This is a genomic window from Pandoraea oxalativorans (assembly GCF_000972785.3).
Taxonomy (GTDB): Bacteria; Pseudomonadota; Gammaproteobacteria; order Burkholderiales; family Burkholderiaceae; genus Pandoraea; species Pandoraea oxalativorans.
Genome location: NZ_CP011253.3, coordinates 1,203,428 through 1,259,886, shown reverse-complemented (window position 1 = coordinate 1,259,886; position 56,459 = coordinate 1,203,428). Strand labels below are relative to the sequence as shown.

The following is a 56,459-nucleotide window of genomic DNA, read 5'->3' as shown; positions in this document are numbered from 1 at the left end:
CGACCGAATTCGCCGCGAATGCGCTCAGTGAGTGCCGCGACGTCGCCCTCGTCGAGGACGTTGCACTGCGCAGCGATAAGGCGGGCCTGCGGACGACGCTCACGCAGATGCGCTTCGGCTTGCGCCAGCCGCTCCGGGTTGCGCCCGCAAATGGCGACGGCGGCCCCGGCATCGAGCAGGCGCTCGGCGCTCGCCAGCCCGATGCCGGACGTGCCGCCCGTGACCAGCGCTGCGCGCGAGGAAAGGTCGATCTTGATCATTTGAGTCCCAGTGACTTCATGTAGGGGGTGGACTTGCCGTCGGTGCCGGGGCGGTAGTTCAGACGGTGCGAGAGCGCATCGGCCGCTTCGCGCACCTGACCGATCAGGCCCGCGTCGAGCATCGATGCGTCGATATTGGCGCGCGGAATCGTCACCGTAATGGCGGCGCAGATGCGGCCCACGTCGTTGCGCACCGGTGCGCTCACCACGCTGATGCCGCGCTCGAACGACGAGGCCGACACCGCATAGCCGCGCTCGGCGTCTTCGCGCACGCGCTCGAACAGTTCGGTGAGCGATTCGGGCGTCTGCGGCGTGAATTTCTCCAGCGTCTTCTCGGGATACAGCGCGCGCAGTTCGGTGAGCGTCAGATCGCCCATCAACACGTGACCGTGCACCGTGGCGTGCGCAGGCAGACGCGTGCCGACGTTGACCTTGATCGAATTGAAGACGCCCGCCACGCTTTGCGCCTTCGCCACGAACACGATGTCCCGGCCGTCGCGAATCACGATGTGCGACGTCAGTTGGGTGGCGTCGCGCAAGCGCTCGATGATCGGAATGCCGAGGTCGGTCAGTTCCAGCGAACTGAGGTATTCGAAACCCAGACGCAGCACGGCCACGCCCAGACGGAAGTTCTTTTCGCTTCCTGCGCGCTCAAGAAAGCCCATCGCTTCGAGCGTCTGCAACAGACGGAAGACCGTCGTGCGCGGAATGCCCAGCCGTTGCGACAGTCCCGGTGCACTGAACACCGGTTCGCGCGGCGAGAACTGCGTGAGGATGCGCAACCCGCGCTCAAGTCCCGGCACGAGATAGCGGGACTCGGCAGCGCCCTCGACCACGGTGTCGCCGTTGAGCGAAGCGTTTTGATCGTCCTGCATGGTGTCGTCTTCGATGAGCGCTTCGCGCTTCGGTGCGTTCCGTGCGGTCGGTGCCATTTCAGCGCTCCCCTGCCGCGACACGTTCGAGCCACGCGGCGAGCGCAGCATTCAGAACGTCCGGCGTTTCGATGTACGACGCGTGACCCGCGCCGTCGATGATTTGCAGCGGCGCGCCCGCGACGTTCGCAATGACCTCGCACGCGGCAGGCGACGTGATGCCGTCCTGCGCACCTACGGCCACCGCAACGGGACCGGCCTTGGCGCTCACGTACTGTGCGAGTTCGCCAGCGACGTCGCCATTCGAGAGCAGGTGCGTCGCCTGCCGGTAGCCGACGGGCAGCACCCGCGACATGTTCCATTTCACCCACGCACGCGGCAGATCGGCGGCGTCGGGGGCGACGAGGTTGTCGCTACGCTCACGCGCCATGCCTGCGGGGCCGAGCTTGTCGAGCATCGCCAGACGGCTGTCGCGCTTGGACAGGCGCACCTCGGCATCCGCGCGGCCGTAGCCGTTGGCGGGCGAGCAGAGAAAGAGGCCGCGCACGCGGTGCGGGGCGCGGCTTGCAAACTTCGTCGCCACGATCGCGCCCAGCGAATGGCCCACCAGCGCCACACGATCCAGACCCAGGGCGTCGAGCCACGCTTCGAGGGCGTCGGCATAGGCCTCGGGATGCGGTTCGGCGACGGCGACATTAGACGTCGCGCCATAGCCAGGTGCATCCCAGGCATACAGCGTTGCATCGAGCCCCGTGGCCTCGAACTGCGCCAGCCAGGACGCCGCGCCCGAGCCAATGCCGTGCAGCATCACGACCGGCACGCCCGCGTCGCGCTCTGCGCCCGCGCAGCGATAGCCGACGGTGCCCGCACGGGTGGCGACGGTGCTGTACGCAAACGCGTCCAGCCGTGCGCGCAAGGACGCAACGACATCGTCTTCTGGCGCTTCGTGTTGATGGGCTTCGGCTTGCATGGCGGCTTTCGTCTAACGTTTGCGAATTTGATGCAGACTTCCGACTGCGTGAATTTCTGCCGATGCCGTGCGCGCATTCGACACACGGACACCGGGCTTTTCCTTGCGGACTTACTTCATTTCGCGCTTGATCTTCGCAAGCGGCGAATCGGGCGGATACGTCGGCGTGACCGGCTTTTGCGAGCCGAGCATCACGCACATCAGCGCGTCTTCGTCGCCAATGTTGATTTCCGTGCGGTACACACCCGGCGGCACCGAAATCAGATCGCGCTCGCCGAGAATGGCTTCCCACGTTTCACCGTCACGCTCGCAGATCACCTTCATCTTTCCGCGCATGACGAAGAAGATTTCCTCGACATCCATGTGGATATGGCTCGGGCCGATGTTGCCGGCCGGAATCACCATCGTGGAGAACGTGAAGTGACCGGCGGGCACGGTGTTGACGTCCTTGGCCACACCGGTGCCGCCCGTGCCGACGTAGCGCATCTGCGCGCGACGGTACTTCGGGTCGTAGTCGGCCTGGAACTTGAGGGCATCCCAGTCGTATTTGCGCGTCGAGAAACGGGCGACGCGGGTCTCCAGCCAGTCACCGAATGCCTGACCTTCGGTCTGCGTCCAGCTCTCGACGGCCTGCGGCGTCGCGGTGTTTTTAGCGTCGGCTTGCGCCATGATCTAACTCCTGAAAGGCGTTGCGAATGAGAGTGGCTCGTCAGGGCATGACGAAGCCGCCGTTGACCGGCAGAACCTGTCCGGTCACGAATCGGGAAGCGTCTGAGAGCAGGAATAGCACCGGGCCGACGACGTCGTCCGGCACTTGCGCGCGTGGCAACGCACGTCCCTCCAGATAGTGACGATGACGCGCCGCCGGGACATACGCCGTGGCTTCGACTTCGACGAGCCCCGGCGCGATGGCGTTGACGGTGATGCCGTCCGGGCCGAGTTCGCGTGCGAGCGAACGCGTCATCGACATGACCGCGCCCTTGCTGGCGGTGTAGGCAAGCAGGCGCGGCGCGCCCCACAGCGCCGTGTCGGACGCGACATTCACGACGCGGCCCTGCCCCGAGGCACGCAGGAACGGCAGTGCGGCCATCGTCATGAGCCACGTGCCGCGCACATTGACGTTCATCACGGCGTCCCACGTCTCGATGCTCAGCTCGGTGGCCATCTTGCCGCCCGAATTGGTGATCGCACCGTTGTTGACGAGCCCGTCGATACCGCCCATTTGCTGGCCCGCCGCTTGCGCAGCCGCGTCCACCGATGCGGGGTCCGACAGGTCGACGCGCACGAACGACACTGCGTATCCGGCGTCTTGCAATTCGGCGGCCAGCGCTTCACCGGCTTGGGCGGCGATGTCGGCAATCGTCACTTGTGCGCCACGCGCTACAGCTGCACGGACGAAGCCTTCGCCGAGGCCGCGCGCACCGCCGGTGATCAGCAGTTTCTTGCCATCGAGCGGCGGCAGTGCGTCGATGTCGAGCGGCATCACCGGGGGGGTCGACAGTTCGTTCACGATTCGAGTCCTTGTGAAGTCCGGCGCTCAGGCGATGTTCATGGCCGCACGAGGCACGTAATGCAGTGCGCGACGCTCCAGCCAAACCACCGCCGCGTAGGCTGCGATACCGATGACGGTCAGCCCGGCAATCGCGACGAACACCATCGCGGTATTGCCCTGCCCTTCGCCGTACACCAGCAGATAACCGAGGCCACGGTCACCGCCGACCAGTTCGCCAACGGTCACGCCGATCACGGCCAGCGTCGACGCGATGCGCAGGCCTGCGAACAACGCCTGCATGGCCGACGGGAATTCCACGAAGCAGAAGATCTGCCAGCGGCGGCCGCACAGCGCGCGCACCAGATTGACCATGTCGGGATCGACCGAGCGCACTGCGCCCAGCACGTTGATCATCACGGGGAAGAAGACGATCAGCACCGCGACCAGAATCTTCGGATAGATCGTGTAGCCCATCCACATCACGAACAGCGGCGCGAAGGCGACCTTCGGCGCGATCTGCAACGCGAGGATGTACGGCGAGAGCATGGCTTCGGTCGACGGCGACAAGCCGAGGATCACGCCGATCAGCACGCCCAATGCCGAGCCGATCACGAAACCGGCGATCACTTCGAGCGCCGTCACGCCGATGTGCAGCCACAGGTTTTCCACCTGGAACATGCGCACGCCTTCGACCAGGGTCGACGACAGCTTGGGCAACACGAATTCGGGCACGCCGAACGCCGTCGGGCCCCATTGCCACACGGCCGCGAAGAGCAGCAGCAGCACGAAGCTACCGGCAGTCAGTTGCGTTTTGGAAAGGGATTTCATAGCGGAGATTCCAGTGTCTTGTGCGAGGGGCGAACCATTTCTCATCGATGCGGATCGATGCGGATCGATGCGGCTCAACCGAGGTGGTCGTCGCGACCGACCTTGAGCAGTTCCATCAGATGCGCGACGTACTCGTTCATGCCCGCTTGCTTGCGGCGCTCGATGGGGTTGTCGCGGTGCGGCAGATCGACGGTGATCTCTTCGATGATCGTGCCGGGACGCTCGCTCATCACGAACACACGGTCCGACAGCGCAATGGCTTCCGCGAGATCGTGGGTGATCATTAGCGCCGTCTTGCCTTCGCTGGCGAGCATCTGCGCGAGGTCTTGCTGGAGCACCATCTTGGTTTGCGCATCGAGCGCCGAGAACGGTTCGTCCATGAGCAACACGTCCGGCTCGACCGCCAGCGTGCGGGCAGTGCCGCGCGTTGACGCATGCCGCCCGAGAGCTGGTGCGGGTAGTGGTTCTCGAAGCCCTTGAGGTGGCAGCGCGCGAGCAGCGCCTTCGCGACTTCGGCGCGCTCGGCCTTGCTGCGGCCACGAATCTGCATGCCGAGTTCGACGTTCTTCTGAATCGAGCGCCACGGCATGAGCAGATCCTTTTGCAGCATGAACGCGACTTGCTGCGACGGGCCGCGCACCGGCTTGCCTGCCAGCGTCACCTGCCCTTCGCTGGGGGCGTACAGACCGGCGCCCATGTTGAGCAGCGTGCTCTTGCCGCAGCCGCTCGGGCCGATCAGCGAGACGAACTCACCGGCCTTGATACCGATGGAGACATCGGAGACAGCGGTCATCTCGCCCTTGCCCTGGCGATTTTTGAAACGACGCGTGACGCCGCGATATTCGATAGCGAACGGCAACGGTGCCGCTGCTGGCTGCGCGTGGCGCGCGTCGGCATACGCCTCGGCTACGTTTGCGTCCTTCAATTGAATCGACCTGAGCATGGGAAACCACCGTGTTTCTGGATGTTCAACTTGCCTCGGGCAGCCTGCGGCGACTGTTCGCGTGCACGGCTTGCCAGCCCGTCTTTCTCTTTCGCGTCACGTTTCATATACGAAACGTTGATTTACTTATGGATCAATTATAGGGAGTGATGGCCGCAGTCAAAATTGTTTTTTGACTAGGGGAAACCCGAATTCATGGGCTTTCCGGGGGAGGCGCGCGATGTTTTGGGCAAAAAAAGCGCCGACGGGCAAAAGCCGGCCGGCGCATCAAGAGAGACCACTGGGTGAAAAAGGTAAAAGCGCGCGAGAGCGTCAGAACGAGTGGTGCACGCTCGACATGATCACGAGCTGGTTCGACGTCGACGACGGGCTGATCGTATTGATCGCCGTCACCGCGCCGTTGCCACTTGCGTGCTGGTACGCACCGCTCACGTAGACCTGCGTGCGCTTGGAGAACGCGTAGACGTCACCAAGGCTGACCTGTGTCCAGCGCTTGCCGGACATATTGGTCGTGGCCGCGCCGAACGTGATCGTGTTCGGCACGCTCGTCGCGAAGTTCACACCGGCGTCGAACGATTGATAGGTGTCGTTGTAGCCGGGGGACTGAAGCTTCACGCGCGTATAGAGCGCGTGCAGCAGCCACGGCCCGAAGCCATAGGACACGCCCGCACCCATGTTCTCGACGTTCGATGCCGCATAGGTCGCCACCGGCTGGCCCTGGAACGTGGCCCCGCCGAGCGCCGCAACGTTCGGCGTGCGGTTGTTCTCGTTCGAGTAGACGGCCGAGGCCTTGAAGCCGCCGTTCGTGTAGTTCGCGGCCACGCTCCACTTGCGACCGTTCGCGAAGTTCGTGTTGTTGCCGAACGAGAGCATCGCACCGGCCTTGAAGCCCATGTAATCCGGCGTGACGTAGCGCACCGAGTTATCGACCTGCACGACGGACGTGTTGGCGAGTTCGTCGAGGTTGCCCGGGTGGAACATGTACCAGTTCATGCCCAGATAGGCCGTGCTGAACGGGCCCAGCCAGTCGAAGTTGAACGTGGTCATGTGGCCGATGGTGAGCGTGCCCATCTTGTCCGACTGCAAACCGACCCACGACTGGCGGTTGAACATCGATCCCGCCTTGATCGTGTTGCCCGTGAGGGTCGAGAAGCCGTTTTCCAGCAGGAAGATGGCGCGATTGCCGCCGCCCAGATCTTCCACGCCACGCAGACCCCAGCGGTCCGGCTGCGAGCCGCCCTGCTGTGCAATCCAGTTAGCACTGCCGCCCTGGTTGTTCACGAACGCCACCCCGGCATCCATGCTGCCGTACAGCGTGACGTTGCTCTGTGCGTGTGCTGCGACCGGCACGCCGAGCGCCAGCAGCGTTGCCGCCGCGACCGTCGTCATGCCCAGGATCCGCCCCATCGGAAACCGCTTCATCTTTGAACTCCTGTCGTTCGATGATTCAAGAACGATGGATACGTCCGCCAAAAGCGCAGCCAGGCACGGCCAGCCCGCAACCGATACGCCCGTTTTGCGACGTTCCACCTGTAAAACGTTGGATTACTTATGAAACCAACTGAGCGAAGCTTAGGCCAGGAGACTCTTGTCGCTCGCAGCGGAGATGCACGAATTGATGACAGCAAATTGGCGTGATAACGCGCGTGTGTTGAGTAGGAAATGTCCGTTGGCACAGGCAACTGCTTTGACACCAAACGTCCCGTCGGCGTTGCCGGAAGTCCCGTTCCGATGGCGCTCGACATCAATGCCCTGACTCGGGATTTACCCGAGGAAGACTTGCGGCCGACCGAATCAAACAATAATATTTGAACATCATGTTCATATTTGAACGTTTTATTTTTTCCGATTCATCGATACGCTCGTTAAAGGATGTGCCCCATGCAACCCCCCCTCATCGGCATCAACGGTGCCGGCATCGGCGGTCTGGCCGCCGCCATCGGATTGCTCCGTGCAGGTTTTCGTGTGCGCGTATATGAGCAGGCGTCGCAGTTCGCGCGCGTCGGTGCGGACATCAACCTGACGCCGAATGCGGTGCGTGCACTGGACGGACTGGGCGTTGGTGACGAACTTCGCAAGACGGCCGCGCAGCCGAGCCATCGCATCAGCCGCATGTGGGACTCGGGTGAAACGACGTCGAGTCTGGAGATGGCGCAGACCGCGCAGACGAAGTACGGTGCGCCCCAGCTCACGATGCATCGCGCCGATCTGTTGCAGGCGCTGGAGCAAGCCGTCCCTGCACACGCCATTGCGCTGGGCAAGAAGCTCGTGTCGTTCGAAGCGCCCGATGCGGGACAGACCGGCAGCATTCGCCTGACGTTCGCCGACGGCACGCATGACGACGTCGACGTGCTCATCGGTGCCGACGGCATCCACTCGGTCGTGCGCCGCGGCCTGTTCGGCCAGGAGTCGCCGGAGTTCACCGGCGTGGTGGCGTACCGTGCCGTCGTCCCCGCAGAGAAGTTGAGCGGCGTGCCGAATCTCGGTGCGTTCACCAAGTGGTGGGGACCGAACCCGTCGAGCCAGATCGTGACGTTCCCGCTTAACCTCGGACGCGACATCTTCGTGTTCGCCACCACACCGCAGGACAGCTGGACGCTCGAATCGTGGACCGCGCCGGGCGACGTGCACGAACTGCGCGCCATGTATGCCGACTATCACAGCGAAGCGCGCGCCCTGCTCGACGCATGCGACAGCGTGCTCAAGTCGGCGCTCTACGTGCGCGATCCGCTGCCGCAATGGTCGCGCGATCGCGTGTCGCTGCTGGGCGATGCGAGCCATCCGATGATGCCGTTCATGGCGCAGGGCGCAGGCATGGCCATCGAAGACGCTGTGGTACTGTCTCGCCACCTCGCGGATGCCGGTACGAACGCCGACGCGGCGACGCTGGCGAATGCACTGGCACGATACGAAGCCGCGCGTCGCGAGCGCACCGCGCGCGTGCAGATCGGTTCGCGCGGTAATCAGTGGCTCAAGGAAGGCGGCAACGCCGACTGGGTCTACGAATACGACGCCTGGCAAGTGCCGCTCGCCGCCTGAGTCCGTCAGGACTTCCGAGCATCGCTGTCCGATTTTGACGAAGGGATTCGAACGTATGACGAAAGCAACGTCCGCCAACGCGCCAGCCGCAGGCACCTCTGAGACGGAGGCACAAGACCCTGCGCAAACGGGTCTCGTGACGCCGGTCATGCGCGCGCTCAAGCTGCTGCGCTACGTGGCGGACGGCGGCTCGACGGCGAACCTCAGCGACGTCGGACGTCGCATCGGCGTGAACCGAGTGACGGTCATGCGTCTGGTGGAAACGCTGCAATACGAGGGTGTGCTGGAGCCGCTGCCGCACGGCGGACATCGGCTCGGTCTCGGGTTTCTGACGCTCGCGGCCAGCGCCCTCGCAGGTGAAGACCATCTCGCCACGGCACGACGCGTACTCACGCGCGTGACGAGCGAGACCGGGTTGTCGAGCTATCTTACGGTGCTCGACGGCGCGCAGGTGCGCTACCTCTTGTGCGAAACACCTGCCCTGCCGCTGGTGAGCAACATCCGCGCAGGCAGTCGCGTCACGGCGCATCTGACGGCGCCGGGCCGGTCGTTACTGGCCCATCTGAGCACCGAGCGCCGTCGGGCCTTGCTCGGACCTGAGCCGTTGGCGGCCGCGACTGCGCAAAGCGCGCGGACCTACGCGGCGTTAGATGCACAGTTGTCCCGCGACCGCGAGGCGGGTTGCGCATGGAGTCAGGACGGCTTCGAAGCGGGTATCGACGCCTGCGCCGCCGCTGTGCTCGACGCTCACGGTCGGCCGTTGGCAGCGCTGAGCGTGGCCGGTCCGCGGGCGCTCGTCGGCACCGATTCCATCACACGCGAGCGCACGGCTCGCGTCGTGAAGTCGGGCGCTGCCGATCTCGCCGTATTACTGGCAGACGCACCCGCTTTCCTCGCGGCGGCGGAACGGGCCTGATACGTCGTCTTTGACGTCATCCGTTTGAACAGGCGGCATGCAGGGTAATGCCGTCTGTCGCACAGCCTCACAAGTCAGCGGAAATTGTGCGCTCGCCAGCGTTTCCACAACGCGCGGCGTAACACGCCGTAACACGGTTTTTGCCTTACTTTCCCCACTCAAAGCCCCGGAACACCCGTCTCGATTGCTAGGATTTTCTGTCACGGGCACAGCATGCCGCATCGATTCCGCGCATGTCGGCGCCCGCTTTGCGGCGAATCCAATGACGAAGATCTCTCTGAAATGGCAGCACGTGGCGGTAGCCGGCGTGCTTTGCGGTGCCTCGGCGTTTGCGCAGGCACAGGAAGCCACCGTGTTCGCGGGCGGCATGAATGCGCGTAACGACGATAACGCGCACACCTATGCGTGGGGCTTCGATTATCGTCAGGCGCTGAGCGAGCATTTCGCGACCAGCTTCACGTGGCTGAACGAAGGCCACGTGCCGGATCATCATCGCGACGGCTTCGCGATGCAGGTCTGGGCGCACCAGCCGCTCTTCGACCGGCGATTCGATATCGCGGTCGGCGTCGGCCCCTACCACTATTACGACACCGTTCAGGGCAGTCGCGCACGCCGCTACGAAGACGATCACGGCTGGGGGGCGATGTTCTCCGTCGCCGCGACGTGGTACTTCGAAAGCCGCTGGTACGTGCAGGCGCGTGCCAACTACGTGCAATCGCCGTCGAGTGTGAATTCCGTCACGTATTTGCTCGGCGTCGGCTATCAGTTGGAGAAGCCGTCGTCACCCGGCCCGCTGGCGGGCGGTTCCACGCCGGGATTGCCGACGGGCGATGTGCTGTCTGTGCTGGCGGGGGTGTCTGTGGTGAACAGCCTCGATTCGCAGAATGCGGCAGCGGAGGCGGTCGAATACCGCCACGGCTTCGGGCCGTGGTTCGACGGCACGGTGTCGCTCATCAACGAAGGACACAGCGATATCGGCAACCGTCAGGGCGCGGCGGCGCAGGTGTGGATCAAGGACGACTTCTTCGACGACCGCTTCAGCCTCGGTCTGGGCTTCGGACCTTATGTCACATGGAATAAGTACAGAGAGAACCGTGCGGCGGACGGTGCGCAGAACGTCGTCGCCGGGTTGCTGACGATGAGCGCCGCCTACCGGTTCGCCGATCACTGGGTCGGACGTCTCTCGTGGAACCGGGTCATCACGGGCTACGACCGCGACAGCGATATCTTCCTCGCGGGCGTCGGGTACAAGTTCTGACGCCTTGCGACATCCTGTCGCACTCCTTTTAATTAACATCTTCATTAGAGTCTTCGCTCGACATCCCAGATGCATATCGGGTGTCTTGAAACCCTTATCCGACGAGGGTTTCGAGGCGATTCATTCTTCGCAATTCATTGTTGCGCCGCATGCGGTTACTCCTGCGACGTGGTCGTCCTACCTTAGAGGCGTAGGCGGTGCCGGACTCGAAAGCGAGCTGGCCGACCACCCGAAAAAAAAGCAATGACAGGAGAACAATCATGACCCGCACTCTTTCTCATCTGATGATCGCCGCAACCCTCGCTGTGGCCGCTGCCCCGGCAGCGTTTGCAGGCACCGGCGGCAACGGTTATCCGAACGAAAACTTCTTCTGGCAATCGAGCGTGTACAGCGAACAACTCGCTGTGCCGCGCGCTGAGGTGAAGCAAGCACTGATCGACGCACAAGGTTCTCTGACACAGACCGATAGCCAGTACCCGGTACTCAAGACCTACGGCACCCCGGTAGGTGCTCACGTGCAAGGCTCGACCGCTCTGATGAACTCGACTTATCGAGGGAATTGATCGGTCGTTGCGATCACACTGAGCTAGGCGTCGGAAGCCTCTCGATTGAATCCGCGAAGATGCCCGGCGATTAGCTCGGTTGAAAAAGAAACACCCCGCGCAATTTGGCGGGGTGTTTCTTTTTGGCGACAGAAATCAGGGGATTGTCGGCCGAGCGGTCAGACGGCGATGGCCGAAAGCTTGCGCTCCCCCAATGGCGTGACGCGTAGCGCCCGCGCCTCGCGCGTCGGTTCGAGCCATTTGGCCGCGAGACAAGTGGTGAGCAGCGCAGCCCCCAAAGCGCCGCCGAGATGCGGCTTGCGCTCGCTCCAGTCCGGGCAGGTGCAAGCGAAGCGACGACGTCGCGCATGCGCCTGAGTGAGATCGACGCCGAGCGCGGACAGTCCCTCGGTGCCTGCATCGGTGAGTGCCACGTCGCTGCCATCGATACGAATCCATCGACGGTCGTGCATCCGCGCGAACAGGGCGACGGCGATCTCGCCGGCGAGATGGTCGTAACAGGTGCGCGCGTGACGAAGGGGGATGGGTGTTCCACGGCTAACCGGCACCGGACGCGGCCGAAGCTCCCGCGTAGCGAGGACAGCACTGGCAAGCGCCTCGATGGCCGCCGCCGTTTCCGGCGTCGCGATCCGAAAATACCGATGCCGTCCCCGCGCCTCCTGCGCAAGAACACCACCGTCGACGAGGCGGGCGAGATGGCCGCTGGCGCTGGAAGGCGATAACCCGGCCACCAATGCCAATTCGCCCGCAGGACGGGCAGAGCCATCCATCAACGCCCAAAGCATGGTCATGCGGCCGGCGTCGGCAAGGAGGGCGGCGAGGGAACTGACGCCCGGTGCGGCATCGCGTGCGGTGTCCATGTCCGGACTCCATTGAAGAATATGTCCGCAGTATAGGTCCGACGGTGCGTTCAACAGTTCAGGACAGGATGAAACGTGGCAGACGCCTCATGGCGCATCCTTGACACCGTCGAGACACGTTTCAGAGGCGCTTCGCCATGTCATTTGCCCCCCTTGCATCGCCCACGCAGCCGCACAACCGCTCTCCCGCGAATGCGACGGAAGCCGTCACCCACCCCGATCCTTATCCGTACTACACGTCGCTGGCCACGCGGCGCCCCTTTGGCTTCGACGCATCGCTCGGCCTGTGGGTCGCTGCCGGACCGGAAGCGTTGACGGAGGTATTGGGGCATCCTGCTTGCGGGGTACGTCCGGCGGGAGCAGTGGTGCCTGCCGCGTTGGCGGACGGCCCTGCGGGTGAGTGGTTCGGGGCGCTCGTTCGCATGAACGACGGGCCCGCTCATTCGGCGATGAAGCCCTGGCTCAACGCGCAGCTTGCGACGCTGCACGCCGACCGGGACACGCTCGTTCGTCTGCACGACGCCAGTCAGGCCGCCTGCGCCGACGCCTACCTCGCGCGCGGAGATGCGCCCGCCGCCCGCCTCGACGACTTCGTCTTTCGTCAGCCCATTTACGGTCTCGCAGCATTGCTGGGCGTGCCCGCCTCGCAATGGACCGAAGTCCATGAAGATGTCCGGGCATTGGTCGCGGCGATGGCGGAAGCCGGTAAGCCGTCGCCGCGCGCCGACGTGCTGGCGCATGGACACCGAGCCGCTGCGGCGCTGCGTCTGCGCGCCGCTCGCTGGCTCGACAACGACGCCGCCTCGGACACCTGGCTGCAAGAGGTCGCCCGGCGCGCAGCAGGCAACGACAGTATCGACTTCGCCGCCCTTACGGCGAACGTCGTCGGCCTCTTCACGCAAACCCACGACGCTTGCGCCGGTCTCGTCGCTAACAGCGTCCGACGGCTTGCACGAGGTACGAACGGCATCTCCGCGTCGGCGGATCCGACAGACCTCGGCGTCGCCATCAAGACCGTCAGCGACGTCATCCGTTTCGATCCGCCGGTACAGAACACACGACGCTTTCTGCACGCGCCCGCTGTCATCTGCGAACAGGCCCTAGCACCGGGCGACGCCATTCTTGCCGTGCTGGCGTCTGCGCCGCCGAGCGCAACGCCGGATGGCATGGCATGGACCTTCGGAACCGGCGCGCACGCCTGCCCGGGACGCTCCCCCGCCAGCACGATTGCCGCCGTCGGTGTTCACGCGATACGCCAAACTGGCGAAGACCTTTCGTCGCTGGCGAGCGGCGCCACGTATCACCCGCTTGGCAATATCCGCATCGCTCGGTTTTCCGCGTAGGCGTGACGTTTTTTGAGACGACTGACGGCGGCCCTTCGATTGTGTTTTATCTGACGAAATATAAGTTTCATACAATAAAACACATGACGCTGACATAATCGCCTTTGCCCGCAAGGCTTTGCGCGACGTTCCGCCGTCCGCCCGGGATTTCAGGCAGCATGACACTTTCCGCTTCGCCCCCCTCGTCCATCACCCTCTGCGGTTGCGGCAACCCCGCGCGACGGACGGCGGACAGGCGACCGATGCTCCTGCTGCTCTCATGTCCAATACACTTTCCGACGGCATGCCCATGCCTGCACGGCTCTGGGCCGTCGCGACCGTCATGCTCGCTATCGCGTTGTCTGTGCTCGACAGCGCCATCGCCAACGTCGCACTGCCGACCATCGCACGCGATCTGAACGCCAGCCCCGCCACCTCGATCTGGATCGTCAACGCGTATCAGCTCGCCATCACCATTTCGTTGCTGCCGCTCGCCGCACTCGGCGAAATCGTGAGCTACCGGCGCGTCTACACGGTCGGTCTCGCCCTCTTCACCGTCGCCTCGCTCGCCTGCGCGCTGTCCGACTCGCTCGTCACCCTGACGCTCGCACGCGTGGCGCAGGGCTTCGGGGCGGCCGGGATCATGAGCGTAAACACGGCGCTCGTGAAGACGATCTACCCGTCGCGCTGGCTCGGACGCGGTGTCGCCCTCAACTCGCTGATCGTGGCTGTCTCCTCCGCCGCCGGGCCGACGATTGCCGCAGGCGTGCTGTCCATCGCGCACTGGCCGTGGCTCTTTGCGATCAACGTGCCGCTGGGTATCGTTGCGTTTGCCATCGCCGTGCGCTCGCTGCCGGACAGCACACGCTCGTCGCATCCATTCGACTGGACGGGCGCGCTGTTGAGCGCGCTGACGTTCGGGCTACTGATCTCCGGCATCGATTCGTTCGGCCACGGTCAGGCGCGCTGGCTCGTCGCCGTCGAGATCGCGGCGGCCGTCGTCATCGGGACGGTCTTCGTACGCCGCCAACGCAATCAGCCTGTACCGTTGCTGCCCGTCGATCTGTTGCGCATTCCGATTTTCGGGTTGTCGATCTGCACATCGATGGCGTCGTTCTGCGCGCAGATGCTCGCGTTCGTCTCGCTGCCGTTCTTCCTTCAGGACACGCTCGGCTTCGATCACGTGCAAACCGGCCTGCTGATGACGGCGTGGCCGCTCACCATCGTGGTCGTCGCCCCGATGGCGGGACGCTTGCTGGAGCACTACAAGCCGGGTCTGCTCGGTGCAATCGGGCTGGCGGCGTTCGCGCTGGGTCTGCTCGCGCTCGGCTTGCTGCCCGATCAGCCGGGCACGTTCCACATCGTCTGGCGCATGGCGCTGTGCGGTTTCGGCTTCGGGCTGTTCCAGTCGCCCAATAATTACGCGATGCTGATGTCCGCGCCGAGCCATCGCAGCGGCGGCGCGAGCGGCATGCTGGGCACCGCGCGGCTGACCGGACAGACGACCGGCGCGGCGCTCGTGGCACTCGTATTCAGCGTTGCGCCGCAAGGCTACGGCACGCGGGCGTCGCTATACGTGGCGGCCGCGTTCGCGGCGGTGGCGGCGGTCGTGAGCAGTCTTCGCACGTTGCCGTCAGCACAACCGGCGGTCAAATGAGATCACTGCGAACCCCACTTCCCGGGCCGTGCAGGCGAGTTCATCCGGTCGACCGTCCGGCCGTGCTACACTGCCGACCTTTTACGGCTCGCCCGCGCGGGCCGCAAACGCCATGAGTTTCTGCGCCATCGATTTCGGCACTTCGAATTCTGCCGTCGCCGTGAAAGGCGGCAGCGCCATGCGTCTGGTCGAACTTGAGGCCGGCTACGGCACGCTGCCCACCGCCGTGTTCTTCAACGCCGACGAAGGCGGCCGCGCCTCGTTCGGGCGTCAGGCCGTCGCCGATTACGTCGATGGCTACGACGGGCGCCTCATGCGCTCGCTCAAAAGCCTGCTCGGCTCCTCCCTCATCGAAAGCACCACCGACCTCGGTAACGGCTCGGCGATGCGCTACATCGACATCATCGCAACGTTCCTGCGTCATCTGCGCACCCATGCGGTGAAGGCGGACGGCGGCGATCTGCGTCAGGTCGTGATGGGGCGTCCGGTGTTCTTCGTCGACGACGATCCGAAAGCCGACGCCGCCGCCCAGCGCTCGCTCGAACAAAGCGCGCGCGACGTCGGCTTCCAGAACGTGCATTTCCAGTTCGAACCGATCGCCGCCGCATTCGATTACGAATCGCGCCTGACGGAAGAACAGCAAGTGCTGGTCGTGGACATCGGCGGCGGTACGTCCGACTTCTCGCTCGTACGTGTCGGCCCGGATCGCGCCCGTCATCTGGATCGCAAGGACGACGTGCTCGCGCACCACGGCGTGCACATTGCCGGTACGGACTTCGACCGCCGCATCGAGCTGGCGACTATCCTGCGCGAACTCGGTTACAAGGCCCTCGGCCCGGACGGCAAGGAAGTCCCCAATCGGATTTACTTCGATCTGGCCACGTGGCACCTGATCAACACCGTCTACACACCCAAGCGCGTAGGCGAACTGGCGCTCACGGCGCATCTGTATGCCGACGCGGCGCATCACCGTCGTCTCATGCGCACGGTCGAGCAACGCCTCGGGCACGCGCTGGTCGGTCTTGCGGAAGAGGCCAAGATCGACGTGTCCGCTGGCGGCGGAACGCGCATCGATCTGTCGGTCATCGAGCGCGATCTGGGCGTGGCCTTCTCGGAGGCCGGTCTGGTGGAAGCCGTGAGTGACGAAATCGCCAGCATCACGGCGGGTGCCGTGCATACGGCGTCGCTCGCCGGGCTGCGCGCCGAGGATGTCGACGCGCTGTACTTCACCGGCGGCTCGACGGGCCTGCGTTGTCTGTCCGGAGCGATGTGCGCCGCCTTCCCGAAAGCGACGCCGGTCTTCGGCGACCGCCTCGCCAGCGTGGCGCTGGGTCTGGGCATTCACGCAAAGCGCGTGTTTTCCTGATCGCTCGTCTCACTCGCCCCGCAATGAAAAAGCGCGCGACCGAAAGGTCAGCGCGCTTTTTTATGGTTCATCGCGCAATAGCGTGGAGGGATTTGACAAGTTTTCGTACTCTTGATGGCAGGAATTTGCCATCAGGAGTGCGTGGAGATGCTGGATCGCAAGCTGCTGGAGTCGCTGGGAGGCTGGCAGGGCTATGCCGTCGAACGCGTGGAGTGGCCCGAGGGCACAGGGCGCACGCTGTCGATCTATTTGAAGCCAACCGCCAAGGTGATGCTGTGCGAGCAGTGCGGCGCACGATGTCGCCAGGTCCATGAGACCACGGTGCGCCGGGTGCGAGATCTGCCGTTATTTGAGTACCGGGTTGTTCTTCATGTTCCACGCCGGCGCTTGTTGTGTGAGCAATGCGGTGGCCCGCGCCTGGAGCGGCTTACTTGGCTGGGTCGCTACCAGCGGGTGACGGATCGGCTTGCGGCGGCCTGCAGCCAATTGCTGCAATCGAGCAACGTGCAGGCGGTGGCGAGGTTCTTCGAGCTGGGTTGGCATACCGTCAAGACGCTGGACAAGGCCCGGCTCCGAGCGTCAGTGCGCGAACCGGATTGGTCCAGGATCGAGTATTTAGCGATGGACGAGTTCGCCCTGCATAAAGGGCATCGGTACGCGACGGTAGTCGTCGATCCGATCAGCAGGCAGGTGCTGTGGATCGGCCCAGGACGCTCACGCGAGACGGCTCGGGCGTTCTTCGAGCAATTGCCGCGTGGGGTCGCCCAACGCATCAAGGCCGTAGCCATCGACATGACTACGGCCTACGAGTTAGAAATCCAGGCCCACTGCCCACGGGCGGAGATCGTCTATGACTTGTTCCATGTCGTGGCCAAGTACGGACGAGAGGTCATTGATCGGGTGCGCGTGGATCAGGCCAACCAACTGCGCCAGGACCGTCCCGCGCGCCGGGTCATCAAATCGAGCCGCTGGCTGTTATTGCGCAACCGCGACAAGCTAGACCGGCAGCAGGCCGTCCGGCTCGACGAATTGCTGCAAGCCAACCAGCCGCTGCTGACGGTCTATGTCCTGAGGGACGAACTCAAGCGGCTCTGGTTCTACCGAAGACCTGCCTGGGCAAAACAAGCCTGGCACCACTGGTGCGAGCAGGCCGAGCAAAGCGGAATAGCCCCCTTGAACACCTTCGCTCAGCGTCTGAAAGGCTATCTGCATGGCATCCTGGCCAGATGCCGACATCGTCTAAACACCAGCATCGTTGAGGGCATTAACAACACTATCAAGGTCATTAAGCGGCGCGCCTACGGCTACCGAGACCAGGAATACTTCTTCCTCAAAATCCGCGCCGCCTTCCCCGGTAATGCTCAATGAACCTTTTTTATGCCGTCAGGTGGAGCTGAAAACCGCATTGATCAAGCTGCGCGTAGAGCAACCGCGTCAGCGCGGCAATTTGGTATGTCTCGCGGGGAAGTCGATCCCAGCTTGGGCCAACGCCCTTGCTTCCTTGCTGCCCGGCAACACTCGCAAATCGCCGGTGAAAACCCATTGAAGCGGCTTATACCCGCCAACGGCCGTCATTCTTGTCATCTCTTTCAGCCTGCGGAAAGGCGGCTCGGCCAGCTTAGCTTGCAACCACTTCGCCTTGCGCACCATGCTGGCAACTTCGCCAGTACTGGAAGCGGGGTGCGGCTCAAGCCAGAAAACATACTCTTGACCGCCTGTAGCGATCCCTAAACCATAGTCCCATCTCGGCGAGTTTGGCTCAGCTTCGCGAAAGTGACCATCGAGGTCCACGCTCCCTGTGTGTTTGCACTGAGGATGCAAACTCACCAGGTCCCGATATTTGCCTTCCAGCGCATTCTTCCCTGGATGATGCGTCACGTCAGCATCATTCGCCGCTTTGGAAAAGGCGGTTGCTTCGGATACCTTTTCAGCAGCTTTCTTTGTCTTGGCCATCGAATCAGTCGGCGTCGCGTGTCATTGATTCTCGCGCTTCTTGCGAGTCTGTTTGGTGGGTGCAGCGTGAACCGCATTTGTAACCGCCGCATTTGCCTTCGACGCAAAACCCACCACACCGCCCCACTCCGACTCCTCGATGGCATCCGCCATCGGGTCCAGATTCGAAATATCGCGCGCAGACGAATTCCGGTCGAAGTAGTAGACCTTGAAGTCCTTTTCCAGAGTACTGGTCGCAAGTTCCTTCGTGTACGGAACAGACCTCAAGTCAAACAGCTTTCGAACGCTTGCTTCGCTTGCCTGATTTTTCTTGAGCTCTTGCAGCGCCCACACCATTTCCAGAACAACCGGTGTGTGGGTCGACAGAACGACCCGATAGTTGCGACGCAGCAGCTCCAGTACCAGCAACAGTACGGCTTGAATGCCCTTCGGGTGCAGCCCCATCTCCGGCTCTTCGATGACGACCCAATCGATCGTCTGCGTCACCGTCTTGCCCGACTTTCGTTTAGTCTTGGACGTACACAGCCAATACAAGCCCATCAACATCGGCGTGAATTCTCGTTGCCCCGCCGACCATGAAAGAAACCCAAGCGGCTTCTCCTGCCCCGGCACCTGAAGTGCCAGGCGCTTGGTGAACTCACTGTTGTCGACAACGAGGCTCGTTCTGCCAAACAACTGCTCCGCGATGGGCTCGCGAAGCGATTCGTTCAAGCGGTTCGGCGCAGGGAACAACTCGCGCATTGTCGCGAAGTCGTTCTGGATCAGATCGTGCACAGCGTCACTGAAGGATCGAAGCACATACGGATCGCCGAAATTGAAGGTACCGAAGTTCTGCGATACGCCGTTCGGCAGGCTCATCACGCGTTGGGCCGGAATGTAGAACAAGCGCTCATAGCGGGTCTTACCTTTGCTCGGACGCGCCAAATCTCTCAGATTCCAAGCCTTCCCATCGAACGAAATGGCGGATCGTTCGGACCAGCCACCCGCGATCCCACGACCATAGAAAGCGTCGAGAAAGGCGTCCTCATCGCCATCAAACGACATGCTGTGATGCTTGAACATGTCGTGAATCTGATCGCGATCGATCAGCAGCTTGAGCGTCTGGAGAAAAATACTCTTGCCGGTCGCCTGAGGACCGACGATGACGGTCAAATCGCCAAAGGAGACGTCTGCCGACTGAATAGGGCCGAATTGGCTGAGTTGCAAACGAGGGGATTTCGCCTTTGCCAATGCATGCTCCAATGAGAAAAGGAGGACGAACGGAATGGCCGAGATTGTACCTTGCTACGTCACGTGAAAGGTATCGGCAGCTCGACCCTGCGACGCACCTCATACCCAAGGCAAGCGTCCCGCCGTCATCGACGGCGGGCAAGCAACTTCGCAAGTTATATGAGGTTCAGAGCTTTCACGCAAGGAACTGCCAGAGCAGCAACGTCATTGCCAGCCCGACCAGAGACACGATGGTCTGTAACACCGACCACACCCACAGCGTCTCCTTGAGCTTGAGGCCGAAATACTCGCGCACCATCCAGAAGCCCGCGTCGTTGACGTGGCAAAAGAACACCGACCCCGCACCGATCGCAAGCGCAATGAGCGAGCCCTGCACTGGCGGCAGATGCGTCACGAGCGGCGCGACGATACCGGCCGTCGTCGTCGTGGCAACCGTTGCCGACCCCGTCGCCTGACGCAGCGCCACGGCGATCAACCACGCCAGCAGAATCAGCGGCATATGCGTGCCCACCGCCACCTTGCCGATGGTCGTGGCAATGCCCGCCGTCACCAGCGCCTGCTTCAGCCCGCCGCCCGCACCGATGGTGAGCAGCAGCCCGGCAATCGGCGGCAGCGCACGACGCAGCGTCTCGCCCACGCGGGCGCGCGGCAGACCGCGTCCCCAGCCCAGCACGACGATGGCCACGATGACCGTCAGCGCCAGCGCAATGATCGGCTCGCCCAGGAAGTTGAGCGCGTCGAATAGCGGCGTCTCCGGCGTCAGCGCCACCTTCGCAAGCGTGCGCCCCAGCATCAGCACGACCGGCAGCAAAATCACCAGCAGCGCCGCCGCACACGGTGGCTGCGACGCGTCGTCGTCACGCTTGGTGAATAGCTCGCCCATTTGCTGCGGCGCCTGCACCTGCAAACGCGGCGCAAGCCACATGCCATACAGCGGCCCCGCGAGAATCACCGCCGGGATGGCGATGATCAGCCCGAGCCCCATCGTCATGCCCAGATCCGCGTGCAGCGCGGACACAGCGATCAGCGGTCCCGGATGCGGCGGCACGAGCGCGTGCAGCGTCGTCATGCCGGCAAGCGCGGGAATCGCCACGCGCAGAATCGGCGTGTTCGCGCGACGCGCCATCACGAAGATGATCGGCACCATCATGACCAGACCGACTTCAAAGAACAGCGGCAGGCCGATGATCATGGCCACGAGCGCCATCATCCACGGCAACGCCGCGCCTTTCGCAAACTTCAGCAGTACCGTGACGATCCGGTCGGCTGCGCCGGTGTCGGCCATCAACGCCCCAAGCATAGCGCCGAGCGCGATGATCATGCCCGCATCACCGAGCAGACTGCCTGCGCCCTTGCTGAAGGAACTGGCCACTGCTTCGAGCGGCAACCCGGCGCCCAGCCCGGCGATGAATGTGCCGATGAGAATCGACAGGAACGGGGATAGCTTGAGTGCACTGATAAAAACGATGATGGCCACGAGGCCGACGAGACAGGACAGCAGAAGGCGAGTGTCGTGCGCTGCCCAAGGCACGACGTGGTTGACTATCTCCACGATGATCCTTGATGACGAGAAACGAAAACACCGGCGCGCAGCGCGCGGCCGGTGTGTGCAGGGATTGTGCTACTGGAGACGGCCACATGCACGCATGGACCGCAACGCCCCGTGGGACGGGGCAGGCGGGAGGCAGCGGCAAGTTTCGATCGACAAAACATCGCCGCTGCGAGTCGCGTTACTGGAACGCGACTTCGTTGAAACTGCGCAGCTTGCGACTGTGCAGACGGTCCAGACCGTTATCGCGCAACAACTCCATGGCCTTCACGCCGATCTTCAGATGCTGGTCGACACGCTCGCGATAGAAGCGGTCCGCCATGCCCGGCAACTTCAGTTCGCCATGCAGCGGCTTGTCGCTCACGCACAGCAACGTGCCGTACGGCACGCGGAAACGGAAGCCATTGGCCGCAATCGTCGCACTCTCCATATCGAGCGCAATCGCGCGGCTCTGGCTCATGCGCTGCACCGGTTCGCGGTGATCGCGCAACTCCCAGTTCCGGTTATCGACCGTCACCACCGTGCCCGTGCGCATCACACGCTTGAGCTCGAAGTCGTCCAGTTGCGTGACGTCCGCCACCGCGCGCTCCAGCGCCACCTGCACTTCGGCCAGTGGCGGTACCGGCACCCATAGCGGCAGGTCGTCGTCGAGCACGTGGTCTTCCCGCACGTAACCGTGCGCGAGGCAGTAGTCGCCCAGACGTTGCGAATTGCGCAGTCCGGCGCAGTGTCCCAGCATGATCCACGCGTGCGGCCGCAACACGGCAATGTGGTCGGTGATGGTCTTGGCGTTCGACGGCCCGACACCAATGTTCACCATCGTGATGCCGGTGTTGTCCGGACGCACGAGGTGGTACGCGGGCATCTGCGGCAGACGCGGGGGCGACGTGCCCTCCTCGCTACGCACCTCGATGTTCTGGTTCCAGTGCGTCACGTTGCCCGGTTCGACGAACGCCGTGTATTGACTGCGATACTCGCGCAGCGCCGGGTCATCCGTCGCGCTCATCAACTCGCGTCCGAGCTCGACGAACTCGTCGATATAGAACTGGTAGTTGGTGAACAGCACGTAATTCTGGAAGTTCTCGGGCGTCGTTGCCGTGTAATGACGCAAGCGGTGCAGCGAATAATCGACGCGCGGCGCAGTAAACAGCGCCAGCGGCAGAATCTCGCCTGGCAGCGGATCGCGCGTGCCGTTGACGATGCTGTCGTCCATCTTCGCAAGATCGGGCACGTCGAACACCGTGCGCATGGCGCGCAGGTGCGTCTGATCGAGATCGCCTTCGAGGTACACGCCGTCCTGATAGGCGAAGTGCACGGGAATCGGCTCGTCCGAGACGCCGACCTCGAATGCTGCGCCGTGGTTATGCGCGAGTCGACGCAATTGCTCGATGTAGTAGTTTTCGAACAGATCGGGACGCGTGACGGTGGTCTGGTAGCTGCCCGGGCCCGAAACAAAACCGTAGGACAGGCGCTTGTCGAGCTGGGTGATGTCTTCCGTGGTGATGCGAACGAACGGGTAATGGGCGCTCACGCGGCGCGCCTGATCCTTCTGCTTCGAGAAGCGCTCGAATGCCGCGCGCAGATAGGCCGTATTGGCGTCGTAAATCGTCTTCAGATAGGCGACGGCTTCCACCGGATCTGCGATCGATCGGGTGGCATGGACCGGTTCTTGTTCGGACATGCGCAAACCTCTTCTGTCTTCTTCGTGATCTCGAATATGCGCCTATTGTGACACGACTGTAAGACATCTGCGGGACAGTGAAGCAGGTCGATTTTCGTTCGGCAGAAGGGGCGGACGGCCGGGTTTTCTCGGGATTCAGGAGGAGATGCGCAGGGATGCGAAGGCGATTTGGCGCGACGTCGGCCGGGGAGGTTCGTCCCCGGCCGAGCGTGTTCTTGCGGATGCTGCCGGATAGTGCCGGCTGGTGCCGGGTGCGTGCGCTCAGTCTTCGAGCCGCACGCCGACCTTGAGCGTGACCTGCCAGTGCGCGACCTTGCCGTCTTCGATATGGCCGCGTGTTTCGGTGATCTCGAACCAGTTCAGATTGCGCAGCGTCTTGCTCGCGCGTTCGATGGCGCATTTGACCGCGTCCTCGATGGACTGGGTCGACGAGCCGGTCAGCTCGATTTGCTTGTACACATGATTCGTCATGTCAGCCTCCGGATGGGTTTGGAGACTTCCCATCCTAGGCGTGTGCTACTGAGGCCGCAAGTCGGTGTATTCCGACAGGTCGTCGCCAGCCTCGTCGAGCACGTCGACGGCAGACGCACGCGCGCTGGCGTTCGCCGCATTTTCCGCCTGCGCGCGGCGCAGCACGGCGGGCACGACGGTATCGAGCGGCGTGGGGACGACGTGCGTGAGATTTCGACGCACTTTTTGCAGCAACTGCGTGAGCTGCACCGCTTCGAACGCGGTCAGGCCGTGCAGCGCTTCATCGCGCACTTCGTCGGAAAGGCGGCGCGCGACCTGCAATTGCGCAACGGCCGCCCGCGTGACGAACAGGCGTTCGATGCGAGGATCGCGCGCATCGGGGCGGCGTCGCACCCAACCCTCCTCCTCCATGCGCTCCAGCGTGCGGGCGAGCGTCTGTACCGGCGTTTCCAGAATGTCGGCGAGCACCGTCGGGCTCACGCCGCGATTGACGGAAAGATAAGCGAGCAAGCGGCATTGCGCGCGCGTCATCGGCAGCGTGCGCTGTGCAAACTGCTCGAAGCGGCGCCCGAAGAGACGTTGGATGTCTGCGACGAGAAAGCCGAAACGTTGGGCGGAATCGGTCACTTTCATATGCCGCATTATGCTAAACATGTTTAGGGATATCAAGCCGACGACACTTCGGCGTCCGGCGCATCCCCACATCCCCGGTGTCCCTGCCCCGATCCTCCCCGCCCGGCGTGCGTCAGGCGGCAGCCGGTGTTCCGTCGCCCTGTCCGCTACCGTGTCCCAACCAGTCGAGCGCACCCTCGCCTGCCGTTTCGCCTCCCGGACCGGCCCGCCGAATCGCCACACCCACGGCCAGCACGTCGATCGCCGCGAGATGCAGAATCCGCGCAATCATCGTGACGTGTGCGCCCATCGTCTCCACATGATCGTTGGGCAACACCAGCGTCGCCTTGCGGGCGAGCGGCGAATTGCGTGCAGTGAGCGCGATCACCCTGGCACCGCGCGTGAGTGCGATATCGACAGCGCGGTTCAGGTCGGTCGAGCGTCCCGATGCGGAAATCGCGACGACCACGTCGCCCTCCCCCAACAACCCGGCCGATGCCTGCAACAGGTACGGATCCCCGTACGCGATAGTTGGCTTGCCGAAACGGAAGAACTTGTAGTGCGCGTCCTGCGCGATCACACCGGAATTGCCCAGACCGTAGAACTCGATGCGGCGCGCGCCGTCGAGCAGCGTCACGGCCGCCTCGACGGTGCGGGCGTCGAGATGCTCGCGCATTTGAAGAATCGACGACACGGTGTTGTCGAGCACCTTGGCGCTGAACTCGGCGGCCGTGTCGCCCACGTGCACCTGCCCGTGACGCACCGGCAACGTGCCCGTCAGCGCGCTCGCGAGCTTGAGCTTGAAATCCGACAGTCCCTGACAGCCGAGCTTGCGGCAGAAGCGGATCACCGTCGGCTGACTCACGCGCGCCAGACGCGCGATCTCCGCCACCGGCTCGGCCAGCAGCGCGCGCGGTTGTTTGAGCGTGAGTTCCGCGACGCGCTGCTCGGCGGGACTCAGCCGGTCACGCAGACGATGCAGACGGTCGATGAGCGCTCCCGCCCCGGCCGCGTGCGTGCCCAGTTGCTCGGCAAGAATCGCCGATGTCCCCAGAAACGCCGGATGATCGGCCGTGATGAGGTAAGTCGGGATCCTCTTCAGATACGCTTCGAAACGTCCCTTCGCCTCGAAGCGCCGACGAAACGGCGAATCCTCGAACAGCTTGCCGAGCTTCGGAATCACCCCGCCGCCGAGATAGACACCACCGACCGCGCCGAGCGATACCGCCACGTTGCCCGCGAGCGTGCCCAGCATCGCGCAGAAGCAATCGACGGTCTCGCGTGCGAGCGCGTCGCCCGATTGCGCGAGCCTGACGATGGCAGGTGTTTCAAGCGGCTCCACGCGACGTCCCGCCCGCGCTGCCAGCGCCTGATAGACGAGCGCCATGCCGGGGCCCGCCACCAGCCGCTCGAACGACACGTGCGGGAAGTGCTTCCACGCGTAGCGCAGCACGTCGATCTCACGCTCGTCCGCCGGAGAAAACGTCGTGTGGCCGCCCTCGCTGCCCAGCGCGATCCATCGGTCTCCCGCTGGAATGAGGCCCGACACGCCCACGCCGGTGCCAGGCCCGAGCAACCCCAGCACACCGTTCGGACGCGGTTCGCCGCCGCCGATCTTGTGCTTCTGTGCGTCCGTCAGATACGGCAACGCCATCGCCAGCGCGGTGAAATCGTTGACGACCAGCAGCGTCTCGAAACGCAGCGCACGGCGCGTCGCCTCGATGGAGAAGTGCCAGTCGCGATTCGTCATCCGAATCTCATCGCCTTCGATGGGATTGGCGATGGCGATGGCAGCGTGCTGCACCGGCTCGGCGTGATCCGCCTCGTCGAGATAAGCGCGAATGACCTCGGGCACGCCCGCATAGTCGTCGCAAGCGTAGTCCCGGATTTCAACGAGATCGCCCGGCGAGATCTCCAGCGCAAAGCGGGCATTGGTGCCCCCGATGTCGGCCAGCAGTCGCGGGCCGCTCAGGTGGGGCGGGTTATTCCTCACTCCAGAAGACATCGAGCTTGACTCCTTCACGGTGGATCAGCCGGGAGATGGCGTTGTCCTGTTCGTTCGCCTGCGCGGCTTCGAGCACGGCGCGTTTGGCCGGGCCCTGTATTTGCAGGATGAGCCGGTCGCAGGCTGCGAGCGCGGCGAGCGACCACGACACGCGCTGATACGGCGCGTGCTGCGGCTGCACGAAGACGAACTTGTCGTGGGTGGTGGTGGCGTAGGGCCATTGCGGGGCGTCGGCGAAGAGCGACGCGGTGTGCCCGTCCTCGCCCATGCCCAGCACGCAGACTTGCGGCACGCCGTGCGTCCACGTGTCGTTGAGCGTGCGCACGTGCAATGCCGTGGCCGTCGCGGTGTCGACAAGCGGTAACCAGCGCGCGCCGGTCGCACCTGGCAACAGCGTCTCGGTCACGAGTCGCGCGTTGCTGTCGGCGTGATCGGGCGGCAGCCAGCGATCGTCCACCAGTGTGATATCGACGTCGCGCCACGCCACGGGCAGGCGCGCGAGCTGCGCGAGAAACGCCCGGGGGCTGGTGCCGCCGGAGACGGCCAGCAACGCGCGCTTGCGAATCGTCAGTGCTTCGTCGATACCCGCCACGACGGCGTTAGCCAGCGCTTGTGCCTGCGCTTCTCGCGTGGGAAAGGTTCGCCAATGGATCATGCGCGCCACCGTCAGTTGTCTTCTTCCACCCAGCTCGATCCGTACTGCGTGAGCAGCGCGCTGGCGGCGGGCGGTCCCCACGTGCCTGCGGCGTAACGCTTCGGGCCCTTGTGCTGTCGCGACCAGTACGCCTGAATCGGTGCGACCCAGCGCCAGGCCTGCTCCTGCTCGTCGCGTCGCACGAACAGCGCCAGACGACCGTTGATGACGTCGAGCAACAGACGCTCGTACGCATCCATCCGGTGTCCCTTGAAGAACTGGTCGAACGCCAGATCGAGGTGGACGGATTGCAGATTCATGCCCTCGCCCGGCTGCTTCGCGAGGCAGTACAGACGAATCGATTCGTTCGGTTGCAGACGAATGACGAGACGGTTGACGCCCGGTTGCGCGGTCGCTTCGCCCAGCAGCGGATACGGCGTCGCGCGGTAGTTGACGACGATCTCCGCCACACGCTCACCGAGCCGCTTGCCGGTGCGCAGGAAGAACGGCACGCCGGCCCAGCGCCAGTTGTCGATGTCGGCCTTGAGCGCGACGAACGTTTCCGTCTGGCTGTCCGGCGGCACCCCCGGCTCCTCGATGTACGCGGGCACGGCCGAATTGCGGATCGCGCCGCCGCCGTATTGCCCGCGCACGACATTGCGCGACACGCTCTCATCGTCCAACTGACGCAGCGAGCGCAACACACGCAGCTTTTCGTCGCGCACGGCATCGGCGTCCATCGACAGCGGCGGCTCCATGGCGACGATGGCCAGCAGTTGCAACAAATGGTTCTGCACCATGTCGCGCAGCGCGCCGGTCTGCTCGTAGAACTCGCCACGTCCCTCGACGCCGATTTCCTCGGCAATCGTGATCTGGATGTTGTCGATCAGCTCGCGCCGCCACAGCGGCTCGAAGATCGCATTACCGAAGCGCAGGGCGAGCAGGTTCTGCACCGCCTCCTTTCCGAGGTAATGGTCGATGCGGTAAATCTGGTCTTCGCGGAAGATCGCGCCGACGGCGTCGTTGATCGCCTCCGAGGACGCCAGATCGTGACCCAGCGGCTTTTCGAGCACGATGCGGCTGTTCTCGTTGAGCTTCGCGCTGCGAAGCCCTTCGCAAATGGGGATGAACAGCGACGGCCCGGTCGCCAGATAGAAAATGCGCACGCCGGGTCGCTTCGACAGCCGCTCGGCCAGTACGCCGAACTCGTCTTCGCGGCCAAGATCGAGCGGCATGTAGTCGATGGTGGCGAGAAAGCGCTGCCAGGCGCTCTCGTCCCACACGTCGGGCTTGATGTGTCCACGCACATGCTGCTCGCACCACGCGTGGTACTCGGCGGCGTCCATCGGTTTTCGGGCGACGGCGAGGATGCGGCCCGCGTCGTTAGCGCTCGCCCCTCCGTCCTTCGCATCGTCCGCACCGAGCTGGCCGGTGCGGAACGCGCGGAACAGCGCGGGAAGGACTTTGCGCAGCGACAAATCGCCGGTAGCGCCGAACATCACAAAGGTATAGGGTGAAGGCGTGTTCATGACAAGACGTCCACGTGTCACTGGAAAAGCGCAACTTTTGACACTGCATTGTAGTTTAACTACACTGCAATTCAACAAAATATCGTGCTTTAACTACACGCCAAGCGGTGTGCGGGTTACGACAGCACGCACGCATTCCGCGCTTGCTCCCGCCCCACAACGTCCGTCCCGGGATCCCCCATGACTCAGTCTTCGCATAACGTGTCGCTGCATCCGGTGGTACAACGCGTGACCGAGCGCCTCATCGCGCGCAGCCGGTCGTCCCGTCAGGCCTATCTCGACGGCGTCGCGCGCGCCACGCAGGGGCAACCCGGGCGCGAGAAGATCGGATGCGCGAATCTGGCCCACGCACTCGCCGCAGCCCCCGCAGATGACCGTCTGAAAATCCGCGCCGAGCGTACGCCCAACATCGGCATCGTCACCGCGTACAACGACATGCTCTCGGCGCACGCGCCCTTCGCCGAATTCCCCGACATCATCAAGTCCGCCGCGCGCGCGCATGGCGCAAGCGCGCAGGTCGCCGGTGGCGTGCCCGCCATGTGCGATGGCGTGACGCAAGGCTATGCGGGCATGGAGCTGTCGCTGTTCTCGCGCGACGTGATCGCGCTGGCCTCCATCGTCGCGCTCTCGCATCAGATGTTCGATGCCGCCATGTTCCTCGGCGTGTGCGACAAGATCGTGCCGGGGCTGGTGATCGCCGCGCAGGCATTCGGGCATCTGCCCGCCGTGTTCAGCCCGGCCGGCCCGATGCCGTCGGGGTTGCCCAGCGACGAGAAGTCGCGCATCCGGCAGGAGTACGCTGCGGGCCGCGTCACGCGCACCGCCCTGCTCGACGCCGAACTCGCCGCCTATCACGCCGAAGGCACCTGCACGTTCTACGGCACGGCGAACAGCAACCAGATGCTCATGGAGTTCATGGGCCTGCATCTTCCCGGATCGTCGTTCGTCAATCCGCATACGCCGTTGCGCCATGCGCTCACGCAGGCCGCCACGGCCCGTGCGGTCGCACTCGCGAAGTCGGGCATCAATACGTCGCAGATTCTGGACGAGCGCGCGTTCGTCAACGGCGTGGTCGGACTGCTTGCGACCGGCGGGTCGACGAATCACACGTTGCATCTGGTGGCGATGGCCCACGCTGGCGGCATTCTGCTCGACTGGCAGGACTTCGCGGAGCTGTCGGACGTCACGCCGCTGCTCGCGCACGTCTACCCGAGCGGCAAGGCCGACGTGAACCAGTTTCATGCGGCCGGTGGCCTGAGTTTTCTCATCCGCGAACTGCTCGATGCAGGCTTTTTACACAACGACGTGACGACCGTCATGGGACACGGTCTGCGTGCCTACACGCAGGAGGCCTTCCTGCGCGACGACGTGCTGTCGTGGCAGGAAGCGCCGACCGCAAGCCTCGACGAGAACATCGTGCGTCCGGCGTCGCGACCGTTCGCGCCCGAAGGCGGCCTGCGCATGCTCGCAGGCAATCTGGGACGCGCCGTTATCAAGTCGTCCGCCGTCAAGCCCGAACACCAGAAGGTGCGCGCACCGGCGCGCGTGTTTTCCGATCAGGAGTCGGCGCAGGCGGCCTTCAAGGCGGGCGAACTGACGCGCGACGTGATCGTCGTGGTGCGCTTCCAGGGCCCGCGTGCCAACGGCATGCCCGAACTGCACAAGCTCATGCCGATGCTGGGGCTATTGCAGGACGAGGGGCACCACGTCGCGCTGGTCACGGACGGTCGGATGTCCGGGGCATCGGGTAAGGTGCCCGCCGCCATCCATCTCTCGCCCGAAGCAGAGGAAGGCGGCATGCTCGCACGGGTGCAGGATGGCGACATCATCGAGATCGATTGCGAGACGAATACCCTGCACTGCGAAGTGGATGACGCGACGCTCGCCGCGCGCGCGCCCGAGCCGGTGCCGCAACGGCCGTTCGATCCGTGGCGCAATATGTTCGCGCTGTTCCGCAACAACGTCGGTGCCGCGCCGCATGGCGCAAGCGTGCTGTTCAACGACACGCAGTACCCGAAGCACGACTGATCTCATCGCTCAACCTCAGGCAAGCAAGGCGTCGAAATCTTGACGCCTTTTTTACCTGCGCGTCCCTAGACTGGCCTCGTTGTCACTTCAGTCGTCAAAACGACACGTCGCCATGCCTTCCCTCGCCCAACGCGTCAGCCTTGAACCTCCCGGTGCGAACGCCACCCCGGCCGATCCCTCGCGCGCTTACAGCGCGACACCGGCGGCCGCCCGCGCATCGGTCACATCTGCCAACAACGCCTTCGCCGCAACGCCTGCCAGCACGCTGACCACGCCAGGCGCGCCGCCCGCCGAGACCGTGTCTGTGGCGCGTCAACGCAATCGATACAACCCGCGCGCGCGCCTCGACGCGACGCTCGACATCACCCTCAGCCGCGCAGCCGTCTCGTCGCTGGCTGTCACGCTGGCGATGAGCCTGCCGCTGCCGTGGCGTGTCGAGACGATTCGCCCGATCCGCCGCGATACGGCGGCGGTGGTGTCGATTGCCTTGCCGCGCGTCGAAGCGGCGCGTGCGATGGACGTCGTCATGCAGTCGCTGCCTGAGGCCGAATTCGGCGCGCTGCGCCTGCGTCCGGCCGTCTGAGACTCTCCCGGCGATCCTCGCCAATACCGATGCTTCAGGTTATGAACACAGCCATCTTCGAAGGCGCGTGGGTTCCGCTCGTCACGCCCATGTCCGGCGCCAATGGCGCTCAGATCGACTACAACGCGTTTGCACGTCTGGTCGACTATTACCTCGCGGCGGGCGTGAACGGCCTCGTGGTCGCAGGCACCACCGGCGAAGGCACGCTGCTCACCGATGAAGAGCGCCGCCGGCTCGTGGAGACAGCCGCTCACCTCGCGCACGGACACGCTCCGGTACTCGCCGGTGTCGGCGCAGCCGACACGACCAATGCCGCGCGTCAGATCCGCAGTCTCGACGACCTGCCGCTCGCCGGTTATCTCGTCCCGCCACCGTATTACCTGCGCCCCTCGCAGGAAGGCATTCTCTGGCACTACCGCACACTGGCCGCCGGTACGCGCAAGCCGCTGGTGCTGTACAACGTGCCGCTGCGCACAGGTGTCACGCTCGGCGTGGAGACGATCCGCGAGTTGGCGTCGCACGAGTCGTTCGCCGCCATCAAGGAGTGCGATGCGCACCCGCTCACCCACTTGCCCGCGCAAGTGACGATGCGTGTGCTGTGCGGCGACGACATGCAGATCCTGCCCGCGCTGCGCGCCGGTGCCGTCGGGTGCATCTCGGCGGCCGCGCATGTGCGCCCGGACCTCTATCTCAAGCTGATGCGCTACGTGCGCGAAGGCGACATGGATCATGCGAACACGCTGTTCAACGGCATGAAGCCGCTGATCCGCCGACTCTTCGCCGAGCCGAATCCGGTGGCGATCAAGGCGGCCCTCGCGTCGCTGGGCTTTTGCCAGGACACGGTGCGCCGCCCACTCATACCGTGCACCGCCGCGCTTCGCAAGGATATCGACGCACAACTGGAAGTCACGATGGCGTTCTGATATCGACCGCATGCCGCCCCGACGTGGTTCATGACCGCACCTGACAGGACACTCGCAATGGATGAGATCGAACGGCGTCACCGCACCGTCGCCCGTCTGCTGATCAAGCTCTCGGGCACCACCCTGGCAAGGCTCGCTTACGCGACCGGCATCACCGGCAACACGATATCGCGCTGGGTGCATGGCGATCACTGCGCGCTCGGCCCACACGGCAGGGATAAGCTCTTCGCCGCATTGGGCGTGCATAGCGACGGCGTGAACATCCGTTTTGCGCCGCGTTCGACGGGCGCGGCGCAACCCGTCTTCCGGATCAGCGGTCTGGTGCAAGCCGAGCGCTTCGCCACGCTCGCCGCGCTCACGTCGACGCAGTTTGTCGCGGCGCGCGAGACCTCTCAGGGCAAGACGCTGGTGAGCGTGGTGACAGACATCAGCGGGCAGACCACCGCGTTGCTCGTCGGCACCCGCGAGGCATTCGACGAGTTGTACGCCGAGCTTGGCATCGCGCTCTCGCCCAATCGCCGTTTGGAGGCAGGCCTCCGTCCTTATGGGGTGACGGACAAGGCGATGCGTCTACACTCGAACTGACAGCCGATTGCATCGCAAAGCGCCGATGGCAACCCGTCGGCGCTCCATTCTTGGCCCCCCGTCAACTATGGAGTCACTGCCACCCGAAGCGTCGCGCGAACACGCCCTTCATCCACTGCGTGAGCACCGCATACGCCAGCAGAATCGCGGCGAGCATCGGGAAGTACGCAAGCGGCAGCGCCTGCATCTTGAAGGTCTCGGCGAACGGCGACATCGGCAGCATGATGCCGATCAGCATCACCGCGCCCGTCATCAGCAGCAACGGCCATGCGGCGCGGCTCTGGATGAACGGCAGACGGCGCGTGCGGATCAGGTGCACGATCAGCGTCTGCGAAAGCAGGCCTTCGACGAACCAGCCGGACTGGAACAACGTCTGATGCTCGGCGCTGTTCGCACCGAAAAGATGCCACATGGCGACGAACGTCAGCACGTCGAAAATCGAACTGATCGGGCCGAAGAACACCATGAACCGCGACAGATCGGACGGATTCCACTGCTGCGGCTTCGTCAGTTGTTCGGCGTCGACATGATCGAACGGAATCGTCGTCTGCGACAGGTCGTACAGCAGATTCTGCGTGAGCAACTGCAACGGCAGCATGGGCAGGAACGGCAGGAAGGCGCTCGCGATCAGCACCGAGAAGACATTCCCGAAGTTCGAGCTGGCCGTCATCTTGATGTACTTGAGCATGTTCGCGAACGTGCGGCGTCCCTCGACCACGCCCTGCTCCAGCACCATCAGGCTCTTCTCCAGCAGGATCAGATCGGCCGCTTCCTTGGCGATGTCGACCGCCGTATCCACCGAAATGCCGATGTCGGCCGCACGCAGTGCCGGGGCGTCGTTGATGCCGTCGCCCATGAAGCCCACGACGTGACCGTTCGCGCGCAGCATGCGCACCAGACGCTCCTTGTGCGCCGGCGTGAGCTTCGCGAAGACGTTGGCGCGCTCGACGATCCCGGCCAGTTCGGTATCGCTCATCGCTTCGATGTCGTCGCCCAGCACGCAGGCAGTTACCGGCAAACCGACTTCTCGGCAGACTTTCGCCGTCACGAGATCGTTGTCGCCCGTGAGCACCTTCACGTCCACGCCTGCCGACGCCAACGCCTTGAGGGCCGGTGCCGTCGACTCCTTGGGCGGATCGAGGAAGGCGATGTAGCCAACGAGGATGAGTTCGCTTTCATCTGCGATGCTGTAGCGCTCGCGTACCGGCGGCAGATGCCGCGTCGCCACCGCCACCACACGCAGCCCTTCGGCGTTCAGATGTGCCGTCACGCGCCGCAATTGCGCCAGCACGTCCGGCGTGAGCGGTTCGACGTTCGCGCCATGCTGCACGCGGTTGCACACCGCCATCACTTCTTCCACTGCGCCTTTGCAGATCAGCTCGTGGTGATCGCCGTTCTCGCTCACCACCACCGACATGCGACGGCGCTGGAAATCGAACGGGATTTCGTCGATCTTGCGGTAACGATTGACCACGTCCAGACGCTGATGCAACTCGGCGTGATCGAGCACGGCAACGTCGAGCAGGTTCTTCAGACCGGTCTGGTAGAAGCTGTTGAGATACGCGTATTCGAGGACGTCTTCGGAGAAATTGCCCCACACGTCGGTGTGACGCTCCAGACAGATCTTGTCCTGCGTGAGCGTGCCGGTCTTGTCGGTGCACAGTACGTCCATCGCGCCGAAGTTCTGGATCGCGTCGAGCCGTTTGACGATGACCTTCTTGCGCGAGAGCACGACTGCGCCCTTGGCGAGGGTGGCCGTCACGATCATCGGCAGCATTTCGGGCGTGAGGCCGACCGCCACCGACAGCGCGAAGAGCGACGCTTCGAGCCAGTCGTGCTTCGTGAAGCCGTTGATGAGCAGGACGATGGGCGTCATGACCAGCATGAAGCGGATGAGCACCCACGACACGCGGTTCACGCCTTGCTGGAACGACGTGACGCTCGGTTGCTGCGCGCTCACGCGCTGCGCCAGCGAGCCGAAGAAGGTGCGACCGCCCGTGGCAACGACGACGGCCGTGGCCGAACCGCTCACCACATTCGTCCCCATGAAAGCGAGGTTGTCGTAAGCGAGCGGGTTGCTGCCGCCAGACTCGCACGGATGCGCGAATTTCTCGACCGGCAACGCTTCACCCGTGAGCGCGGACTGCGAGACGAACAGGTCCTTGGCGGTCAGGATGCGCACGTCCGCCGGAATCATGTCGCCCGCCGCGAGCAGCACGATATCGCCGGGCACGAGGTCCGCGAGGGCGATTTCTCGCCCCATGCGGCCGAGGCGGCGCACGTTCTCCGGCTCGGCCACGCCTTGCGTCAACGGTCCACGACGCAGCACGCTCGCCGTGGTGCTCACCATCGCCTTGAGCTTCTCCGCCGCCTTGTTGGAGCGGGCTTCCTGCACAAATCGCAACACCGTGGAAATGATCACCATCGACGCGATGATGATCGTTCCCTCGGTGTCGTCGGTCGCGTAAGACACAGCGGCCAGTGCAGTGAGCAACAGGTTGAACGGATTGCGGTAGCAGTTAATGAGATGACGCCACCAGGGCAGCGGCTTTTCGTGCTCGACCTCATTGGGGCCGACGTGCGCGCGCACCGTGGCGGCTTCGTCGTCGGACAGCCCGTCGCGGGTGGTGCACAGACGCGCAAGCAGGTCCGGCCCGGCGCCGCGTGCGGCTTCGAGCAGACCCGGTGGTGCCTCGTGGCCATGTGCTGGCGCATCGAGGGTTTCGAGCATGTCGCGGCGACGGAAGAAGCGCAGGCCGAGGCGCGCGCCAAGCACCGCAATCAGTCGCTCGCTGAGCGTGAGAGCTTGTTGCATGGATACATCCTGAAATAGTTTGCGAGGCGGCGGAGAATCCCCGGCGCCTCGCGTAACAACGGAACGACGCGGGGTCAGCCGTGCTGGCGCGGCTTGCGATCACGCACGAACGCACGTAGCCATTGCCCGGCACGCGTGAGCACACCGGTGCGCGCCGCCTCTTGGGCAGGTGCCGCGTCGGCATGCGGATCGACGTGATAGTGATGCAGACACTGGGACGGCAGCATCAGGGCTTGCGGATTGCCTCCGCGCAGGGTCATGGAGTAACGAAACACGATGAATCTCCCGGCCGCACGGTATCCGTCCGACGTGAGCGGCGGGTTCGCGTTTCATGCAAAACAGGCGAACGCACGCATACGACGGGACAGCCCGAACGGCAGACGTAAAACTTAATAAGGGAGCGTGCTACGAGAGACGGACGCTATCGGTACGGCCCAACAAAACCCTTCGTCGCGCGAGCGCTGCGGCTAAAGGGTGAAGGCATTCGACAGGTACATCCGAGGTGCGCGCCAACCCGACTGTGCGAGTTAGCGGCTGGGAAGATCCCGGGGACTAACTCGCGGTGATGGTGTCGACTTCGGTCGACCGGCAACTACCACTAGAACTACTGTCCACGGAAGGACCTCCTGAGAGCTATGACGGCGCGATTCTACCTCCGAGAGCGTCGAAAGAAAAGTGACAATTCAACGTGTTACAAAATGATGACAAATGGCACTTTCCTCGCGGCGACGGGTCGTTCAGAATCTGTCACGCAATCGTCACAAACCGTCGGCCGGCGGCCGTTGAGGCGCCGGCACCGCTCACGCGCCCGGGCGCCCGCTCAACCTCCGGCAGACATTCGTCCCCCCGGAGTTCATGGATTCGCTCAACCGCGCCCTCTTTCTCGCGATCAACGCCTCGCCCAATGTGAGCGAAGGCGAACTGGCCATCGCCGTCTTCATTGCCAAGTATCTGATCCTGCTGCTGCCGGTGGGCCTCGTCACGCTGTGGCTCGCGGGCGGACGCGACCGCGAAGGCGCGGTGCACGGCCTGCTGGGGGTGGGGCTCGTGCTGCTGATCAACTTCGTCGTCGGATTCGCCTGGTTCGAGCCGCGGCCATTCGTCGTCGGCCTCGGCACGCAGCTGCTCGCGCACGCGCCAACGAGCGCTTTTCCGAGCAACCACGGCTCGATCATGTTCACCTCGGCGTTCGTGCTGATGGGTACGGTGGCCCGCACGCCGCGCCTACTCGGCAAGCTCCTTCTGATTTGCGCGCTGCCGGTGTGCTGGGCGCGCATCTACCTCGGCGTGCACTGGCCGGTCGATATGGTGGGCGCGCTGGCGGTGTCGCTGGTCGTCGCGCTCATCATGCGCACGGCGAGCGCGCGCGAGACGAGTCGTATCGTCGCGGCGATTCTCGAAGGTATCTATCGTCGCCTGATGGCATGGCCGATTTCACGCGGGTGGCTACGTCGCTGAGCGGCAAGTTGCGGGAATTTCGGGAATTTCGGGAATTTCGGGAATTTCGGGAATTTCGGGAATTTCGGGAATTTCGGGAATGGCGGGGAAGATGAAGGGGAGACTCGGGAGATCCGAATCTCCCAATGGTGCTGCGGAGAAGGGAATTAACGGTGGTATTCGCCAGCGGCTTCAGGCTGGTAGTCGAGGCCGAGCAATTCCAGCTCGATGAGATGACCGCCCGGCACTTGCCAGTGAATCGACTGGCCGACGCGCAGGCCAAGCAGCGCGCTGCCTACCGGCGCCAATACCGAAATGCCGTTTTCCGTGGCGGCGAGATGCTGCGGATACACGAGCGTCACGCGGTGCTCCTGCTGCGTGCTCAGGTCGCGATAGCGCACCACCGAATTCATCGTGGCGACATCGGGCGGCATTTGCTGCGGCTCGACGACGCTCGCCCGGGCGAGCTCTGTTTCGAGTGCCTCCACATACGGCAGGGCCGTGCGCGGCGCATTCTCGATGACCGAATAAAGACGATCGAGGTCGAGAGACGAGACAGTGATCGAAGGACGTTGTGCGTTGACGGTGGACATGTCGAAGGGCCTTGAATTTCCTTGGCGTTGAGAAAGTTGCCTTCAATCTAACAGAAGCCCCCGGCCGCGAGAAGTCCCGGACTTTGACGCCATCCGCTAGAATCGACGCATTGAGGTGAAAAGGCCTATGCGCCGCAGAGCTGAAGTCATGTCCGAAAACACTACGAATGTCGCGCTGTTCGAGCGCGCCCAGCAAACCATTCCCGGCGGTGTGAACTCGCCCGTGCGCGCCTTCCGCTCGGTCGGCGGCACGCCGCGCTTCATCGCCCGCGCACAAGGCCCCTACATGTGGGACGCCGAAGGCGTGCGCTACATCGACTACATCGGTTCGTGGGGCCCGATGATCGTCGGCCACCTGCATCCGGAAGTCGTCGCCGCCGTGCAATCGGCGATGTCGCAGGGTTTCAGCTTCGGCGCGCCGACGCAAGCCGAAGTCGTGATGGCCGAAGAAATCTGCCGTCTCGTACCGTCCATCGAGCAGGTGCGTCTGGTGTCCTCGGGCACCGAAGCCACGATGAGCGCGTTGCGTCTGGCGCGCGGCTTTACGGGCCGCAACAAGATCGTCAAGTTCGAAGGCTGCTACCACGGTCATGCCGACAGCCTGCTGGTGAAGGCCGGTTCGGGTCTGCTGACGTTTGCCGACTCCACGCGCAACGCGCCCTCCTCGGCCGGTGTGCCGCCCGAAGTCACGCGCGACACGCTCGTTCTCGAATACAACAACGTCGAACAACTGCGTGAACTATTCGCCGGTCAGGGCGGCGAGATCGCGGCGGTGATCGTCGAGCCGGTCGCGGGCAACATGAATCTCGTGCGGGGCTCGCGTCACTTCCTCCAGACGCTGCGCGAGCTGTGCACGGCGCATGGCGCCGTGCTGATCTTCGACGAAGTGATGTGCGGTTTCCGCGTCGGTCTGGGTGGCGCGCAGGCGCTTTACGGCATTACGGCCGACCTGACGTGTCTGGGCAAGGTGATCGGCGGCGGCATGCCCGCGGCTGCGTTTGGCGGACGCCGCGACATCATGTCGCATCTGGCACCGCTCGGTGGCGTCTATCAGGCGGGCACGCTCTCGGGTAACCCACTGGCCGTCGCCGCCGGGCTCGCCACGCTCAAGCTGATTCAGGCGCCCGGCTTCTACGAAGATCTGGCCAAGCGCACGTCGAAGCTCGTAAGCGGTCTCGTCGAAGCCGCGCAGGCGGCCGGTGTGCCGTTCTCCGGCGACAGCGTCGGCGGCATGTTCGGTCTGTACTTCCGCGCCAACGTGCCGCAAAGCTTTGCCGAAGTGACGACGTCGGACGTCGCCCGCTTCAACAAGTTCTTCCACGCCATGCTCGATCGGGGCGTCTACCTCGCGCCGAGCGCGTTCGAAGCCGGCTTCGTCTCGGCCACGCACGACGACACGATCATCGACGCGACGATCGACGCGGCGCGCGACGCGTTTGGGACGATTGCATGATCGCGTCGGAGACCTCGCTTACCATTTGCAATGTGGTTCGTGCCACGTTTTGCGCAGTCTGCCGGATGTCCGTCCGGTCATAACAAGGGGAAAACGTCATGCAAATGCTACTGCCGGTCCTTCGTCGTCAGTCCTGGGTGCGATGGCTCGCGCTGGGACTTCTCGCGTCGTTGCTTTCCTCCTGCGGATACAACGAAATTCAGGTCAAGGACGAAGCGGTCAAGGCGTCCTGGAGCGAGGTCGTGAACCAGTATCAGCGACGTGCCGATCTGGTGCCGAACCTGGTGAACACGGTCAAGGGCTACGCGTCGCACGAGCAGGCCACGCTCACCGAAGTGATCAACGCACGCGCCAAGGCGACGAGCATCACGGTCACGCCGGAAACGCTCAACGATCCCGAAGCGTTCAAGCGCTTCCAGCAAGCGCAGGGAGAACTGTCGGGCGCACTCTCGCGCCTGATGGCCGTCTCGGAGAACTATCCGAACCTGAAGGCCGACGGTCTGTTCCGCGACCTGCAATCGCAGCTCGAAGGCACCGAAAACCGCATCACAGTCGCGCGCAATCGTTACATCCAGTCCGTGCAGGACTACAACGTGTATGTGCGTCAGTTCCCGAACAATCTGACGGCCAAGATGTTCGGTTACGGCACGAAGCCGAACTTCACGGTGGACAACGAGAAGGCTATTTCCACGGCACCGGCCGTCAAGTTCTGAGGTCGCGGCAATGACAGCGCTCATGCAACCGAAGCGCTTTGTGTGGGCGTTGTGGGCACTCGCGCTGGCCAGTCTTTGCTGGCTGGCGCTACCAGCGAGCGCGCAAGCGCTGGTGGCCGTGCCCGCGCTGACGGCGCGCGTGACCGATCTGACCGGCACGCTCACCGCCGAGCAGCGCAACGCGCTTGAGGCGCAGCTCGCGCAATACGAGCAGCAACGCGGCAGCCAGATCTTCGTGCTCATGCTGCCGAGCACCGCGCCCGAGACCATCGATCAGTACAGCATCCGTGTCGCCGACGCCTGGAAAGCAGGCCGCAAGAGCGTGGACGATGGCGTCATCATGCTCATCGCAAAGGACAACCCGAACGACTTGCGCAAGATGCGCATCGAGCTTGGACGCGGCGTGCAAGGCTCGCTCACCGACGCCATTTCGGGCCGCATTCTGCGCGACGTCATGGCACCGTACTTCCGCAATGGCGACTTCTTCGGCGGCATCGCGGCGGGAACGGCGGCCGTACAAGCAGCCATGAACAACGAGGCATTGCCCGCGCCGAATCTGCCGTCCACGCGCGCGCCACACTCCGATTTGTCCGATTTTCTGCCGCTGCTCTTCATCGTCTTCATCATCGCGATGGTGGTGATCATGGAAGGTCGCCGGCGCTTCAGCGGTCCCGGTTTGCCGGGCAGCCCCAACGAGCCGCGCTCGCGGGTGCTCACCGGACAGCGCGGACGCATCGGCCCGGGTGGTTTCGGCGGCATCGGTGGGATTGGCGGCGGTATTGGCGGCGGACTCGGCGGCGGACTCGGCGGTGGCTGGGGGCGTAACGACGGCGGTGGCTTCGGCGGCGGGGGTGGCGGCGGGGGCGGATTTGGCGGCGGAGGCGGCGGCGGTTTCGACGGCGGCGGCTCCTCCGGCAACTGGTGAAGACGATGACGACAGCACACGAACCGGCAATCGCAGTGCAACAGAAACCGCACGACGTGTCGCGCTGGCTGCGTCACGCAGGCACGTGGCGGGCGCACGCCCGCTGGCTATTTCCCGACAACGCACTCGACACACTGGAAGCCTCGATCCGAGAATCCGAATCGGAGCATCGTTGTGAAATCCGGCTGGTGATCGAAGCCGCCATGCCGCTCGTCAACGTGTGGCGCGGGCAGACGTGCCGTCAACGCGCCGTTCAACTGTTTCACCATCTGGGTGTCGCGCACACGAGCGAGCGCACAGGCATACTGCTGTACATCAACATCGCCGATCACGATATCGAGCTGATCGCCGACAAGGGCGTCAATGCGCTGGTGGACGATGCCAGTTGGGAAGCCGTCGTGAAGCAGATGAGCGCCGGGTTTCGCGATGAACGCTACGTCCAGAGCGTGCTCGACGCACTGAACACCCTGCGCGGCATTGCGCGCGAATCCCTGCCGGCCCGTGCTGGCGCAGCCCCGGACAATGCACTGACCGACCGGCCGCTGATGCTCTGACGATTTTACGTCTCATGTTTTCCGATCAGGATTTTGACTACATGCGCCGCGCGCTGGCACTGGCCCAGCGCGCGATGTTCACTACGACGCCGAACCCGCGCGTGGGCTGCGTCATCGTGCAGGACGGTCGTGTCATCGGCGAAGGCTTCACGCAGCCCGCCGGGCAGGATCACGCCGAAGTGCAGGCCATGAAGGACGCGCGCGTGCGCGGCGAATCGGTGCGCGGCGCAACGGCCTACGTCACGCTGGAACCGTGCAGTCATTACGGCCGCACGCCGCCGTGCGCCAAAGGGCTCATCGAAGCGGGCGTGAAGCGCGTGATCGCCGCCATGGAAGATCCGAACCCGCTCGTCGCAGGACGCGGTCTGGGTATGCTGCGTGACGCCGGTATCGACGTGCGCTGCGGTTTGCTGGAAAACGAAGCGCGCGAGATGAACATCGGCTTCATCGCCCGCATGACGCGCGGCACGCCGTGGGTGCGCATGAAGGTGGCGGCGAGTCTCGACGGCAAGACGGCGCTGCACAACGGCGTGAGTCAATGGCTGACCGGCCCGGCCGCACGCGCCGACGGCCATGCATGGCGCGCACGCGCCTGCGCGATTCTCACGGGCATCGGCACCGTACGCGAAGACGATCCGTCGCTGACCGTGCGCGACGTGGAAACGACACGTCAGCCGCTGCGTATCGTCGTCGACTCCCGCCTGGACATCGCGCCAACGGCAAAAGTGCTCGCGGGCGGCAACGCGCTCGTCGTCTGCGCCAACGGCGACGCGGATCGTATCGCGCGGTTGCGCGATCTGGGTGTCGACGTGCTCGACCTGCCAAACCCCGACGGCAAGGTCGAACTGCCCGCGCTACTGCGTGCGCTGGGCGAGCGGCAGTTCAACGAGATCCACGTGGAAGCCGGTTACAAGCTCAACGGTTCGCTACTGCGCGAAGGCTGCGTTGACGAACTGCTGACGTACTTCGCGCCGAGCATCGTCGGCGACGCGCAAGGCATGTTCAACCTGCCCGCCCTCACTTCGCTCGACGACAAGCTCGCGCTGACGTTCACCGACGTGCGCATGATCGAGACCGATCTGCGTGTGATGGCCCGGGTGACGCGGGACTGACACACCGCCGACATGCGTCGGACGGCAGGAACAAAAACGGGGCGTGCCGTGTGGCGCGCCCCGTTTTGCTTGGCATGGCGAAGCGTCGACAACGCCAAACGGCCCGCCGTGCCCCCGTCGTTCAATGCCTCAGACGTGGAAGCCCACGCGACCGAGCGATTCCATCTCGACCGACACGTATTGCCCCGGCTTGATGTACTCGGCCGGTGTCGCGCCGCCCGCCATCACGATCCAGCCCGCCTGCAACGGTTCGCCGGCCGCCGCCGACAGACGCGCTGCCGCCACGAGCGAGCGCAGCGGATGACCCAGCAGCGCCGCCGTCGAACCTACCTGTACGGTGCGGCCGTTGATCGACATCGCCAGCCCCAGATTCGAGAAGTCGACGTGCGGGCTGTGCCACGCGCCGATCACAAAACCGCTGGACGACGCGTTGTCGGCAATCGCTTCCGGCAACGTGAACTTGAAGTCCTTGTAGCGCGAGTCGATGATCTCGATGGCCGGTGCGATGGCCTCGACTGCGGCGAGCGCCTGCGGCCCGGTGACGTTGCCTTCGAGCGGCTTCTTCAGAATGAAGGCGATTTCCGGCTCGACGCGCGGATGCACGTAACGCTTGAAGTCGATGGACGTGCCCTCTTCGATCTGCATGCCTGACGTCAGACGGCCCCAGATCACATCGGACAGCCCCATCTGAATCATCTTCGCGCGGCTGGTGAAACCCATCTTCACGCCGACGCGCGTCTCGCCACGCTCGGCACGGCGCGCGAGCGAGGCGGCCTGAATGGCGTAGGCGTCGTCGAGCGACAGGCGGTTATCGGTGTCGAACTGTTCGACTTCGTGGGCGAAATGCGCTGCGTCGTCGAGCAGCTTGGCGTAATCGTTGATGTGGCTCATCGTGCAGCCTCGCTGGCAGGTTCAAAGACGGCGCGGACCGAGCCCAGGCCATTGATGCGGGTCTCGAAGATATCGCCCGGGGTGACGGCGGCCATCGGACCGAGGGCGCCCGAGAGCACCAGATCGCCCGCTTTGAGCGGCGTGCCTACCGCCGCCATCGTGCGCGCGAGCCATACCACGGCGTTGATCGGGCTGCCCAGACAGGCCGCGCCTGCGCCGACCGAGACCGGCTCGCCGCGACGCTCAAGCACCATGCCGCACATGCGGACGTCGAATTCCGAGAGCTTCTTCGGCGTGTTGCCGATCACATAAGCCGACGACGAAGCGTTGTCGGCAATCGTGTCGGTGATGCGGATATTCCAGTCGGCCACGCGGCTGCCGACGATTTCCAGCGCGGGCAATGCGTACTCGATGGCATTGAGAACGTCCAGCTGGCCCGGATTTTCGACGTTCAGATCGCGGCCGATCACGAACGCAATCTCCGCTTCGATCTTCGGTTGCGTGAGGATCGAGGCGGGAATCGGTTCGCTGTCGCCATACCCCATGTCGTCGAACAACAGGCCGAAGTCGGGCTGATCGACGCCGAGTTGCTTTTGCACGGCGACCGACGTCAGACCGATCTTGCAACCGACGATACGGCGGCCGGCAGCGAGGCGTCGCTCGGTGTTGATGCGCTGGATGGCGTAAGCGTCGTCGATGGTGAGCGGCGCGAACGTGTCGCGCAGCGGGGCGATGAAGCGGTGCGAGCGTTCGGCTTCGAGCAGCGCATCGGCGGCCTGCTGGAGACGCGCCTGCGTGGCGGCGTCGCGTTGGATGACGTGGCTCATTACGCGCCCGCCTTGGCCGGCGCTGCCGGCTCGTCCTTCGTGCGCTCGCCCACGGCCCAGTGGGCGGCCGGCACCTGCGTCGCGAAGACGCGGATCGATTCGAGCGGCGCGCCGAGCGTCTCGTGTACGGTGCGCGCCACGGCCTTCACACAGGCCTTGACGGCAGCGTCGTCGCGGCCTTCGATCAGATTGATATGTACGATTGGCATGATGCTGTCTCCTGAAATTGCTCGATAGAGCGGCTTCGTGCAGGCATGATGCGCGCATGGCGAGATACCGTCCAATACCAAATTTCCAGATTCCGATACTATTTCGGTATTGAAACGGGGCACTGAATCATGGATATCAAGCAAATGCGGTACTTCCTCGCCGTGGCCCAGGAAGGCCATTTCGGACGCGCTGCCGAGCGGCTGAACATGGCGCAGCCACCGCTCACTCGTCACATCCACGCACTGGAGGCGCAACTGGGCACGGCGCTCTTTGTGCGCACGCCCAAAGGCGCGACGCTGACTGCCGCCGGGCAAACGCTGCTCGCCGAGGTGCCGAACATCCTGTCGCTCACGCGCCGCGCGGAAGAACAGACGCGGCTGGCCGGCGACGGTTATATCGGGCGGCTCGACGTCGGCATCTTCAGCTCCGGCATTCTCGATGTGATCCCGCGGCTGCTCGCAGACTTCCATACGGAACGTCCCGAAGTGAAGATCGGCCTGCATAACCTGTCGAAGATGGAACAGATCGCGGCGCTGCGCGAGCGGCGTATCGCCATCGGCTTCAACCGTCTGATTCCGGACGAACCGGACCTGGTCGTCGACTGGATTCACCGCGAGCCGTTTCTCGTCGCCCTGTACGAAGGGCACCCGCTTTGCAAGCGCGCATCGCTCACGCTCGCCGACCTCGACAACGAGCGAATGATTCTCTACCCGAACGCACCGGTGCCCGGACTCGCAGAAGAAGTGGCCGCCGCGTTTCGCGCCGAGGGTGTGACGCTGCGCGTGGAGCAGGAGGTGGAGGATGTGGTGACGTCGATTGCACTCGTGGCGAGTCGTTTCGGCGTGTGTGTGACGACCGAGTCGGCCGCGAACCTGCGATTGCCCGGCGTCGTGTATCGGCCATTGAAATCGCAGCGGCTGCGCTCCATCGAGCTGAACTGTATGTACCGGCGCGACGACGATTCGCCGATTCTCGCCGCATTTCTCGCCCTGATGCGCGCATCGCGCACCCGACGTCATTCGCGACCGATGTAAGGCTGGCGTCTATGCATGGCTATATGCGCACGGATAGGCAACGCAAGATGTCGCCCGACGAATCGGTTCATCTGAATGCAAAGTGCCAATGATTGGATTTCAATGCACGCCGGATTGTATCCAAAATGTCCTGATGCCTATTTCGTCTCATCCATTCAACATGGCCCTCATTTGTCGCTTCACATCACATTCGCCGATTTTCCAATCTGCGTAGTATTACGGAGAATCGCTGTGACGACTCTTATTTTTTTCTTATGACCCCTTTTAAACCCTTTATCCATGCGGGTTTTCGGGCAGCTCAGGATACCTGTTTCTATTAAAGAGCGTATTACGCTACTATGGCGCATCGTTCAGGCCGCCAGCGGTTTGAAGGATCCAATACCGATCAGGTTTAGCAGTCGTTTAAGGCTACCGCACCACGGGGTAGTCAAAAAATACAAATCAAGGAGATGTCCATAATGCAGTTTCGTCACAAATCCCTGTTCGTTGCCGCTGCTCTCGCCCTCCTCGGAACGGCTGCCAATGCAGAGACCGTCAAAATCGCCATCGCCGGCCCGTACAGCGGCTCGGTTGCCCAGTACGGCGACATGGTCAAGGCCGGTGCGCTGACCGCGATTGAAGAAGTGAACGCAGCTGGCGGCGCGAACGGCAACAAGCTCGAAGCCGTGTTCATGGATGACGCATGCGAGCCGAAGCAGGCTGTCGCCGTCGCCAACAAAATTGTCAGCCAGAAGATCAAGTATGTGATCGGTCACGTGTGCTCGGGCTCGACGATCCCGGCATCGGACATCTACGAAAACGAAGGCGTCGTGATGATCACGCCGTCGGCCACCGCACCGCAACTGACCGAAGGCAAGAAGCGCCACTTCATCTTCCGTACGATCGGCCGTGACGACCAGCAAGGTCCGGCAGCCGCCCAGTACATCATCCACAAGGTCAAGCCGAAGAAGGTTGCCGTGCTGCACGACAAGCAGTCGTACGGTCAGGGTATCGCCACGTCGGTGAAGAAGGACCTCGACGCCGCCAAGGTGCCGGTCGTGCTGTTCGAAGGCATCAACGCCGGCGACTCGGACTACTCGGCTGTCATCACCAAGCTCAAGGCGCAAGGCGTGGACTTTGTCTACTTCGGCGGCTACCACCCGGAAATGGGTCTGCTGCTGCGTCAGGCGCGTGAGCAAGGCGTGAAGGCCACGTTCATGGGACCGGAAGGCGTGGGTAACAAGGACGTGACGGCTATCGCCGGCCCGGCGTCGGAAGGCATGCTCGTGACGCTGCCGGCCGACTTCGCTGCCGACCCGGCAAACGCCAAGCTGGTGAAGGCCTTCGCCGACGCCAAGCGCGATCCGAACGGTCCGTTCCAGATGCCGGCCTACACGGGTGTGCAACTGATCGCCAAGAGCATCGCCGGCGCGAAAAGCACCGACTCGGAAAAGGTGGCGAAGTACCTCCACGCCAACACGTTCGACACGCCGATCGGCAAGGTGGCGTATGACGCCGCCGGCGATCTGAAGTCGTTCAAGTTCGTGGTCTTCACCTGGCACAAGGACGCCACCAAGACCGCAGCCAACTGATTCCCTGACGCTTTACCGGCCAGCGAATCACCCCCAGCCGCCCGCCGACCCCGGCGGGCGGCTCGCATTCGCGCTCGGCCCCCGCTAGTCGCGAGGCTTCCCGCATGAACGAATTTTTCCCACAGCTTGCCCAGCAACTGGTCAATGGCCTGACGCTGGGCGCGATCTATGCGCTGATTGCCATTGGCTACACAATGGTCTACGGCATCATCGGCATGATCAACTTTGCCCACGGCGAGATCTACATGATCGGCGCCTACGTCGGGCTTGTCACACTGACTGCAATCGGAACGGCGGCGGGCTACCCCTTGCCGCTCGTACTGGGCGCAGCGCTGCTGGTATCGGTGCTGGTCACGGGCCTTTACGGCTTCGCGATCGAGCGGGTGGCGTATCGCCCGCTGCGCGGCGGACCTCGTCTCGGACCGCTGATCTCTGCGATCGGTATGTCCATCTTCCTGCAGAACTATGTGCAGATCGGTCAAGGCGCACGCGACGTTTCCGTGCCCATGCTGATCTCCGGCGCCATCGATATTCCGATGGGCGACTTCACCGTGACGATTCCCTACGCTCGCATGCTGATCGTAGGCGTGACGGTGGCACTGATGATCCTGCTCACGCTGTTCATCGCTAACTCTCGCATGGGTCGTGCCTGCCGTGCCTGTGCCGAGGATATGCGCATGGCCAACCTGCTCGGCATCGATACGAATCGCGTGATCTCGTTCACGTTCATTCTCGGTGCCATGCTCGCGGCCGTGGGCGGCGTACTGATCGGCCTGACCATCGGCAAGCTCAATCCGTATATCGGCTTCATCGCCGGCATCAAAGCCTTCACGGCCGCCGTGCTGGGCGGTATCGGCAGCATTCCCGGCGCCATGCTGGGCGGCGTGCTGCTGGGCCTGGCGGAGACGCTCGCCTCGGGCTACATGCCCTCCGAGTACAAAGACATCGTGGCGTTCTGCCTGCTGGTGCTGGTGCTGCTGTTCCGCCCGACCGGCCTGCTGGGCAAGCCTGACGTCGAGAAAGTCTGAGGTCGACCATGACACAACAACTCACCATGAAGTCCGGCGCCGCCAACCGTGCGCCGGCAGGAGAGACGCTCAAGGGTGCGGTCATCGCCGCAATCGTGACGATCATCCTCACGGCCCCGATCCTGGGCCTGCAACTGAAGCTCGACGGCTACAAGGTTGTGCTCGAACAGCATTGGCGTCCGGTCTGGATCGCGACCGCCATCGTGTTCGTATTCCAGCTGATCAAGCCGTTCCTGTTGCGCAGCAAGCGCGCGGTGAAGCTGCCGACGATGCCCACGACGGGACGCCGTCAGCAACTGACCGCCATGTGGGTGCTGCTCGCCGTCGGTCTCGTGTGGCCGTTCGTGGGCTCGCGCGGTGCGGTGGACGTAGCCACGCTCGCGCTCATCTACTGCGTGCTGGGTCTCGGCCTGAACATCGTCGTGGGCTTCGCCGGTCTGCTCGATCTGGGCTACGTCGGCTTCTACGCCGTCGGCGGGTACACGTACGCGCTGCTCAATCAGTACTTCGGCCTGACCTTCTGGGAATGCCTGCCGCTCGCCGCGCTGATGTCGGCGACGTTCGGCTTCCTGCTGGGCTTCCCGGTGCTGCGCCTGCGCGGTGACTATCTCGCCATCGTGACGCTGGGCTTCGGCGAAATCATTCGCCTGCTGCTCAACAACCTGACGAGCCTGACCGGCGGTCCCGACGGCGTGTCCGGCATTCCCAAGCCCAGCGTGTTCGGCTTCGAGATGGCGCGCTCGTCGAGCGTGGAAGGCGCGAAGACATTTCATGAACTGATCGGTCTCGACTACAGCGGCTCGCATATGGTGATCTGGCTGTATCTGCTCGCGTTCGCGCTGGTCGGCTTCACGCTGTTCGTCACGAGCCGCCTGATCCGCATGCCGATCGGTCGCGCGTGGGAAGCCCTGCGCGAAGACGAAATCGCCTGCCGCTCGCTCGGTTTGAACCCCACGCGCATCAAGCTCTCGGCATTCACGCTGGGCGCTTCGTTCGCGGGTCTGGCCGGGGCGTTCTTCGCTGCGCGTCAGGGGCTGGTCACGCCGGAGTCGTTCACCTTCATCGAGTCGGCGCTGATTCTCGCCGTAGTGGTGCTCGGCGGCATGGGATCGCAGATCGGTGTGATTCTCGCGGCCATCCTGCTGACGATTCTGCCGGAAGTGGCACGCGACTTTGCCGAGTACCGCATGCTGATCTTCGGTCTGGTGATGGTGCTGATGATGATGTGGCGTCCGCAAGGTTTGCTGCCCGCCACCCGCCCGCATGTGGAGTTGCCGCAATGAGTGCAGAACTGTTGAAACTCTCGGGCCTTCAGATGCGCTTCGGCGGTCTGCTGGCTGTCGACGGCGTCGAATTCGGCGTCCGCAAGAACGAAGTCTTCGCGATCATCGGTCCGAACGGCGCTGGCAAGACGACCGTCTTCAACTGCGTGGGGGGCTTCTACCGCCCCACGGGTGGATCGATCGTGCTCGACGGCGACGACATCACCGGCTTGCCGAGCCATATGGTGGCGCGTCGCGGTCTGGTGCGCACGTTCCAGAACATCCGACTATTCCGTCAGTTGACGGTGGTAGAGAACCTGCTCGTCGCGCAGCACATGACGGTGCACACCGGCTTTCTGCAAGGGCTGCTCTCGACGGGCGCGTTCCGTCGCTCGGAGCGCACGGCGCTCGAGCGCGCGAAAATGTGGCTCGATCGTCTGGGCCTCACGCCGGTCGCCAACCGCGAAGCCGGTACGTTGTCGTACGGCCACCAGCGCCGCCTCGAGATCGCGCGATGCATGATCACCGAGCCGCGTCTGCTGATGCTCGACGAACCGGCGGCCGGTCTAAACCCGCAGGAGAAGGTCGAGCTGCAGCAACTTGTGGACAACCTGCGTAACGAGTTCGGTATTTCGGTACTGCTCATCGAGCACGACATGAGTCTCGTGATGGGCGTCTCCGACCGGATTCTCGTGATGGAACACGGCAAGCCGATCATGACCGGCAAGCCCGACGAGGTGCGCAACGATCCGCGCGTCATCAAGGCCTACCTCGGGGAGGAATAATGCTCAAGCTGGAACAGATCCACACCCACTACGGGGCCGTCGAGGCGCTTGCAGGCGTGTCCATCGAAGTGAACAAGGGCGAGATTGTCACGCTCATCGGCAGCAACGGCGCAGGCAAGACCACGCTGATGATGACGGTGTGCGGCACGCCCCGTGCATCGAGCGGTCGCGTGATGTTCGAGGGCAACGACATCACCAGCCGTCCGACGCACGAAATCATGCGCATGGGCATGGCGATTTCGCCCGAAGGCCGTCGCGTGTTTCCGAGCCTGACGGTCATCGAGAACCTGAAGATGGGCGGCTTCTTCGCATCCAAAGACGACATCGATGCCGGCATGGATCACGTCTTCAAGCTGTTCCCCCGGCTCGCACAGCGTGGCAAACAGCGCGCAGGCACGATGTCCGGCGGCGAACAGCAGATGCTCGCCATCGGGCGCGCGTTGATGAGCCGTCCGCGTCTGTTGTTGCTCGATGAACCGACGCTCGGCCTCGCACCGCTCGTGATCGCGCAGATCTTCGACATCATTCGCGCGATTCGCGAAGAAGGCGTGACCGTGTTTCTGGTGGAGCAAAACGCGAACAAGGCGCTGCATGTGGCCGACCGTGGTTACGTGCTCGAAACCGGGCGCGTCGTGCTGGCCGATTCGGCCGACAACCTGCTCGCCAACGACGACATCAAGCGCGCTTATCTGGGCGCTTGAGTCTTCGGTCTCGCGGCCATCGCTCAGGCATGCGTGACGGGCAAAGAAAAGGTTCATTGAGCATTACCGGGGAAGGCGGCGCGGATTTTGAGGAAGAAGTATTCCTGGTCTCGGTAGCCGTAGGCGCGCCGCTTAATGACCTTGATAGTGTTGTTAATGCCCTCAACGATGCTGGTGTTTAGACGATGTCGGCATCTGGCCAGGATGCCATGCAGATAGCCTTTCAGACGCTGAGCGAAGGTGTTCAAGGGGGCTATTCCGCTTTGCTCGGCCTGCTCGCACCAGTGGTGCCAGGCTTGTTTTGCCCAGGCAGGTCTTCGGTAGAACCAGAGCCGCTTGAGTTCGTCCCTCAGGACATAGACCGTCAGCAGCGGCTGGTTGGCTTGCAGCAATTCGTCGAGCCGGACGGCCTGCTGCCGGTCTAGCTTGTCGCGGTTGCGCAATAACAGCCAGCGGCTCGATTTGATGACCCGGCGCGCGGGACGGTCCTGGCGCAGTTGGTTGGCCTGATCCACGCGCACCCGATCAATGACCTCTCGTCCGTACTTGGCCACGACATGGAACAAGTCATAGACGATCTCCGCCCGTGGGCAGTGGGCCTGGATTTCTAACTCGTAGGCCGTAGTCATGTCGATGGCTACGGCCTTGATGCGTTGGGCGACCCCACGCGGCAATTGCTCGAAGAACGCCCGAGCCGTCTCGCGTGAGCGTCCTGGGCCGATCCACAGCACCTGCCTGCTGATCGGATCGACGACTACCGTCGCGTACCGATGCCCTTTATGCAGGGCGAACTCGTCCATCGCTAAATACTCGATCCTGGACCAATCCGGTTCGCGCACTGACGCTCGGAGCCGGGCCTTGTCCAGCGTCTTGACGGTATGCCAACCCAGCTCGAAGAACCTCGCCACCGCCTGCACGTTGCTCGATTGCAGCAATTGGCTGCAGGCCGCCGCAAGCCGATCCGTCACCCGCTGGTAGCGACCCAGCCAAGTAAGCCGCTCCAGGCGCGGGCCACCGCATTGCTCACACAACAAGCGCCGGCGTGGAACATGAAGAACAACCCGGTACTCAAATAACGGCAGATCTCGCACCCGGCGCACCGTGGTCTCATGGACCTGGCGACATCGTGCGCCGCACTGCTCGCACAGCATCACCTTGGCGGTTGGCTTCAAATAGATCGACAGCGTGCGCCCTGTGCCCTCGGGCCACTCCACGCGTTCGACGGCATAGCCCTGCCAGCCTCCCAGCGACTCCAGCAGCTTGCGATCCAGCATCTCCACGCACTCCTGATGGCAAATTCCTGCCATCAAGAGTACGAAAACTTGTCAAATCCCTCCACGCTATTGCGCGATGAACCAAAGAAAAGGGGATGTGCTCTCGGGCACATCCCCTTTTTTCATACGTTTGCGGTCGGTGACTTCAGCCGGGTCACTTCATCAGATCGACCAGTTGATCCAGCGCCTTGCCCCAGCCGTCGTGGAAGCCCATGGCCTCGTGCTGCGCACGCGTGGCTTCGTTGCCGTGAATGGCAATGGCCGTGTAGCGCGTGCCCTTGCCTTGCGTCTCCATCAGCACGGCTGCGGTGAACTGAAAGCCGCCATGTTCGGCCACCGGCGCGGGCGCGGGACGGAAACCGGGCAGCACGGCGTTCGTCCACACGAGTCGCGAGTTCTCGACCACTTCCAGATAGCAGCCGACGTTCGGAAACTGCTGCCCTTCCGGCGAACGCATGACGGTGTGAAACAAGCCACCCGGACGCAGATCGATTTCGCACTCGACCGTTTGCCAGGGCGCAGGCGTGAACCACTTCTTGAGATGCTCCGGCTGCGTCCACGCCGCCCAGACGCGCTCGCACGGCACGTCGACATAGCGCTCCAGCACCAGGTCCAGCTTCGGGTCTACCGAGAACAGGTTGGGTTGGCTCATCTTCACGTCTCCTTCATCTGCGACAGATAGTTGTCGAGTTGGCCGAGGCGGCGCGTCCACTTGTCGCGCTGCAACTGGAGCCAATCCTGTGCGCCCGCCAGCGTTTCGGTCTCCAGCGCGTAGGTCCGCACGCGTCCGGCCTTGCGCGAGACGACCAACCCGCTGTCCTCGAGCACGCTCAGATGCTGCGAGAAGGACGGCAGCGCCATCGAAAACGGACGCGCCAGCTCACTCACCGACGCCGGACCCAACGTCAGGCGCTCGACGACCGCACGGCGTGTGGGATCGGATAACGCCTGAAAGATTCGGTCGAGAGGGATGGATTGGTTAGCCATGCACCTAACTATAGTCACCGCGATTACTTAGGTCAAGACCTTTGTATTGACGCTTTTCCTTTGTCCGATGCGCTAGATCGGACGCAGCCGTGCACCGGCTTGGCGTAGAATAGAGCCTTTCCAAATTGAGCCCCGCGTTGCCGCTATGCCGTTGGCCACTACAGAAGAAATCATTGCCGAGCTCAAGGCCGGCCGCATGGTTGTCCTCGTTGACGAGGAAGATCGTGAAAACGAAGGCGACCTGGTCATGGCAGCCGAATTCGCAACGCCCGAAGCCATCAACTTCATGGCGAAGTACGGTCGTGGCCTGATTTGCCTCACGCTCACGCAAGCGCGCTGCAAGCAGCTCAACTTGCCGCTGATGACGTATCGCAACGGCACGCAATACGGCACGGCGTTCACGCTGTCGATCGAAGCCGCCGAAGGCGTGACCACGGGCATTTCCGCCGCCGACCGCGCCCATACGGTGCAGACGGCGATTTCGCGTGATGCGCGTCCCGAAGACATCGTCCAGCCGGGTCACGTGTTCCCGATCATGGCGCAGCCTGGCGGCGTGCTGGTGCGCGCCGGTCACACCGAAGCCGGATGCGACCTGACGGCAATGGCCGGTCTCACGCCCGCGGCCGTCATCTGCGAAATCATGAACGACGACGGCACGATGGCGCGTCTGCCTCAGTTGCTGGAGTTCGCCGAGCAGCACAACATCAAGATCGGCACCATCGTCGATCTCATCCACTATCGCAGCCGCACCGAATCGATGATCGAGACGGTCTCGTCGCGTGAGATGCAAACGGCATGGGGCCCCTTCCAGGCCACGCTCTATCGGGACAAGCCGAGCGGCAATCCGCATCTGGCACTCGTGCGCGGCGTGCCTGCGCCCGACGAAGAGACGCTGGTGCGCGTGCACGAGCCGCTGTCGGTAATGGACCTGCTGGAGACCGGCGTGTCGACCCACTCGTGGACGCTGGCCGGTGCGATGAAGGCCATTGCCGAAGAGGGCAAAGGCGTGGTCGTGCTGCTGAACTGCGTCGAGACGCCCGAGCATCTCTTTAACCAGTTCGAAGCCCTCGACGAAACCGAGAAGGCCGCACGCGCCAAGCGCCGCCCGGTGGACTTCCGTACGCATGGCGTCGGTGCACAGATCCTGCGTGAGCTGGGTGTCGGTAAAATGCGAGTCCTGTCGAGCCCGCGCAAGATTCCCAACATGGCAGGCTATGGCCTTGAGGTCACCGGTTTCCAACCGATGCCCGGCGCCGCGACTGCCTGGGTTACCTTGTATCGGCGTCCCGTCTTCGGCGGGGCGTCATCTTGCCGAGCATTGCCTGTCTCGGGCATGCCGGCACAATCTTGGCCGCACCGCCTGGACGGTACTTTTTTGAGGAAGCCCATTATGGAAATCGGACAATACCAGCCGGAACTCGACGGTGAAGGCCTGCGCGTGGGCATCGTGCAAGCACGATTCAATGACGCGGTCTGCACGGCACTGCGCGCTGCGGCCGTAGCCGAACTCGACCGCCTGGGCGTTGATGGCGAAGACGTGCTGCTCGTCACGGTGCCCGGCGCGCTGGAAATTCCGCTGGCATTGCAGAAGATGGCCGAAAGCGGCCAGTTCGACGCACTCATCGCGCTCGGCGCGGTGATCCGCGGCGAGACGTATCACTTTGAACTGGTGTCGAACGAAAGCGGCGCCGGTATTACGCGCATCGGTCTCGATTTCGGCATTCCCGTCGCCAATGCGGTGCTGACGACCGAAAACGACGAACAGGCCGAAGTGCGCGCCGCCGAGAAGGGCCGCGATGCGGCTCGCGTGGCGGTGGAAATGGCCAATCTGCTCGAAGCCATCGACATGTTGAGTGGCGACGATGCAGAGGACGAAGACGAAGACGAAGAAGAGGAAGATCGGTAATGAAGAGTGCACGGCGCCGCGCGCGCGAATTTGCGCTGCAAGGAGTGTATCAATGGCTGATTTCGCGCGGCCACGCGAGTGAGATCGATGCTCACCTGCGCTCCACCCCTGGCTACGACAAGGCGGATCAGGCCCTGCTGGAAGCTGTCCTGTACGGCAGCATCCGCGAGGCCGACGCCCTGTCGGCGCAACTCCAGCCGCATCTGGACCGACCGGCAGCACAACTGTCGCCGATCGAACATGCCGCGCTCATCGCGGGGGCTTACGAACTGATTCATCTTCAGGACGTGCCGTACCGTGTGGTGATCAACGAAGCGGTCGAGGTCGTGAAGACGTTCGGCGGACCGGACGGTCACCGTTTCGTGAACGGCGTGCTCGACAAGTTCGCCGCCGAGGTTCGCCCGGCGGAAGTCGCAGCCAACCGCAATGGCGGCAACGGCGGTCGCGGCAAGAGCGCCTGACGTTCCAACGTACTTAAGCCCCCCCGTCCTCCCCCCGCTATGGACCGCATGCCCAACCTCGCCTCCGCGCTGACACTGGCGCAACGTGTCGACGACATCGCCCCTTTTCACGTGATGGAGTTGGCCAAGCAGGCCGCGTTGCGCGAGAAGGCGGGGCACCGTGTGATCCACATGGGGATCGGGGAGCCGGATTTCACGGCCCCCGAAGCGGTCATCGAAGCTGCGGCAAAAGCCATGCGCGACGGCCGGACGCAATACACCAGCGCGATGGGCGTTCCCGCGCTGCGCGAAGCCATCTCCGGCTACTACCGTAGTTTTTACGGGGTGGACGTCGATCCGTCGCGCATCGTTGTGACGGCCGGAGCATCGGCTGCGCTCGTGCTGGCCTGTGCAGCGCTCGTGGGTGTGGGCGACGAAGTGCTAATGCCGGATCCCTGCTATCCGTGCAACCGTCACTTCGTGTCGACGTTCGACGGCAAGCCGGTGCTGATTCCGTCGGGTCCGGCGGAGCGCTTCCAGCTTACGGCCGAGCGCATCGAATCCCATTGGGGGCCGAAGACGAAGGGCGTGCTGCTGGCGTCGCCGTCGAATCCGACGGGCACTTCCATCGAGACCGACGAACTTGCACGCATCGTGAAGACGGTGCGCGCGCGTGGCGGCTTCACGCTCGTGGACGAGATCTATCAGGGGCTGTCGTATGACGGCAAGCCGACGACCGCGCTGAGCTTCGGCGATGACGTGCTGGTCGTGAGCAGCTTCTCGAAGTACTTCAACATGACGGGCTGGCGCCTGGGCTGGCTGGTGGTGCCGCCGTCGCTGGTGCCGACGTTCGAGAAGCTTTCGCAGAATCTGTTCATCTGCCCGTCGGCGGTGGCGCAGCACGCAGCGACGGCATGTTTCCTCCCCGAAACGCTGGCGATTTACGAAACCCGCAAGGAAGCGTTCCGCCAACGTCGCGATTACGTCGTGCCCGCGTTGGAGCGTCTGGGCTTCAAGGTGCCGGTGATGCCGGACGGCGCGTTCTACGTCTACGCCGACTGCACCGGTGTCCCGCATGCGGACGCTGCCGATAGCGACCGTCTCACGCAAGCGCTGCTCCAACAGGCCGACGTCGTACTGGTGCCCGGCCTCGACTTCGGGTTCGCCGAGCCGCGTCAGTACATCCGTTTGTCGTACGCCACGTCGCTCGAACAGTTGCACGAAGCGATGGACCGGATCGGCAAGGTCTTTTCCGCAGGCTGAGCTAGCGCGCGGTACGCGACGCGAATCCTTGCGTGGCGCCCCAGCCATCGCCGAATGGGCGCGTTGCCGCGCCCTGAGTTGCGCCCTCCTTCCGTCGAAAATTGGCGGAATCGTGCAGCACGATCCCATTCCGTCAGCGGCATCATAAGTCTGAGCCATCTGTGATGCAGAATCGGCCGTCACGTCGTCGAACGCGTGCTCGGTCCATTTGGAACGTTCTTACGCATCCCTTGGGAGATGAATCATGATTCCGGCTTTGGCGTCTTCATCCACCTATGCCCATCTCGTGGCAACGTCGCAGCCTGCCCCCGGCGTGTCGTCAGAAGTGGGCGACGAGCCGCTGTCGGCATCGACGACCACACCACCGCCGGAACTGCCGCCCTTCCCGCTGATATCGACCGTCGATGCGACACCCGCAGCGGTTCAAGCGCTCTTGGCAAAGTTCGAGGCCAGCAAGACAGTGTCGGGTACGCCCGTGGCCATCGTCTCCGGTGGCAGTCTCAGTGGCTACGCCACATCGCTTATCCTCGTCAAACAAGGCTTCAACGT

56 protein-coding genes and 1 pseudogene (2 of these 57 running past the window's edge) are annotated in these 56,459 nt (G+C 63.6%); 29 read left to right on the top strand and 28 right to left on the bottom strand.

Translation table 11 applies throughout. The annotated features are described in order from the left end of the window. The 9 genes from MB84_RS05785 to MB84_RS05750 all read right to left on the bottom strand — a co-directional run. A protein-coding gene (locus MB84_RS05785; protein WP_046291086.1) for an SDR family oxidoreductase crosses the window boundary here: on the bottom strand, positions 1-260 show its start. It extends 556 nt beyond the left edge of the window; 260 of the gene's 816 nt are visible here — the first part of the coding sequence; it begins with the start codon at positions 258-260; its stop codon lies beyond the left edge, outside the window. Then, a complete protein-coding gene (locus MB84_RS05780) occupies positions 257-1,135 on the bottom strand; it encodes an IclR family transcriptional regulator (RefSeq protein WP_046293453.1) in 879 nt (292 codons plus the stop codon). The genes MB84_RS05785 and MB84_RS05780 overlap by 4 nt, the downstream gene beginning before the upstream one ends. Positions 1,136-1,193: 58 nt before the next feature. Further along, positions 1,194-2,102, bottom strand: a complete 909-nt coding sequence (locus MB84_RS05775) for an alpha/beta fold hydrolase (protein ID WP_052652991.1) — start codon at positions 2,100-2,102, stop codon at positions 1,194-1,196. A 111-nt stretch (positions 2,103-2,213) separates the two neighbouring features. Next, a complete protein-coding gene (locus tag MB84_RS05770; protein ID WP_039400236.1) occupies positions 2,214-2,771 on the bottom strand; it encodes a cupin domain-containing protein in 558 nt (185 codons plus the stop codon). A gap of 40 nt (positions 2,772-2,811) precedes the next feature. Beyond that, the gene (locus MB84_RS05765; protein ID WP_046291085.1) at positions 2,812-3,585 is read right to left on the bottom strand and encodes an SDR family oxidoreductase; all 774 of its coding nucleotides are present in this window, start codon (positions 3,583-3,585) and stop codon (positions 2,812-2,814) included. Positions 3,586-3,639: 54 nt separating this feature from the next. After that, entirely contained in the window at positions 3,640-4,422 is a 783-nt protein-coding gene (locus tag MB84_RS05760) for an ABC transporter permease (RefSeq protein ID WP_046291084.1), read from the bottom strand. A 74-nt stretch (positions 4,423-4,496) separates the two neighbouring features. Then, positions 4,497-4,763 carry a hypothetical protein gene (locus tag MB84_RS30885; RefSeq protein ID WP_245725489.1) on the bottom strand — a complete coding sequence of 89 codons (267 nt, stop codon included), beginning with the start codon at positions 4,761-4,763 and terminating at the stop codon, positions 4,497-4,499. Continuing rightward, positions 4,706-5,365: an ABC transporter ATP-binding protein gene (locus tag MB84_RS30880; protein WP_245725488.1), complete on the bottom strand. Its 660-nt coding sequence runs from the start codon at positions 5,363-5,365 to the stop codon at positions 4,706-4,708. The genes MB84_RS30885 and MB84_RS30880 overlap by 58 nt, the downstream gene beginning before the upstream one ends. A gap of 312 nt (positions 5,366-5,677) precedes the next feature. Continuing rightward, positions 5,678-6,754: a porin gene (locus MB84_RS05750; RefSeq protein WP_046293451.1), complete on the bottom strand. Its 1,077-nt coding sequence runs from the start codon at positions 6,752-6,754 to the stop codon at positions 5,678-5,680. Between the two features lie 492 nt (positions 6,755-7,246). Here MB84_RS05750 and MB84_RS05745 point away from each other — a divergent pair, with 492 nt between their 5' ends. The 4 genes from MB84_RS05745 to MB84_RS05730 all read left to right on the top strand — a co-directional run bounded on the left by MB84_RS05745 (position 7,247) and on the right by MB84_RS05730 (position 11,141). After that, entirely contained in the window at positions 7,247-8,404 is a 1,158-nt protein-coding gene (locus MB84_RS05745) for an FAD-dependent monooxygenase (RefSeq protein ID WP_046291083.1), read from the top strand. Between the two features lie 55 nt (positions 8,405-8,459). Beyond that, complete coding sequence (locus MB84_RS05740; RefSeq protein WP_046291082.1) at positions 8,460-9,320, top strand: IclR family transcriptional regulator; 861 nt, start codon at positions 8,460-8,462, stop codon at positions 9,318-9,320. Positions 9,321-9,582: 262 nt separating this feature from the next. Beyond that, positions 9,583-10,578, top strand: a complete 996-nt coding sequence (locus MB84_RS05735) for a hypothetical protein (RefSeq protein WP_046291081.1) — start codon at positions 9,583-9,585, stop codon at positions 10,576-10,578. A gap of 260 nt (positions 10,579-10,838) precedes the next feature. Beyond that, the gene (locus tag MB84_RS05730; RefSeq protein ID WP_157122641.1) at positions 10,839-11,141 is read left to right on the top strand and encodes a hypothetical protein; all 303 of its coding nucleotides are present in this window, start codon (positions 10,839-10,841) and stop codon (positions 11,139-11,141) included. A gap of 158 nt (positions 11,142-11,299) precedes the next feature. Here MB84_RS05730 and MB84_RS05725 read toward each other — a convergent pair whose 3' ends face one another. Beyond that, the gene (locus MB84_RS05725; protein WP_046291079.1) at positions 11,300-12,001 is read right to left on the bottom strand and encodes an ArsR/SmtB family transcription factor; all 702 of its coding nucleotides are present in this window, start codon (positions 11,999-12,001) and stop codon (positions 11,300-11,302) included. Between the two features lie 137 nt (positions 12,002-12,138). Between MB84_RS05725 and MB84_RS05720 the strand changes: the two genes are divergently transcribed. The 4 genes from MB84_RS05720 (at position 12,139) to MB84_RS05705 (ending at position 17,714) form a co-directional block, all read left to right on the top strand. Then, a complete protein-coding gene (locus MB84_RS05720; protein ID WP_046291078.1) occupies positions 12,139-13,344 on the top strand; it encodes a cytochrome P450 family protein in 1,206 nt (401 codons plus the stop codon). 259 nt (positions 13,345-13,603) lie between these two features. Continuing rightward, entirely contained in the window at positions 13,604-14,980 is a 1,377-nt protein-coding gene (locus MB84_RS05715) for an MFS transporter (RefSeq protein WP_046291077.1), read from the top strand. Positions 14,981-15,092: 112 nt separating this feature from the next. Then, positions 15,093-16,346, top strand: a complete 1,254-nt coding sequence (locus MB84_RS05710; protein ID WP_046291076.1) for an Hsp70 family protein — start codon at positions 15,093-15,095, stop codon at positions 16,344-16,346. Between the two features lie 147 nt (positions 16,347-16,493). Then, the gene (locus MB84_RS05705) at positions 16,494-17,714 is read left to right on the top strand and encodes an ISL3 family transposase (RefSeq protein WP_046289972.1); all 1,221 of its coding nucleotides are present in this window, start codon (positions 16,494-16,496) and stop codon (positions 17,712-17,714) included. Between the two features lie 66 nt (positions 17,715-17,780). On the opposite strand, the gene MB84_RS05700 is transcribed toward MB84_RS05705, so the two are convergent. The 9 genes from MB84_RS05700 to zwf all read right to left on the bottom strand — a co-directional run bounded on the left by MB84_RS05700 (position 17,781) and on the right by zwf (position 28,010). After that, positions 17,781-18,299 (bottom strand): hypothetical protein, encoded by a 519-nt coding sequence (locus MB84_RS05700; protein ID WP_046291075.1) that lies wholly within the window; start codon positions 18,297-18,299, stop codon positions 17,781-17,783. 21 nt (positions 18,300-18,320) lie between these two features. After that, the gene (locus MB84_RS05695; RefSeq protein ID WP_065225834.1) at positions 18,321-19,529 is read right to left on the bottom strand and encodes an AAA family ATPase; all 1,209 of its coding nucleotides are present in this window, start codon (positions 19,527-19,529) and stop codon (positions 18,321-18,323) included. Between the two features lie 175 nt (positions 19,530-19,704). After that, entirely contained in the window at positions 19,705-21,081 is a 1,377-nt protein-coding gene (locus tag MB84_RS05690; RefSeq protein ID WP_084009624.1) for a GntT/GntP/DsdX family permease, read from the bottom strand. Positions 21,082-21,259: 178 nt separating this feature from the next. Further along, complete coding sequence (locus MB84_RS05685) at positions 21,260-22,759, bottom strand: AMP nucleosidase (RefSeq protein ID WP_046291073.1); 1,500 nt, start codon at positions 22,757-22,759, stop codon at positions 21,260-21,262. 261 nt (positions 22,760-23,020) lie between these two features. Next, positions 23,021-23,230, bottom strand: coding sequence for a dodecin (locus tag MB84_RS05680; protein ID WP_046291072.1), 210 nt, complete (start codon positions 23,228-23,230; stop codon positions 23,021-23,023). Positions 23,231-23,275: 45 nt separating this feature from the next. Beyond that, positions 23,276-23,863 carry a MarR family winged helix-turn-helix transcriptional regulator gene (locus tag MB84_RS05675; protein ID WP_052652987.1) on the bottom strand — a complete coding sequence of 196 codons (588 nt, stop codon included), beginning with the start codon at positions 23,861-23,863 and terminating at the stop codon, positions 23,276-23,278. A 112-nt stretch (positions 23,864-23,975) separates the two neighbouring features. After that, a complete protein-coding gene (locus tag MB84_RS05670; protein WP_046291071.1) occupies positions 23,976-25,847 on the bottom strand; it encodes a bifunctional transcriptional regulator/glucokinase in 1,872 nt (623 codons plus the stop codon). Continuing rightward, positions 25,825-26,502, bottom strand: coding sequence for a 6-phosphogluconolactonase (pgl, locus tag MB84_RS05665; protein ID WP_046293448.1), 678 nt, complete (start codon positions 26,500-26,502; stop codon positions 25,825-25,827). Before pgl ends, MB84_RS05670 begins: the two co-directional genes overlap by 23 nt. Before the next feature lie 11 nt (positions 26,503-26,513). After that, complete coding sequence (zwf, locus tag MB84_RS05660; RefSeq protein WP_046291070.1) at positions 26,514-28,010, bottom strand: glucose-6-phosphate dehydrogenase; 1,497 nt, start codon at positions 28,008-28,010, stop codon at positions 26,514-26,516. A 180-nt stretch (positions 28,011-28,190) separates the two neighbouring features. Between zwf and edd the strand changes: the two genes are divergently transcribed. The 4 genes from edd (at position 28,191) to MB84_RS05640 (ending at position 32,129) form a co-directional block, all read left to right on the top strand. Next, positions 28,191-30,038 carry a phosphogluconate dehydratase gene (edd, locus tag MB84_RS05655; protein WP_211279348.1) on the top strand — a complete coding sequence of 616 codons (1,848 nt, stop codon included), beginning with the start codon at positions 28,191-28,193 and terminating at the stop codon, positions 30,036-30,038. Positions 30,039-30,150: 112 nt separating this feature from the next. Continuing rightward, positions 30,151-30,621, top strand: a complete 471-nt coding sequence (locus tag MB84_RS05650; RefSeq protein WP_046291069.1) for a hypothetical protein — start codon at positions 30,151-30,153, stop codon at positions 30,619-30,621. 41 nt (positions 30,622-30,662) lie between these two features. Further along, positions 30,663-31,544 carry a 4-hydroxy-tetrahydrodipicolinate synthase gene (dapA, locus tag MB84_RS05645; RefSeq protein WP_046291068.1) on the top strand — a complete coding sequence of 294 codons (882 nt, stop codon included), beginning with the start codon at positions 30,663-30,665 and terminating at the stop codon, positions 31,542-31,544. Positions 31,545-31,601: 57 nt separating this feature from the next. Beyond that, the gene (locus MB84_RS05640) at positions 31,602-32,129 is read left to right on the top strand and encodes a hypothetical protein (RefSeq protein WP_046291067.1); all 528 of its coding nucleotides are present in this window, start codon (positions 31,602-31,604) and stop codon (positions 32,127-32,129) included. A 73-nt stretch (positions 32,130-32,202) separates the two neighbouring features. Here MB84_RS05640 and mgtA read toward each other — a convergent pair whose 3' ends face one another. Together mgtA and MB84_RS05630 are read right to left on the bottom strand one after the other, a co-directional pair. Further along, entirely contained in the window at positions 32,203-34,944 is a 2,742-nt protein-coding gene (gene mgtA, locus MB84_RS05635; protein ID WP_046291066.1) for a magnesium-translocating P-type ATPase, read from the bottom strand. 74 nt (positions 34,945-35,018) lie between these two features. Then, complete coding sequence (locus MB84_RS05630; RefSeq protein ID WP_157122640.1) at positions 35,019-35,219, bottom strand: hypothetical protein; 201 nt, start codon at positions 35,217-35,219, stop codon at positions 35,019-35,021. A gap of 580 nt (positions 35,220-35,799) precedes the next feature. Between MB84_RS05630 and MB84_RS05625 the strand changes: the two genes are divergently transcribed. After that, positions 35,800-36,402 carry a phosphatase PAP2 family protein gene (locus MB84_RS05625; RefSeq protein WP_046291064.1) on the top strand — a complete coding sequence of 201 codons (603 nt, stop codon included), beginning with the start codon at positions 35,800-35,802 and terminating at the stop codon, positions 36,400-36,402. Between the two features lie 146 nt (positions 36,403-36,548). Here the strand turns inward: MB84_RS05625 and rnk are convergent, their stop codons facing one another. Next, entirely contained in the window at positions 36,549-36,974 is a 426-nt protein-coding gene (gene rnk / locus MB84_RS05620; protein WP_046291063.1) for a nucleoside diphosphate kinase regulator, read from the bottom strand. A gap of 148 nt (positions 36,975-37,122) precedes the next feature. On the opposite strand from rnk, the gene hemL reads away from it, so the two are divergent. The 5 genes from hemL to ribD all read left to right on the top strand — a co-directional run bounded on the left by hemL (position 37,123) and on the right by ribD (position 41,731). Then, positions 37,123-38,427 carry a glutamate-1-semialdehyde 2,1-aminomutase gene (gene hemL / locus MB84_RS05615; RefSeq protein WP_046291062.1) on the top strand — a complete coding sequence of 435 codons (1,305 nt, stop codon included), beginning with the start codon at positions 37,123-37,125 and terminating at the stop codon, positions 38,425-38,427. 98 nt (positions 38,428-38,525) lie between these two features. Next, the gene (locus tag MB84_RS05610; protein ID WP_046291061.1) at positions 38,526-39,140 is read left to right on the top strand and encodes a LemA family protein; all 615 of its coding nucleotides are present in this window, start codon (positions 38,526-38,528) and stop codon (positions 39,138-39,140) included. A gap of 10 nt (positions 39,141-39,150) precedes the next feature. Continuing rightward, a complete protein-coding gene (locus MB84_RS05605; protein WP_046291060.1) occupies positions 39,151-40,065 on the top strand; it encodes a TPM domain-containing protein in 915 nt (304 codons plus the stop codon). 5 nt (positions 40,066-40,070) lie between these two features. Continuing rightward, positions 40,071-40,619 carry a TPM domain-containing protein gene (locus MB84_RS05600; RefSeq protein ID WP_046293446.1) on the top strand — a complete coding sequence of 183 codons (549 nt, stop codon included), beginning with the start codon at positions 40,071-40,073 and terminating at the stop codon, positions 40,617-40,619. A gap of 14 nt (positions 40,620-40,633) precedes the next feature. Continuing rightward, positions 40,634-41,731 carry a bifunctional diaminohydroxyphosphoribosylaminopyrimidine deaminase/5-amino-6-(5-phosphoribosylamino)uracil reductase RibD gene (gene ribD, locus MB84_RS05595; protein WP_046291059.1) on the top strand — a complete coding sequence of 366 codons (1,098 nt, stop codon included), beginning with the start codon at positions 40,634-40,636 and terminating at the stop codon, positions 41,729-41,731. Positions 41,732-41,860: 129 nt separating this feature from the next. On the opposite strand, the gene MB84_RS05590 is transcribed toward ribD, so the two are convergent. Genes MB84_RS05590 through MB84_RS05580 form a run of 3 tightly spaced genes read right to left on the bottom strand, consistent with a single transcriptional unit; the run spans position 41,861 to position 43,658 of the window. Continuing rightward, positions 41,861-42,622 (bottom strand): 2-keto-4-pentenoate hydratase, encoded by a 762-nt coding sequence (locus tag MB84_RS05590; protein WP_046291058.1) that lies wholly within the window; start codon positions 42,620-42,622, stop codon positions 41,861-41,863. Beyond that, entirely contained in the window at positions 42,619-43,449 is an 831-nt protein-coding gene (locus tag MB84_RS05585; protein ID WP_046291057.1) for a 2-keto-4-pentenoate hydratase, read from the bottom strand. The genes MB84_RS05590 and MB84_RS05585 overlap by 4 nt, the downstream gene beginning before the upstream one ends. Then, on the bottom strand, positions 43,449-43,658 hold the full coding sequence (locus MB84_RS05580) for a tautomerase family protein (protein WP_039400297.1): 210 nt from the start codon (positions 43,656-43,658) through the stop codon (positions 43,449-43,451). The genes MB84_RS05585 and MB84_RS05580 overlap by 1 nt, the downstream gene beginning before the upstream one ends. Positions 43,659-43,787: 129 nt before the next feature. On the opposite strand from MB84_RS05580, the gene MB84_RS05575 reads away from it, so the two are divergent. From MB84_RS05575 to MB84_RS05550, 6 genes are all read left to right on the top strand, one after another. Further along, positions 43,788-44,693, top strand: a complete 906-nt coding sequence (locus tag MB84_RS05575; RefSeq protein ID WP_046291056.1) for a LysR family transcriptional regulator — start codon at positions 43,788-43,790, stop codon at positions 44,691-44,693. A 458-nt stretch (positions 44,694-45,151) separates the two neighbouring features. After that, on the top strand, positions 45,152-46,264 hold the full coding sequence (locus MB84_RS05570; RefSeq protein ID WP_046291055.1) for a branched-chain amino acid ABC transporter substrate-binding protein: 1,113 nt from the start codon (positions 45,152-45,154) through the stop codon (positions 46,262-46,264). 104 nt (positions 46,265-46,368) lie between these two features. Continuing rightward, on the top strand, positions 46,369-47,292 hold the full coding sequence (livH, locus tag MB84_RS05565) for a high-affinity branched-chain amino acid ABC transporter permease LivH (protein WP_044454576.1): 924 nt from the start codon (positions 46,369-46,371) through the stop codon (positions 47,290-47,292). 8 nt (positions 47,293-47,300) lie between these two features. Further along, complete coding sequence (locus MB84_RS05560) at positions 47,301-48,575, top strand: high-affinity branched-chain amino acid ABC transporter permease LivM (RefSeq protein WP_046291054.1); 1,275 nt, start codon at positions 47,301-47,303, stop codon at positions 48,573-48,575. Next, positions 48,572-49,339 carry a high-affinity branched-chain amino acid ABC transporter ATP-binding protein LivG gene (gene livG, locus MB84_RS05555; protein WP_046291053.1) on the top strand — a complete coding sequence of 256 codons (768 nt, stop codon included), beginning with the start codon at positions 48,572-48,574 and terminating at the stop codon, positions 49,337-49,339. Before MB84_RS05560 ends, livG begins: the two co-directional genes overlap by 4 nt. Further along, entirely contained in the window at positions 49,339-50,040 is a 702-nt protein-coding gene (locus tag MB84_RS05550) for an ABC transporter ATP-binding protein (RefSeq protein WP_046291052.1), read from the top strand. Before livG ends, MB84_RS05550 begins: the two co-directional genes overlap by 1 nt. Before the next feature lie 53 nt (positions 50,041-50,093). Here MB84_RS05550 and MB84_RS05545 read toward each other — a convergent pair whose 3' ends face one another. The 3 genes from MB84_RS05545 to MB84_RS05535 all read right to left on the bottom strand — a co-directional run bounded on the left by MB84_RS05545 (position 50,094) and on the right by MB84_RS05535 (position 52,301). Next, positions 50,094-51,314 carry an ISL3 family transposase gene (locus MB84_RS05545; protein ID WP_046289972.1) on the bottom strand — a complete coding sequence of 407 codons (1,221 nt, stop codon included), beginning with the start codon at positions 51,312-51,314 and terminating at the stop codon, positions 50,094-50,096. Between the two features lie 154 nt (positions 51,315-51,468). Then, the gene (locus MB84_RS05540; RefSeq protein WP_046291051.1) at positions 51,469-51,966 is read right to left on the bottom strand and encodes an SRPBCC family protein; all 498 of its coding nucleotides are present in this window, start codon (positions 51,964-51,966) and stop codon (positions 51,469-51,471) included. Between the two features lie 2 nt (positions 51,967-51,968). Further along, positions 51,969-52,301, bottom strand: coding sequence for an ArsR/SmtB family transcription factor (locus MB84_RS05535; protein WP_046291050.1), 333 nt, complete (start codon positions 52,299-52,301; stop codon positions 51,969-51,971). Positions 52,302-52,446: 145 nt separating this feature from the next. Between MB84_RS05535 and ribBA the strand changes: the two are divergent. The 5 genes and pseudogenes from ribBA to MB84_RS05515 all read left to right on the top strand — a co-directional run. Then, a pseudogene (ribBA, locus tag MB84_RS30875) lies at positions 52,447-53,565 on the top strand (bifunctional 3,4-dihydroxy-2-butanone-4-phosphate synthase/GTP cyclohydrolase II); the annotation flags it as partial. After that, a complete protein-coding gene (ribH, locus tag MB84_RS30870) occupies positions 53,545-54,207 on the top strand; it encodes a 6,7-dimethyl-8-ribityllumazine synthase (RefSeq protein WP_342672650.1) in 663 nt (220 codons plus the stop codon). The pseudogene ribBA and the gene ribH, both read left to right, overlap by 21 nt. Continuing rightward, positions 54,207-54,668 carry a transcription antitermination factor NusB gene (nusB, locus tag MB84_RS05525; RefSeq protein WP_046291049.1) on the top strand — a complete coding sequence of 154 codons (462 nt, stop codon included), beginning with the start codon at positions 54,207-54,209 and terminating at the stop codon, positions 54,666-54,668. Before ribH ends, nusB begins: the two co-directional genes overlap by 1 nt. Before the next feature lie 39 nt (positions 54,669-54,707). Then, positions 54,708-55,910: a pyridoxal phosphate-dependent aminotransferase gene (locus tag MB84_RS05520; protein WP_211279347.1), complete on the top strand. Its 1,203-nt coding sequence runs from the start codon at positions 54,708-54,710 to the stop codon at positions 55,908-55,910. A 244-nt stretch (positions 55,911-56,154) separates the two neighbouring features. Then, a protein-coding gene (locus MB84_RS05515) for a hypothetical protein (protein WP_046291047.1) crosses the window boundary here: on the top strand, positions 56,155-56,459 show its beginning. Its footprint extends 1,381 nt past the window's final position; 305 of the gene's 1,686 nt are visible here — the first part of the coding sequence; it begins with the start codon at positions 56,155-56,157; its stop codon lies beyond the right edge, outside the window.

Coding starts and splice junctions, on each gene's coding strand:
- MB84_RS05780 (WP_046293453.1), bottom strand. CDS start 1,135: ATGCAGGACGATCAAAACGCTTCGCTCAACGGCGACACCGTGGTCGAG.
- MB84_RS05775 (WP_052652991.1), bottom strand. CDS start 2,102: ATGCAAGCCGAAGCCCATCAACACGAAGCGCCAGAAGACGATGTCGTT.
- MB84_RS05770 (WP_039400236.1), bottom strand. CDS start 2,771: ATGGCGCAAGCCGACGCTAAAAACACCGCGACGCCGCAGGCCGTCGAG.
- MB84_RS05765 (WP_046291085.1), bottom strand. CDS start 3,585: ATGCCGCTCGACATCGACGCACTGCCGCCGCTCGATGGCAAGAAACTG.
- MB84_RS05760 (WP_046291084.1), bottom strand. CDS start 4,422: ATGAAATCCCTTTCCAAAACGCAACTGACTGCCGGTAGCTTCGTGCTG.
- MB84_RS30885 (WP_245725489.1), bottom strand. CDS start 4,763: ATGGTGCTCCAGCAAGACCTCGCGCAGATGCTCGCCAGCGAAGGCAAG.
- MB84_RS30880 (WP_245725488.1), bottom strand. CDS start 5,365: ATGCTCAGGTCGATTCAATTGAAGGACGCAAACGTAGCCGAGGCGTAT.
- MB84_RS05750 (WP_046293451.1), bottom strand. CDS start 6,754: ATGACGACGGTCGCGGCGGCAACGCTGCTGGCGCTCGGCGTGCCGGTC.
- MB84_RS05745 (WP_046291083.1), top strand. CDS start 7,247: ATGCAACCCCCCCTCATCGGCATCAACGGTGCCGGCATCGGCGGTCTG.
- MB84_RS05740 (WP_046291082.1), top strand. CDS start 8,460: ATGACGAAAGCAACGTCCGCCAACGCGCCAGCCGCAGGCACCTCTGAG.
- MB84_RS05735 (WP_046291081.1), top strand. CDS start 9,583: ATGACGAAGATCTCTCTGAAATGGCAGCACGTGGCGGTAGCCGGCGTG.
- MB84_RS05730 (WP_157122641.1), top strand. CDS start 10,839: ATGACCCGCACTCTTTCTCATCTGATGATCGCCGCAACCCTCGCTGTG.
- MB84_RS05725 (WP_046291079.1), bottom strand. CDS start 12,001: ATGGACACCGCACGCGATGCCGCACCGGGCGTCAGTTCCCTCGCCGCC.
- MB84_RS05720 (WP_046291078.1), top strand. CDS start 12,139: ATGTCATTTGCCCCCCTTGCATCGCCCACGCAGCCGCACAACCGCTCT.
- MB84_RS05715 (WP_046291077.1), top strand. CDS start 13,604: ATGTCCAATACACTTTCCGACGGCATGCCCATGCCTGCACGGCTCTGG.
- MB84_RS05710 (WP_046291076.1), top strand. CDS start 15,093: ATGAGTTTCTGCGCCATCGATTTCGGCACTTCGAATTCTGCCGTCGCC.
- MB84_RS05705 (WP_046289972.1), top strand. CDS start 16,494: ATGCTGGATCGCAAGCTGCTGGAGTCGCTGGGAGGCTGGCAGGGCTAT.
- MB84_RS05700 (WP_046291075.1), bottom strand. CDS start 18,299: ATGGCCAAGACAAAGAAAGCTGCTGAAAAGGTATCCGAAGCAACCGCC.
- MB84_RS05685 (WP_046291073.1), bottom strand. CDS start 22,759: ATGTCCGAACAAGAACCGGTCCATGCCACCCGATCGATCGCAGATCCG.
- MB84_RS05680 (WP_046291072.1), bottom strand. CDS start 23,230: ATGACGAATCATGTGTACAAGCAAATCGAGCTGACCGGCTCGTCGACC.
- MB84_RS05675 (WP_052652987.1), bottom strand. CDS start 23,863: ATGAAAGTGACCGATTCCGCCCAACGTTTCGGCTTTCTCGTCGCAGAC.
- MB84_RS05670 (WP_046291071.1), bottom strand. CDS start 25,847: ATGTCTTCTGGAGTGAGGAATAACCCGCCCCACCTGAGCGGCCCGCGA.
- pgl (WP_046293448.1), bottom strand. CDS start 26,502: ATGATCCATTGGCGAACCTTTCCCACGCGAGAAGCGCAGGCACAAGCG.
- zwf (WP_046291070.1), bottom strand. CDS start 28,010: ATGAACACGCCTTCACCCTATACCTTTGTGATGTTCGGCGCTACCGGC.
- edd (WP_211279348.1), top strand. CDS start 28,191: ATGACTCAGTCTTCGCATAACGTGTCGCTGCATCCGGTGGTACAACGC.
- MB84_RS05650 (WP_046291069.1), top strand. CDS start 30,151: ATGCCTTCCCTCGCCCAACGCGTCAGCCTTGAACCTCCCGGTGCGAAC.
- dapA (WP_046291068.1), top strand. CDS start 30,663: ATGAACACAGCCATCTTCGAAGGCGCGTGGGTTCCGCTCGTCACGCCC.
- MB84_RS05640 (WP_046291067.1), top strand. CDS start 31,602: ATGGATGAGATCGAACGGCGTCACCGCACCGTCGCCCGTCTGCTGATC.
- mgtA (WP_046291066.1), bottom strand. CDS start 34,944: ATGCAACAAGCTCTCACGCTCAGCGAGCGACTGATTGCGGTGCTTGGC.
- MB84_RS05625 (WP_046291064.1), top strand. CDS start 35,800: ATGGATTCGCTCAACCGCGCCCTCTTTCTCGCGATCAACGCCTCGCCC.
- rnk (WP_046291063.1), bottom strand. CDS start 36,974: ATGTCCACCGTCAACGCACAACGTCCTTCGATCACTGTCTCGTCTCTC.
- hemL (WP_046291062.1), top strand. CDS start 37,123: ATGTCCGAAAACACTACGAATGTCGCGCTGTTCGAGCGCGCCCAGCAA.
- MB84_RS05610 (WP_046291061.1), top strand. CDS start 38,526: ATGCAAATGCTACTGCCGGTCCTTCGTCGTCAGTCCTGGGTGCGATGG.
- MB84_RS05605 (WP_046291060.1), top strand. CDS start 39,151: ATGACAGCGCTCATGCAACCGAAGCGCTTTGTGTGGGCGTTGTGGGCA.
- MB84_RS05600 (WP_046293446.1), top strand. CDS start 40,071: ATGACGACAGCACACGAACCGGCAATCGCAGTGCAACAGAAACCGCAC.
- ribD (WP_046291059.1), top strand. CDS start 40,634: ATGTTTTCCGATCAGGATTTTGACTACATGCGCCGCGCGCTGGCACTG.
- MB84_RS05590 (WP_046291058.1), bottom strand. CDS start 42,622: ATGAGCCACATCAACGATTACGCCAAGCTGCTCGACGACGCAGCGCAT.
- MB84_RS05585 (WP_046291057.1), bottom strand. CDS start 43,449: ATGAGCCACGTCATCCAACGCGACGCCGCCACGCAGGCGCGTCTCCAG.
- MB84_RS05580 (WP_039400297.1), bottom strand. CDS start 43,658: ATGCCAATCGTACATATCAATCTGATCGAAGGCCGCGACGACGCTGCC.
- MB84_RS05575 (WP_046291056.1), top strand. CDS start 43,788: ATGGATATCAAGCAAATGCGGTACTTCCTCGCCGTGGCCCAGGAAGGC.
- MB84_RS05570 (WP_046291055.1), top strand. CDS start 45,152: ATGCAGTTTCGTCACAAATCCCTGTTCGTTGCCGCTGCTCTCGCCCTC.
- livH (WP_044454576.1), top strand. CDS start 46,369: ATGAACGAATTTTTCCCACAGCTTGCCCAGCAACTGGTCAATGGCCTG.
- MB84_RS05560 (WP_046291054.1), top strand. CDS start 47,301: ATGACACAACAACTCACCATGAAGTCCGGCGCCGCCAACCGTGCGCCG.
- livG (WP_046291053.1), top strand. CDS start 48,572: ATGAGTGCAGAACTGTTGAAACTCTCGGGCCTTCAGATGCGCTTCGGC.
- MB84_RS05550 (WP_046291052.1), top strand. CDS start 49,339: ATGCTCAAGCTGGAACAGATCCACACCCACTACGGGGCCGTCGAGGCG.
- MB84_RS05545 (WP_046289972.1), bottom strand. CDS start 51,314: ATGCTGGATCGCAAGCTGCTGGAGTCGCTGGGAGGCTGGCAGGGCTAT.
- MB84_RS05540 (WP_046291051.1), bottom strand. CDS start 51,966: ATGAGCCAACCCAACCTGTTCTCGGTAGACCCGAAGCTGGACCTGGTG.
- MB84_RS05535 (WP_046291050.1), bottom strand. CDS start 52,301: ATGGCTAACCAATCCATCCCTCTCGACCGAATCTTTCAGGCGTTATCC.
- ribH (WP_342672650.1), top strand. CDS start 53,545: ATGCCCGGCGCCGCGACTGCCTGGGTTACCTTGTATCGGCGTCCCGTC.
- nusB (WP_046291049.1), top strand. CDS start 54,207: ATGAAGAGTGCACGGCGCCGCGCGCGCGAATTTGCGCTGCAAGGAGTG.
- MB84_RS05520 (WP_211279347.1), top strand. CDS start 54,708: ATGGACCGCATGCCCAACCTCGCCTCCGCGCTGACACTGGCGCAACGT.